Genomic DNA, 55,923 nt, shown 5'->3' with positions numbered 1-55,923 from the left:
TGGAGTAGTTCTCGGGAGAGTTTTTGACCCATGCCCCGAAGTCCAGCTTGTGGGACGGACCGAAGGCACCTTTGCGGGGCGTGCTGTACTTCTTGAGGTCGTCCAGGACGCTACTGGCTTGGTCCCTGCTCATCCCCATCCAGGCGAGTCGATCATCTGTGAGGAGCTTGGAGGCTGCCCCGTTGGCATGGTTGACCCAGTGGTTCACCAGTGCGATGGCGTGGATACGCTTCTGCTGGATCATCAGTGGAGTCATGCCGGTGTAGTCCAGGACTCCCTTGGCAACTTTGCGCAGTCCGTTATCCACGGCATCCAGCTTGCGGTTGAACGCGGTATCGCCGTTGTGGCGAACCCAGTCATCCTTGGCGCTGAAACTCAGGCGAGCCACATAATCCGCCCCGGCACCGCCGATGGTGTTTTCCAGATGGTCCAGGAGGTCATCCGGTGCGCGGCCAGTGGCGATGTCACGGCGTAGAGCGCGGAGCGCTGGCACGGCCTGGAGTGTGGCCTTCCAGCCCATGGACCCAGTGATCTGCGACAGTTCGGAGACTTGGTTCCATACCGCCCCGCCCATGAGCCGGATGACGTTGAAGTTCCGCCACATTTCCAGACTTTTGTTGAGCGTGGAGAACTCCTCCATCGGCAAGCCCTGGATGCGATCGAAGGCGAACTTCAAGTCCTTACGCATACCCGAGACGTTCGCGCCTGGGCGCATCCCCTCCCCGAACTTGTTCTCCGTGGCAGCCATAATGGCCTTTTCGATGTCCTGCCCCTTGTACACGTCCAGGTGCTTGGCGAGTGCCACGCTCCCGGCCATGCGGCGTAGGTACGGCTCCACAACTTCGAAGGCATTGGTGTGGATGAAGTCGTTCATGGAAACAGCGCTCTTCGTCCCATCAGCCCCTGTCCAGGTCTCCGTGTGAAGCTCATTCACAGAGTTCCGATTTTTGAGGCTTGCGGCAGTCCGCCCAGCATCCGTTCCCTTCGAGGGCAGCATATCGTCCATGACCCGCACAGCCTCTTCTTCCGAGTAGCCCCCGTTGAGCATTAGCGAGTGCTTCAAGGCTTCCCGGTCGGTGCCCATCATCATGGAACCCATTGCGTCTTGAGTGCGGTTCGCGTGCGCCTCTTCGACAGTCCGAACGTACCATTTTGCCCAGCGAGTGGCAGCCTCATCAGAGATGCCATCTCGGGCACCTTGATACGCCCGTGCCCACCAGCCGGTGACAGCTTCGTGGCCCCAGGTGTTGACCATGGAGTTCCACTTGTTCACGTCATGCTTACGTGGGAGGTAGTTCGGGTTCTTCTCCAGGGTGCCTACCACGGAGGTAGCGCCAGTATCCGGGTCGCGGATTTCCGTTTCAGTCAGGCCCAGCTTGATTCGGCCTTCATCCTTGAGGGGGTTGTTGATGTAGTCCGCCACATGGTCCAGGGTCTTGCGGATGGTCTCACCAGCACGCACTACTTCATCAGGGAAGTCCGCATCCCGGCCCCGGATAAAGTCCGACACCAGGCTACCGAACTGGTCATAAGCCTGGGCCTTTTGGTGCCACTTGAAGCCGTTCGCTTGGAACCATTTCTGGAACTGCGGAAGCGAGGCTTTCTTCATCTGTGTGGCCCAGCCCTCAGCCCACTTCGTGGTGTCATCCCAGGCGTTAGGCCCGACCACGGAATGGTCCTTGTAGCCGATGGATGTCCCAAACAGCTTGGAGGCCAGCGAGCGTACTGCCGAGGGTGCCTCAGCTTTGCCCAGCTTGTTCTCCAGGCCCAGGCCCCAGCCGAACACTTCGGGGATGTTCGCGGCCTTGGCGGCCTCGGTGTCCACATGGACTTGGGTGGACGGGGCTACAGTTCTGCGCACCACTCCACCGTTGCCAGTGAGCGGTCCCGCAACCTCCAGCAACTTTGAGAGCGCGTTGTGTTCGTTCTTCCCAATGCCCAGGAGCTTGCGCAGACTGGACACGAAGCGGTCCCACAGGCGCTTATCTGGCTGCCCTGGCACGGCTTTGGATTTCATCCACTGCTGTAGCCGTGGGTTCGTGAGTCCGTAAGCAATCAGTTCCTTGGGGTTCTGGAGGTTGATCCCCAGGCGGCCCTCAAGCGCGCTCTTCCAGGAGTCACCGAACTCAGCCTTAGCGGCCTTGGTCAGCGAGCCATGGAGGCTATCCAGGTCTTCGGCGGCCCTACCGATGCGCGGGTCCGAGATTCCCAGGTGCGGGTCATTCACTGCGTGGATCTTGTACACGGTGGCCGCGTGGACCAGCTCATGTACGAAGGTCTCTTCATTGAGCCCCGAGAGGTCAGACAGTCGCCCGGTGGGACTCATGTACGAATGGCCCCGGAGGAACATTTGGATGCCATCACCAGTGGAGTGGTGCGGAGTCAGCACTGCGCCCTTGGCTGTCTTAATGGCTGCGTCCATAGCGGGGTTGCCGAACTTCTGGCCCTTTTCAATGACCTTGAAGTTCATCTTGCGGAGGTCCACGGCTTTCAGGACACGGTTCAGTACCTTGACCATATCCGGGTTTTTTGAGTAGGCCCGCACGTAGTCAGCTAGTTGGCTAACGCGATTGATGCCACTAGGCAGAACCAGGTTGTCATCACGGCCTCCCGAGGTTTCATAGCGGGGCGTGTCCCACTCTTCACTCCACGGCTGCTTTCGGCCTGGCGTTGCAGGTGCTTCGGGCTCATCCCGTGGGGTTTCCGGTGGAGGCTCGTTGGGCCCAGCCGCTGGTTCCTCGGGTGCCCGTGGCTCCTCGGGGGGCAAGTCCACGGTCTTCGGTTCTTCACCGGGAGAGTGGATGCGTGCGGACCCACCATCCTCAGCCCGCCAGATGATGGCGTTACCGGGCGTGTTCTCAGTCTTGGCGTCCTGGCCGAACCTGCGGAGAAACTCAGGCTGGCTCAGCGCGCCTTCACCGGGGCGCAGGAATCCCGCATCTGTCAGCTCCTTGATCTGCGCCTTGCCTGATTCCTGGCGGCCCCACTGGGCCAGTCTGGAGTTCTCCTCAGCCAGTGGTCCCTCCACATGAGCCAGCCCGCCACCAATCGCCCCGAGGCCCAAGCCCATTGCTGCGGAGATATACAGGTCGTCATCCGTGCGGAGCGGGTTGTATCGGTTCATGAGGGCGTCATAGCCCACGTTGGTCCCAGCCCCGACCACGCCCATGCGGACTGCGTTGGCAATCCTTGAGCCAGCCGTGAGCAAGCCTTCGCCGCCCATGCCGGGGACAAAGCCAATGAGCGTAGGTAAGTCCACTAGCCCACCGACTAGGCGGCCTCCCATGCCTACGACTCCCATCTCAGACAGCTTCTGCTCATCCTGCATGGACTGCTGCATCCGGGACCGCCGGAAGTCGGCATCGGAGTCGCTTGTGGCTTGGAGGATGTAGTCCCAGTTCTTCTCGGGAATGCCCTCCAGGTATTTGCCGGCCTTGTCATTGTCCCAAGAGAAGTTCCAGTCCGTCGATTGCGTCCCCCTGTCCCGCCACCAGTTCACCACGGAGTTGTCCGAAGCGAAGCCCAAGGCCAGCGAAAGCGGGAGGTTCTCCACGTTGTTGATGAAGCCCCCGTTCTCTGCCTGCTGCTGGGCCTGCATCTGTACCAGGTCCGAAGCGGAGGCACTCTGGTCCGGGCCAATCGTATCGCCGGAGGTGAAGGCGGAGGACAGGGGGTCAGGCTTTCCCGAGGGGGTCTGCCCTGCGGCTGGGGTGGTGCCGTTGAACTTGCTCAGGTAGTCCCGTGTTTCCGGCCAAGGGGTTCCTGCGGCCAGGGCCTTGGCAGCCCGAGGACCACCGTTGTAGTCGGCCAGGGCCATATCCATGTTGCCGTTGTACTTCGCCAGGCTGTCTCGCATGTAGCGCCCAGCGGCATCGGCGGCTTGGGTGTAGTCGTGCGGGTCAGTGACACCGTATGCCTTCTGCGTGGCGGGCATCAGTTGGAACGGGCCTTCGGCTCCCTTGCCGCTTTCGGCATCGAGGTTGAACGATGATTCTTCACCGCTCATCTTGAACAGCGTCCCTTGCGGGAGGCCATATTGTTGCTCGGTCGAATCAGTGATTTTCCGGGCATCTTCCAGAGAAATTTGAGTCATTACTTGCCTTTGTTATTGGAGGTACTGCGGGTCAATAGGATTCAGCGCACGCTGCACTTCGGCGGCATGTTCTGCATTAGCTGCGGCTGTCTTAGCCTTGAGGTCTGCGGAGTAGGTGTTCCCAATCCACTTCTCCACCTGCTGGCGGGAGTAGTTCAGGACTTGGTGGTTCGTATCTGTGAGGGGCACGCCCCCGGTCCACATGGTGTAACCGCCCCGGTCGTTGGGCTCCATGCGGATGTTCCCCTTGCCGATGTCTTGGGCATCCGCGACCTTCCCCGGCACCTCATCAATAAAGCGCTCTACCCATTTCCCCCGGTCTTCTCCCTTGGGGACTTGGGGCAGGTCTTTATTCAGGTACAGGGTGTTGTTGATATTCGTGGAGACATTCGGGTCTTGTAGGTACTGCACCGTGGCCTTCACAGCGCTGGCCGCGTCAGGCACCTGGCCGGACTTGAGGAGGAGTTCCGACCTGCGGCGAATGTCCGCCTGGACTGCCGTGAGGTTCGTCTGGTCATTGCCCCATAGTCCCTCAGCCCAGTGGACTGTCCGGGACATAAATCCAGGGTTCACCACGTCATTCACAGCGCTCGCTACGTTGGCCTTCATGGCCCCCATATCGGCTTCGGTGACACCGGAGTTGCCGCCCTGATAGACCAGGGATGCCGCTGAGTTGGCATCGGGGAAGCCGCCCTTCTCCATCAGGAACTGGATGTCGGAGAGCTTCTGGTATGCCCCACCGGCAAGCTGCTGGGCGTATGCCGGGTTCACCGCGTTGATGCGGTTGAAGGTGTCGATAGCGCCCTGGCCCTGCTGGTTAAGCTGGCCTTGCTGCTTCCCGTCCGGTGTCCATCCAAGGGACGCCAGGTTGGTGAGACCCGACTGGAGAATGCTCTTCCATTGGGGGTTATCCACCTTGTTCGTGGAGTAGAACTGCACCTGCTTGTCGAACGGCATCTGCTCCTGCTGCACACGGTTTGCCATGTACTGCTGGGCGTACTGCTCGGTCTCGAAAGCCTTCATCTTGCCTTCGGGGCTCATCACCTGCTGAGGCTGGAGGTACGCCAGGTTGCCTTGGTCGATGGCTACCCGCGTTGATTGCTGGGCGTTCGCCATGGACTGCTGGGCGGTGGACAGAAGCTGGAAGCGGTTGATGTTGTTCTGCCGCTGGTTCAACTGGGACTGGCTATGGTTGATGACAGCGTTCCAGGTGCTGGCCGTGACCCACCGTTCGTTCTTCTGCGCCCAATCGTTGAAGCCCCTCTGGTCCAGCTCACCGGCATCCGCTTGGGTCAGGAACGGGCGAATCTCATCGTCCACACGCTTGCGCTGGTTCTGGTCATCCATGCTCTGCGCGTGGAGGCTCATTTCGGCTGCGGTGGTTCCGCCCAGCGTGGAAGCCACAGTGACACCGGATGACAGCTTCTGCGCCAGGAGCGCATCCACCAGGGACTTGTTCCCGGTCTGCGCAATCTGGACCAGCGTGTTGTTCAAGGTGGTCTTGCGGGCATCATCCCGGAGGAGCGAGGTGGACGACAGCAGGTTGAATCGACTGGCAATGGCCTGGGCGGCTTGGTCCGTGGTGCCATTGAACTGGCCCCCAGTGACATCCCCCACCACGTTCATGAGGTTGTCGCTGGACTGCTGGATGCCCTCCGTGATGGCCTTGGAGTTCATCGTCCGGGCGTTCGTGTCAAACACGTTCATGCGGAACGCTTGGTAGCCCTTATCGAAGCCCGCCACGGCAAACTGGTTCTGCCCCTCAAGCGCTTCATTGCGGCTCTTCGTGAGGTACTCGTCCACCTGCTGGGGATCGGTGAACTGGAGTTCGCCAGTCTGGATTTTCGACATGGTGTCCCGCTCCATGCCTTGCATCAGGTTCTCACCGTAGATGTGCTGGAGCGTGCCCTGGAAGGCTGGGGACTGGGAGGCCAGGATAGAGCCGTCTTTGATCTTCTGGCCCAGCTCACCTACGGTCATGGAGTCCGCTGTGTCTTGAGCCTTCTGCCGCTCCTGCTGATCCTCAGCGGAGCCGAACTGTTGGAGCGCCTGGGGGATCGCTGAGGAGCCAAGCGCCTGGGCCAGTTGGTTGGCCTTCAATCCAGCCGTATCGTCCAGGTGTGCCCGGACTGGCTGGAAGGCGATTGGGTTTACTTGCTCCATGCCCTGGACGCCAGGGTCATAGTTCACTTGTCCACGCATGTGGCCTCCTTATGAGCCATTAGGGGTTACGGTGGTTGAGCCAGAGTTGGCCCGTAGTTGGGTGCTGTAGGCCCCGAGTGCGCTGGAGCCGATGCGACTGGCAGCTTCCAGGTAGTTCGGGGAGTCCACGGAGCGGAGGGAGTTGAGCGCGCTTTGGATGCCGTAGTAGTTGTTCTGTAGCTGGGTGTTGTTGTTCGCTACGGTCGTGCTGTAGTTCTGCTCTACGGATTGGTTGTAGTTGTCACGCTGGGCCGAGAGGTCGGCCAGGAGTGCATCCACAGAGTTGCCCTCTACGCCTGCTTCACTCGCCTGGGCGCGCGCCGTGGACATAGCCGCTCGGGCCTTGAGGTTGTTCTGGTATTCCTGCTGGGACGCAGACTCACGGGCCTGCTCGTTCGCGTAGCCGGTCTGCGCTTGGTTGTCCTGATACGCCTTCAAGTCGTTCTCGGACTGCTGCTCTTCATACGCTGCGGTCGATTTCGCTTGTTGGTTCTGCTGGACCACGGACGCGGTGGTGCCAGCCGCTGCGATGGCCGTTGCGGCCCACGCTGCTGCTACGATGGTACACATGGGAATTGGACCTTCTGGAATTCCTGGAAGGCTTCGCCATCAGGGCCGAAGGGTTCCGGGTCACAGAACTCAAAGCCCAGCCAGCGTAGCCACAGGAGATGAACAGGGTTGCCCGTCCACGCCCGGTTCATGAGTACCGGACGCAGTTCGTGCATTTGGTTGATGTAGTCCCGGCAGTGCGCCAGGAATGTCTTGCGGGCCTTTGAAAGCTCGGAGGAAGCGAGCATCCACGGAGCGCCGACCATCTCAGTCAGCGGGGCCACGCCGAAGATGGCGACCACGCGCCCATGAACCAGGTAGGTCCAGGTGCGCAGCGAATCCATCTGCCCCAGGAGTAATGCGTCCAGGGGGTGCAAGCGGGAGGACTTCCAGATTTCATCCCGGTCCTCCTCCCGCATGTTGGCGGCCAGCTCATGGCAGTGTGCCGGTGTCGTCTCCAGTACCCACGCGACCTCAGACAGCCTGGCTGCGTTTGACAAAGAAGCCCTCCCAGTCAGCGCTCAGGAAGGCCGAAGGCATCGGTGAGCCGTTCTCGATGACGATGGTGGCATCCGTGTTCTGAGTCATGATGGGGAACGTGAACTTGCCGGTGCTCAGCTCTGCCTGTCCTAATGTGGCGCTCGGGGTGCCCAGTACCTTGCCCGAGTAGGTGTAGGTATAGGTGTCCCGATAACGTGGCGTCACCTTCACCTGGAAGTACCCGGTGTTGGCGAAGTTCACGGAAGCCTTACGAAGCTGGAGGCGGCCTTCGGTGTCGCTCTTGGTCCCCCCGCCTGCGCTTTGGGTCTTCACGGTGATGGTGCTTAGCTGGAAGCTGAACACGTACTGCCGACCGACGATTAGGTCCGAGGTGGTGTAATTCCCCTTCACCTTTGCCGTTGACCCATCCCACACGATTTCCGCGACCACGCCAGGCTTGAGGGTCTGCCCGGTGGCGGTCACAGCCATGTATGTCCCATCATCCATGGCCCATGAGTGCGGGATGGTGGTGTATCCATCGGAGTAGCTCAGGGTGTCCTTCGTGACGTACTGCTTGCGGTCCAGGTGAACCAGGTACGGCTCATTTGTCCCCAGGCTGTCCGTCGCTACGGTGAGCTTTTCGAAGTACAGGCCATCGGCACGGTTGATCGCCAGGAACACTTCGGAGTCCAGGAACTCAGCATTCAGGATGGTATCGGTGTCCGGGAAGGTCCATTTGCTCCAGGAGCTTTGCACCTTCGTGTCACCGTCCCAGTAGAACTTGTACACGTAGATCGAATGGCGGTCCCCGGTGGTGAGGACGCACAACATATCCTCAGAACTGGATGAGGCAATCTTGAACACACCCGAAGGGATGTACTGGGGGACGTGCGAGGCCACGTCCGTGGAGTCGTTGGAGACATCGTTCGTGTCCGTGAAGTATTCCCGGATGGCCGTCCAGTTCTCCCGGTCGGAGGCAAAGTAGACGTTCTTCCCCACGGACTGGGGAGTGGTCAGGGCGTTACACACGAACTCCGTGGATGGCTTGATGGAGATGGTTTTGGGCGTGAGGGTGTCCCCGTTGTCGATCAGGAATTGGACCTCATCGGAGAACAGCAGGAGTTGCTTATTGAACGACACCGCGTGCTTGAGGATCGCCACTTTGGTGTACGTGCTGGATACGTCGATAGGGTCGCTGTCCAGAAGCTCCGTCACGGTGGTGCGGTAGAAGTTCCAGTATTTCCCCGACTCCGAGAAAATCACGGCCTCATCGGCAAGGAACCCCAGGCGGTTCCGGTAGAAGACAACATCGTTGATTGTCCGGCCCACAAAAGACGGGTCTTCGTTAGTGTCCGCATCACCGGCCACTCTGTCCGTCCAGGTGGCAGCCTGGAAGGTGAAGGTGCCGTCCGCGTTACGGACCAGCGTGTGCGGCATGGTTGAGCCATCCAGGCCCAGCGCTACACCAGGACCGACACACTCACGCCACACGCCTGTGCTGTCAGTGCCAACATCGTAATAGACGTAGTAGTCGTCCGAAGAATCGCCGGGGTCGCCGGTAATTTCGAACAGGCAGCCACCGGCCTGGGTGCAGTTGGAAGGCAGCGTGGAGAACGACTGGACTACCTTTTTGTACGCCTTCATGGCGTTGTTGTTGAAGCCATCGTAACAGTCGATGGTGAAGTCCGCGGTGCTGGTGATGTACAGGCACGAGCCCGCACGCACGCATGTGAAGCCAGCGCTTTGGATGCCCGCCACCAGCTCAGTGGCGATGTAATCCGTGGAGGCCAGAGCGGTCTTTGTGGCATCGGACCCATCTGGGGTCGCGTATGTAGCCACAGTCACGCCGTTTAAGATGACCCCGTAGGTTCGCCCGTAGTTGCCTTGGATGACACTAATCAATGCCTCGGGCCCACGGGTTCCGCTCACTGCTGCGCGGTTCGCCACAGTGATGGCCTTGTTCACGATGAAGGTGTAGTCCGCCACAGTGATGGCCGTGAAGTCGCTCGCTGGGTCACTTGCTGCCAGGTAGCTGGTTCCGTCCGGGAAAGACACCGTGCGCTCAGAGCCGTCTACGGCAAATACACGGAGCCCTCCGTTGGTGATCGCTACTTGATAGCGTTCGGTGGAGTCACGGTTGATGGTGTGGACGAATGCCGACTCCAGTGGAGAGGCAGTCACTCGGGCCAGGTGGGTGGTCGGGGGGCGCTTCATCAGGCCCTCAGAAACGGTTGAGATGCCGTTCTCTTGGGCGTCCAGTTGGGAGGCCAGGCGGAGGGTGAAGGGCTGCTGGGAAACGCCGTTAACGAAGTTCGGAATAGAGGATGAGATTAGGGACATAGGCTATCGGTCAAGTACCCGCATTACGGAGTAGTTGCCGGTCAGCACGTTGTAGCCCCCGGTCTCCGAATCGTATTTTCGGATGGCGACCAGGGCCCGCGTTTCGTCCTTCTCGGTGAACCCGTTGAGGACATCAGAGCCCACGTTCCGCTGCTGGAAAACACGGGAGGCCCGGATGGTGATGTAGTGCCGCACCGATTGGGGAAGTTCTGCGAAGTCCAGGAGAACGACCATATCCACGGTGATCGAGGAGCCGAACTCATACGTGTGGTTCTGGCGGTCGTAGATGCGCGTCCCTCGGAGTGTGATGTCCAGGGTGGCGCTCTTCCCGCTTGGCGTGACCTCCAGGCAATTGCCGGGAACGGTGATGTACTTCGTGAGGAGAGCCGGAGTCAGCTTGTAGTTGCGCTCAGTGTTGAACTGCCATCCAGGCGATTGCACGTCGATGGTGACTTCGCGGAGGACTGAGCGTGCGATGGCGGCATCCGCTACGGGAAGGCCATCATCCAGGGAGTTGACTGGCGACTCGCCAATGGTATTGAGCATGATGTTTACGGCATCTAGCTCGGTCGTTTGGGCGAGTGTCTTCATTTTCTAGGCACGAAAAAAAAGCCCCACACAAGGAAGTCCTTGAGTGAGGCTAGGTTGGTGGTTAGGCGGTTTTCAGCTCGACAGCGGCTGCTGGGCGGAGGATGCCGTGGCCCATGGCGTACTTGGCGACCATGAGGGTGCCTTGACGGCGGATGTCGTAGTCCGACTCCATCGCCAGGTCCATCAGCTTGACGGTGCCGACTGCGGCCTTGTGCATGACCAGGGCTGCGGTGCTGGTGGCATCTACAGCGTACTTGTCGCTGGTGCCTGCGGTCAGCGCGGTGCCGCCATTCGCAACGGTGGCGATGTTGGAACCGAACGGAGCGTGAACAGCTTTCACCAGGTTGATGCCCGCCACCTGTGGCAGTTCGCCCTTGGCATAGCTGCCTTGGCCGCCCCACAGGGAGTTCATCAGTTTGGTGTTCTGAGCCAGCATGTAGTACGCCGCTGGGGTCAGGTAGGCGTAACGCTCATCAGCCGGGATGAATTTCTCATCTAGCTTCTGCGCGGCTGCGAACAGTGCAGCTACCAGGGCTTCGCCAGTGGTATCGGTCAGCAGCGCGGAGTCAGTAACCGAACCGCCACCAGCTTCGGTCGAAACCGGGGCCGATGCGCGGGCAGCCAGGACGCCCAGTTGCAGGATGTGCTTGTCGTAGGTGTACGACAGGGCGCGGCCCATCTCAGTCGAGTACGGACCACGGACATCGTAGTGGTTCATGGCTTCGTCGATGGAAGCGATGAATGCGTGCGAGATAAGCAGGTCGTCAATGGTGATGACTTGCTCGTTCGCAGGCACGCTCAGGCCAGCAATCTCAGCGCCCGGAGTGTGGTACTGGGCCGAGATTTTGCCCAGGATTGGGAACTGGGCGGACTTGCCGCTGGTAATGGTGCGGACCAGGTGCTTGTCAGCGGTGACGCACGACTCCTGGAAGGCAGTCAGGACTTCGCCCGAGAACACTTTCAGGAACAGCGCTTTGGCATCGCCGGTCAGGTTCGCTTGGCCCAGGCGGGAAACAGTTGCATCAGACATTGAGGGGTGAATCCTTGAGAAAAAGTCGATGGAGCGAGCCGGGGTGAATCCCGTGGCCCGCGTTGCCACCGCGCAGGGGCGCAGTGCGGCTGGACTTTTCTGTTGCTTCTCAAGGTGCTGAGGCGGCCCGTATTAACGGCTACGGGCCAGGCCGGGTGGATCAGTTGTCAGCGACAACGGCACCAGATACAGCGGCAGTGCTGGAAGCGCTGGTGGCGCTAGCCAGGGTCGAAACAGCGGCAGATGCCACTGCCTGGATTGCATCGGCCTTGGTCACGGTGCCGTCAGCGGCAACTTCGGAGACCAGGTTCGCCAGGACTTTTGCCAGGAACGACTCAGCGTCTACGGCTACGGTTTTCAAAAAGCTCATTGGGGTGTTTCCTTTTGTTGGGTTTGGGTTGGGAGTTGAACCAGGCCGGATGGCTGGGTCACGTTTGCGGCCAATGCGTAAGCACGCACGGCCCCATAAATTACGGAGCGTTTCCACAGGGGAACTCCAAGGTCGGTCATGGCCTGGAGCAAGATTCCATCGCACTCTTTTCGGGTGATGCGTATTGGCACACCGGCTAGTTGCACGGTGAGGGTCTCGCACAGGTAGTCATGGACGATTGCCGCCTGGCCGTAGGTGCCCCATGGGGGGATCATTGACCAGAACGGACGGGGTACAGAGGCCCCATCAGTGATGAAGCCAGCGGGGACATCCACATACCGGCCAGTCCCAATGGGACCGATCCAGTAGCGAAAGGACGAAGACGCCCAGTAGTCCACGCCATCCACTTCCTCCATCCACTTGATGGAGAAGTGTTCGTCGGTGAAGCCGCTCATTGTTATTTTTCTTATTGCGGCCAGGCGTCAGAAGACGTTGGAACGGAGGAGCTTGGCCTGGACTTTGGCACGGTATGCCGGGTCACTGCGGTAGCGCTTGTCGCTCATCGCCTCAGTCACCTGGGAGGTGGATTCGAAGACATCGGCTGCGGCTGCTTTGCCGCCACCAATGAGATTTGGTTCGGTGCCAATGGCGGCCCGGTACTGGGCGTTGAGGCCGTTAACGGCCAGCTTCGCTTGTTCCAGGTTGCCATTCACAGCGGTGTTGAAGGCTTCAATTTGGGCCGGTGCCAAGTTGGCCTTGGCCCATGTGACCAGGCTTGCGTACTCATCGACACCGCCAGCTTCCCCCTTGATTGCGGAGATGTGCTGGTCTGCCAGAGCCTGCTGGCCTGCTACGTATTGATCGACCACGCCACGCGGATACCCCGCTTTAGCCAGTCGTTCATAGCTTTCAGAACTCAGTGCGCCAGTTCGGTCGAACTCCTGGGAGAACTCAGCCAGGTCCAAGCCTTTCGACTCAAGGGCCTGGCTCGCCTCATCCGGGGTGGCCGTAGAGGGTTCGGGCTCTACGGGCGCTGCTGGAGTTTCGGCGGCAGGTGCCTTGAGGTCGGCGTAAGCTTTTGCCAACTGATCCCAGGAATCGAAGCCTTCGGGCAGGCCCTCGGGGCGCTCTACGGTTTCAGCAGGGGTCGTGATGTTGTCGCCTACCGGGCCAGCATTGGCCTTGTCGATTGCGGCAATCATTGCCTCATCATGCCCTTCGGGGGCAGACGGGTTCGGGGTTACGATTTCAATGCTTTCCATTAAAGGTCTTCGAGAACGCGGCCATTAGCGAACACTCGGTATCGCTTGGCCTGGGGGTTGATGTTGAATTGAACTTGCTCTGCGCCCTCACCGAAGTATTCGATAAGGGGCTCAGGGACTGCGCCCTCTTCGGGCTCTTTAGGTTTGCGCTTGGCTGCCATCGGGTTGGCCTTTCTCCATCATGCGACCAGCGGCCTGCACTGCCGGGGCTACGCCCGACTGCATTGCCTGCTGCATCTGTTGCTGTTGTTGTTCCTGCTGGACCTCTTGGTCGGTCTTCACCAGGCCGTCTGTGTCGATCCCGAGGGCGGTGGCCCTGCGGGTCATGTAGTTGCCCCAGTTGATCCGGGAGGCGGCATCAGGAATCTGCATGATGGTGGAGATGAACTGGTCCAGTTTGGTCAGGTCATTGCCACGTCCAAGGGCCTCCATACCCGTCACAATGGTGGGGCTAACGGTGCCCTTGGGCAGCTCGGGGAGCTTCTTGCGGCGCTGCATCGAGAACATGATGCGGTTGACTAGCGGAAGCTGGAATTCTTGGCTGAGGATGGAGTAGACACCGCCCAAGGCGGCTTCCAATTCCCCGGCCATGTACCGGATTTCTTCGGCTGTAACTCGCTCACCATTCCGCTGAATCGCGGAGTTCAGCATGAATGCGAACTCAAGGCGCTCAGTGATGGTGTTGATGGTCTCCAGTGCCACACGGAAGTCACCGGACTTTTGAAGCTGGAGGGCCTGGACATCAGATGCCACGCCATCCACAAATTCGCCATTCGGCGCTTCGGCCAGTTCACTGGAGCTAGTGACCCCGTTGGGGTTCACCAGGAACAGGACTTTGGCGGAGGCTGCGGAGCCTTCCACGATGGCCTGGGAGAGACCTTCCAGCGACTTGATGTCGCCCAGGTACTCTTCCACATAGGAGCGGCCATAGTTCTCACCGTCGATCTTGACGAATCGAATCGGGAGCCAGGCGCACTTGTCTTTCGGGTACGTGCCTCGGGAGCCGGGGACAATCTGGCCCTTAACCTCCTGATACACATTCCAGGTCTCACCTTTGAGGGTGATGTGGGTGTAGATCGAGACGTTCTTGTTATGGTCTCGCGGGGTGTCGCCGGAGTCATCGCCAGGTTCGACTAATGACCGGGCCTCTTCTGGCAGTACCGCCAGGGAGACCTCCTCCTTGACCACGATGTCCAGGACGTTACCCATGGGGTCACGCCGGACCACGTAGCGGTCAAGGGGGTAGAACTTCATGCCGCCCTGCTGAGGCAGGTACACAAGGCCGTTGCCGCCAACAATCAAATGCTTGAGCAACTCAAAACCAGTCACGCGGATGGCGGTGGTTTCAATCTCGGTTTGCACCGCTCGCTCAATCTTCGCCAGGCCCGCTTGGACATCGGCGTGCATCTGAGGATTGCTTGTCAGCTTCTCTTCGGTGAACTCGTCGATCTCCAGGCGGAAGAACGGAGAGTTCGGTGGGAGCAAGGCCATGAGTAACTTTGCCCCGAGGTTGTTAACGCCTCGGGCGGCCACCGCTTGCCATGGGGTGTAGAACTTCGTGCCACTTGCGTGACCGGCAGGCGGGATCAGGGTTGGGATACTGTACTTGGAACAGTCCCGTGCCCTCTGTAGGAAGGTCTCGCGGTCTGGTGCGAGCTTGGCATAAAGACTAGCGGCAAGGCCCCGTTCGGGTTCTTGCTCGGTCTTCGCCATGGGGTCTCGTTATAGAGGGATGTTCAGCCCCGAAGAGCTACTCCCGGTGGATGCTTGGGTCAGGTCGATGCGAAGGGACTTGCGCCCGTTCGCTGCGGACTGAGCCTGTTGGGTATCGGTGCTTTCTGCGGTGTTACTTGTCGCAGGCGCGGATTGCACCGTGGGCGCGGCTGGGGCAGGCGTTGGGGCCGCTACAGTCGTCTTAGGTGTGCTTGAGTGCGAACACATTATTGTGATTCCAGAACAGTGGTGTTTTGGATGTCGAAGCGGCTACGCAGGAGTCGGATGACTTCTTGCTGTCCTTGACGGATGTTCACTTCATGGATGGTGATGTGAGGGTCTACAGGCAGGACGTTGGGGAATCGCTTCTCCAGCTCCACCAGCAGCTCACGGGGAACGTTGGGGAATCTTTCCGTTTTCACGGCTCGTTAATCCTACTGTGGTCCCCCGACTATTCGGCGGGACATTGCGGCGATTCTGGCGTTAAACCAGCGGCGTACCGCGTAGCTGCGCACCACGGAAATTGCGGTGTAGACCAGGCCCATGAAGAAGTTGTCCCTTAGCGAGACGTGCATTCCGAACATCGGCAGGACTACCAGGTTCGCCAGGTAGTTGATGCCGAAGCCGATCATGGTATTGATCCCGGCTTCGATCAGGGAGCTTCGGCGGGACTGGCTCATGCCGGGTAGCAATCCCCGTCTTCGCACTCAAGGCTTACGTGCCAGTCGTCATCCTCCAGCTCATCGGCTGCGTTTTCGGCCTCAGCCTTGGAGTTGGCGGTTACGACCACGTTGGCCTCATAGCGGCCCCAGCGGGTTACAAGGTACTCACGCATTGGCGGGCTCCTGGATGATGGTGTGCATGTTGTTCACGCAGGCAGTGCAGATGATTGCGCTGTTGCGGTAAGAGGGTCGGAAGAACGCCAGTGCGCCCTTCGGGATGATGGCATCGCAGGTACGGCAGGAGGCGTTGTCGCGTTCTGCAGGACGGTATCGGGCTCTCAGCATTCGGAATCCTTAACGGTGTGGTGGTACGGGGTTTTGTCCGCGTGCTTGGCTGCCAGGCGGCCTACGTGGACGGTGAGGTTGTCGAAGAAATGGCCGATAGGTGCCCGTGGTGGGCGGTCATCGGTGAGTTTCCCCATGGCCTGGCTATCGACCAGGATGTTCAGGCAGGCCATCGCCATTGCCAGGTGGGGTAGCCCGTTATCCGGGTCGATGTCTTCGCCGTGGAACCACTTGCTCAGGTGCCGCTGGGCTGCATCCACGTAGATCGAGGCGCGGACACCAGCGATGCGCCAGTTCCATTTGCCGTACTTGAGGGCACCGTCCAGGTGGGCCAGGGACTGGAGCGCTACGGCGGTCGATGGGACCAGGGACAGCGGCAGCTTGGTTGCGCCAATGCCATCCTTGGGGTTCGTGTCCTTGAGGACAGGGACTTCTACAGCGGGGATCATCTCGGTACTCATGGGGGTCCATCGGTTGTAGGCAGGGCCACAGCCCTTGCAGACGTTGGGTTCGGTCGATTCCAGGGAAGCGCAGGACGCGCAGTTCATTACGGGGTCCACAGCTTCACCTGTTGATTTTTGAAGTCGTAGTCGGAGGCACGGAGGATTCGGGCCACGCGGGCCTGGACCAGTGCTTCCTCTTCACAGAGGCCGGCCTTATCGAAAGCGGCCACTACGGTTTCCCAGGTGGGGGACTTGTCCAGGAGCCGCTTGGCAGCCACTGGGCCAATGCCGGGGCAGCCGGTATAGCCGTCCGTGGTATCGCCCATGAGGGTCTGGTAGAGGTGCCAGTAGTCGGCCTCCTCTTCTGTCACCTCAAAGAAGGTGTCGGTGTTGAAGTTGTAGTGGTGGCCGGGGACTGTCTTGAAGTCCTTGTCGATGGAGGCGACCACGATTTCCTCACCGAACTTACGGGTCCGGGTCAGGAGAATCCCACACACGTCATCTCCCTCCAGGGTGGGCTTGGTGACAGACGGGAAGGTTTCTTGAGCCCAGGCCGTGAGGTGAGCCCGGAGGAGCGGCTGGACGGTTTTGTTGCGGTTGTGCTTGTAGGTCGGGAGAACGGTCTTCCGCCAGTTCACCTTGTCCGAGAAAACAAGAAGGGCCTCATCGGCCCCCGTTTTGTCGATCAAGTTTTGAACCATCCCGGTGAAGGTGGCTTCGCCATCCTCTTCAAATGCGTGGAGGGTCCAGAGGGCTCGTTCGCCCTCCTCATCGCCTCCCCAGCGGATGGCTTTCTGGTTTACTACTGCTGCTTGGACGGATAGGACATCGGCGTCGATGATAACTCTGCGCACTCGCGAATCTCTGTCAGGTCTTCTTGGAAGATGAAGCCGTATTGGCCGAAGAGCTTCACTAAGTCAGCGCCCAGTTCCGCATCGAGCGGACGTGCTGGGTACTCCAATGCGTGCTTGGTGCCGTTCACGTCGATGGTGATGGTCCAGGGGGTCAACATGGGAGTGCCTCTCTAACTTAGTGAAGTGATGGGGTCACAGGTAATCGTTTTCCCGTAGCAGGTCAAGGCCGGTGCCAGTGACACGCCACTTGCGACCATACTGGCCGTGACCTTCCAGGGTGCTGAGCAAGCCCAGCGATGCCAGCGAGGCTACTGCCTGGGCTTCGAAGCGGGCGAAGTCCGATTGGATCTTGAAGGGGCTCTTGAAGGCTTCGTACAGGACTTCCAGGAGAACAGGGTCTTTCGTCATTTTCTTTACTCGTTAGTGTGTTTCGGCCCAGTTCAGGCCCATTTTTGATTCACCGGCCAGGGGGCACCGGAAGTTGAAGGCTTCGCCTGCTTTCGCCACGCAAGCCTCAGCCGCTTCCCGCACGATGGCCGCGATGGCTTCGTTACGGCAGGCAATCTGTACTTCGTCGTGGACCCAGGCGCAGAAGGCATAGTCGCCATCCCAGCCGTGTTTCAGCCCGCGTGCCTGGAGTTCGTCATCCAGGAACACAAGCCATTGCTTACAGGCCAGCGCACCGGCCCCTTGCAGGAGGTAGTTGAGTGCCGCGTGGGCGGACTTGACGTGAACGTGGCGACCATCCAGGCCGACCAGGTGGCCGCGCTTGGCTGCCTCTTTCACTGCCTTGACCAGCTTTTTCAGGGCTGGGGTTTTGCGCAGGAAGGTTGCTTTCAGCTTCTTGCCAGCGGCCTTGAGCGCCTCTTCGTCCGGGTTGTCTTGCCCGTTGAAGAACACGTCCAGGAGGTGCTGGTAGTCGAGGCCCAGCGCCTTTGCCTTGGCGACCATGCCGTAAACAATGGTCCCGACCTTTTCATCACCGGCTCCGTAGAGGAAGGCGTAAATGAAGGTCTTCGCACCATCGCGGTACAGCTTGTGTAGCGTGTTGTGGTCGTCTCGCTTCTCGCTGGTGATGCCCATGGCCTGGACGTTGGCCCAGTGGATGTCCCCGTTTAGGAGGATGTCCACGTACTTGCCGCCATCGTAGCGAGCCATGAAGTGAGCCAGGCAGCGCAGCTCCAGGCCCGAGGCATCGGCACCGACCAGGAGCCAGCCGTGGGGCACGGTGAACAGTTCGCGGCAGTCGATCCCGTAGGGCGAGCCGGACGCAGGCACCTGGGCCACGTTCGGGTAAGCGTGAGTCGCTCGCCCGGTGGCCGCACCGTTGGGGTTCACGGAGCCGTGGATGCGGCCCTGTTTCTCCACCAGCATCCACGCCTGCTTCCCTTCGGCCAGTTGCGAGATGCGCTTGGCGACCAGGAGGTATTCGGTCAGGAGCTTGCACGGCGGGTAGTTCAGCTTGGACATCACTTCGTCGTCCACCTGGGGCTTGCCGCCCTTGGTGAACTTCTCAGGAACCCAGCCGTAGAGGGCCGTGAGCCGGTCAGCGATGTGGTCCCGAGAGGACGGGTTGAACTCCACAATCTTGACTTTGGTGTACCGGGTGCCCTCGGTGTACTTCTCAAACCATCCCACTTGCGTAAACGCGGGCTGGCCCTTGAGTTTCACGCGGCGCTCAGTGTTGCCACGGGGGTCTTCGATGAAGACTCGCCGGGTTTTCTTGGTGAGGACTTCGCCTGCGGGTGCGTGCCAGAACTTGAAGAACTCTTTCAGCTCGCGTTCCAGGTCGCCCCTACGCTGCGCCAGTTTGGCGTACAGGATGGCTGCCTTCTCACGGTTGAAGTGGAAGCCGTTGCGCTCCTGGGCGGCCATGAGCCAGGCCACTCGGTGTTCCAGGGCCAGTGCCCGTGGGGAGTAGTTCTTGCCGAGGATTCGCTTCCACAGAGCGGAAGTCACCACAACGTCCTGGACGCAGTAGTCGAGCATCTCTTGCGAGAACTCCAGCCACTCCATGCCGTCCACGTAGGCATCGCCCATACGCGCCTTAAACTCGGTTGCGTACTCGCCTTTCATCAGGCGCAGGCGGTAGCCCCAGGCTTCCAGGGAGTGGGAGCCGAAGAGCTTGCCGGGGAGGACTGCTTTTTTGAGGAGGCCGGTGTCGGTGTCCTTGATGTTCGACCAGATGAGTCGGGTGCAAACAAGGGTGTCGATGACCAGGGCGGGGTTCACGATGAAGCCGGGGTACAGCTTCTGGATAACGGGGATGTCGTACTTGATGACGTTGTGGCCGCCGATGAAGCGGCCTTTGGAATGTTGCTCCTGGAGCCATTTGACTCCCATGGCGATCAGGCCAGGCGGGAATTTCTTAACGTCCCCAGTTGCCGTGTCTTCAATGACAAGGCAATGGATGACGGAGACTGCCTCCAGGAACCCATTCGTTTCGAGGTCGAACAGAAGGGGTTCTTGCATTGGTCCCCCAGTCAGCAGGGGGTAGGCGTTTGCCACAGCTCTTGGAAGAGCGTGCAGGTATCGGCCAGGGCATCACACAGGCCACAGTAAAGGCCCTTGATGGCTTCGCCCAGGATCATGATTGGCACCAGGGGCAGCGCGATCATGACTCGGGTGAGCGGGTAGCGGTTGAGCCAGAACGGGCGCAGGTTGGATTCAGTGGACACGGATTTGCTCCAGAGTGGTTTCGTCGTGGATGTACTCGGGGTACTTCTCTTGCAGGCGGGACACGCGCTTGAATGAGCGGCGCTCCTCCAGGTCGCTTTCACAGCGGAGGATTCGGAAAGCCTTGTCCCGGACGCCCTCTTCGAAGGCCGGGGAAACGTGCAGGGAGTAGCCGTCATACGTGGCGCGGGACAGGTTCAGGTCGAACGAATCGGCCAGTTCTTGCGGGGTCATGAAGTCGGCCAGGATCAACTGGACAGGCAGGCCCTGTACGTCCTGGAGGAAGTCCCAGGCACCGTGCATATCCTTGCGGCCATACAGGGCGAGGAACGCGGGTTGCTTCACCTTCACGGTGAGTTCGGAGTCCAGCTCGGTGTGGTCAATGCTGCGCATGAACACGTCGATGTCCTTGATCGGGCGGCCCAGGAGGGCATCCCGGACGGCCCCGCCACCGATGACCGGGTGGGAACCAGGGAACTCCCAGCGCACCAGCTCCAGCGCATCATCGAAGAGCGGCTGGAGGTGGCCCGGAAGCTTCCATTCAGGAGAGGACAAACACGATGACGAAGATGATGAAGAGGTAATAGCTGGCATCACTCATCCCTCCCCCTCACAGAAACGCAATGAGGCCGTGGACGGCCCCGATTGGAGGGAAGGCGATACCGACAATGCCCAGGAGCATTGCGTCACCACACTGGTGGAAGGTCCAGACAGCGTTGTAGACCCAGCCGAAGCACAGGCAGAGAACGACGAAGAGGTAAGTCAGAATCAGGGGCATAGGGTTTCTCTCAGGCACAAAAAAGGGCCCGCTTGGGGCCCGTGTGGTGGTGCGTTGGGATCAGTGCTTGGTTTCAGCGCGGTAGCCTGCTACCAGATACTCCAGAGCGGCGCTGCCGTTTTCTTCGGTGCAGACGTACAGGCGCACACCAGAAACGGTTTCGCGGTGGGTGTACGTGGCACGGCGCATGTGGCGCGATACCGGCTCAGAAGGCAGCACATTGAAGCGCGGGGTCTCCATCACCGGGAATTCGATATGGGGGACGCCCTGGACGAACATGCGGCGTCCATCAACTGGGCCGCCGATCATCAGTGCGGGAAACGTAGAGTTGCGCATGGGGTTCCTTACAGCCGGAATTCGTCCAGCAAAGCGTTCAGGTAATTGCTCAGTTCGTAGCGGTTGGTGAACACGTTGCAGTCACCCTCATTTGCCAAGCCCAGGATGTTGTCTCGGGATCGGACGATGACGCCGTTGTCTACGCGCTCAATGCGCAGGGACAGTTCTTTCAGCCGTGGTGGCCGTGGTGTTGAAGTCGCCATGGCTTACCTGCGGGAGCGGAAGCTGGAAAAGCTGGTGGTGCGGTAGCTGTAGCTGGCTCGCGGGGCCACGTAGGCCGGACGCGGGGCAACATATGCAGGTCGTGGGGCAACATACGCCGGACGCGGGGCCACGGTGGTGGCTCGGGTATTGGTCGTGGTGTTGTTCACGATAGTGGTGTTATGGACCACTGGTGCAGAAGCTGAGGCGCTGCCCAGCATGTGCCCCATCATCATGCCGGTGAGCATGGCGTTGGAGTTGTCCTGGACCACGACAGGGGCCGCGACCACGGGGGCAGCTTGGACAACTGGAGCGACCACGGGGGCCGCAACCACTGGAGCGGGAGCTTCGACCACGGGGGCCTGTACAACGGCTGGGCTGTAGCAGGTGTGGCGCTCACAGGCAGCCAGGGAGAGTACGGCCAGGGCCGCGAAGATCAGCTTGCGCATGGGTCAGTCCAGGAGCTTGGAGATACGGGAATGGATCATCGAAGCGCGATCAGCCAGGGCGTATTGCATATCGGCATGGTCGTGCAGGTCGCAGGCGGTTTGGCGGGCCTGGCGTGCGGCTTCGCTATGGCAGGCTTCGGCCTGGCTCAGCTTTTCCAGGGTGCGTTCCAGGTCAGATACAGCGGACGCGGTGGTCTGCGGGAACACTTTTGCCATCAGGCGTTTCAACATGGTGGTATCTCCAGTCAGAATTCAGATTCATCTTTGAAAGGTGAGGACGGCTCTGGCGCTTCGGTGAGCGAGAGCAATCCAGTGTCGCGGTCGTAAGCCAGGTACAGCACTTCCCCGGTCGCTTGGCCGGTGTAGCGGTCCTTGAGGATGCGGAAGGTGGTGGTTTGGCGAACCACGGGGTCTTCGGCCTGTTGGTCACGCTCAAGGCCGAACATGAAATAGCTCCAGAAGCCGATGGCACGGGAGCCTTTGAAGTGGCGAATCGTTACCCGTCCGCCTTCCTCATGGGGTTTGCCCTCGGGGGTGGTCAGGTGGGAGATGAACGTGATGATGATTCCCAGCTCGTTCGCCAGGCCCGCCATCTCTTTCATGATCTGCTCAAGCGAGCCCTTCTCATCTGCCGTGTCAGCCATCGCAGTGAGGTGGTCGATGTAGATAAGCTTGATGCCCTCGGAGACAGCCATGTAGCGCACCTTGCGCTTCACAATGTCCCACTCGGTTTCACCAAATGCGTCATACATGACCAGGTTTTCGCCCAGTGCATCTACGGCTGCATCCAGTTCCTCATCGGTCCAGCCAGCGGTTTCCTTGGGAACGTGGAAGCGTTTCCCGGCGATCTTCCCGGCCACACGCTTGGCGGTCTCGGTCGGTTTCTGCTCCAGGAAAATGGTGCCTACACGCTCGCCCAGGACTTGGATGTCGTAGGCGATTTGCTGCGTGAGGAAGTCGGTCTTGCCTACACCAGTACCCGCGCCCAGCCCGTAGACTTCGCCATAGCGGCGTCCATAGGTGAGTTGGGTGAGTGGATCAAGGAACCATGGCAAGCCCATGACCAGGGCCTTGCGAATCTCTTCGCGGAGGTCTCGGACGTTCACTACGCCATCAGGCCGGTACAGCTTTGCGTTCCAGATGGCTGTGACGATTTCCTGCTCACGGCCCGCTACCAGAAGTTCGTTGGCGTCCTTCATGGATAGCGTGGCGATCTTGCACTTGCCTGGGCTGAATAGCTCTGCGCATTCCTGCGCTGCTTCGCGGCCCGGTTCGTCCATATCGAACATGAGGATGACTTCTTCGAAGCTCTCCAGATATTCGATGTTTCGCTGAATGGCCTTGCGTGCTGCTGGGGCCCCGTTCGGGAGCGACACCACAGGCCACTTGTTGTTTTGCACCTGGGAGACGGACATCGCATCCAGCTCGCCTTCGGTGACAACAATCTTCTTGCCCCCACTCGCCCAAAGGTTCTGGCCGAAGAGGGTTAACTTTGCACCATCGCCCAGGATGGCGAAGCCTTTGTCCTGATCGCGCAGTTTCTGAGCGACCATCACACCACTGTTGTCGAAGTACGGGGCAACTTGGACTAGCCGCCCACGCACCTCACTTACGAAGTATCCGAACTTTCGGCAAGTCTCCAGGGTAAGTTTGCGCTTCATCAGCGGCTTGAATTCGCCGGAGATTAAACCTTCCATTCGTTTCGTTCGCCCTCCAGTAGTTGGGGTCTCGCCATCGCCGTGAACGTAATGCTCACAGGCAAAGCAATATTGGTGGTTGTCGGTGTAGATAGAGTTGGCATCACTTGAACCACAGTTTTCACAGGGCAGGTGTCGCACGAACTCACTCTCTGTTTCATGCTTTCGATTTTTCATGGGCAATAAAGAGGGCCAGCCCGGAGGCCAGCCCTTTATCAGAGTTGAGTGATAGACGTGGCGGCTGCCATATCCAACTGAGGGCCCACGGCTTTTATAAGTTGGCCGCTACCCACGGTTTAACGTCGAAGCTCGGGCAAGCCTTGGCTACTTTCGGGAAGTCCCGGTGGCCTTGGATTGTCGCGTTGGGGTATTTCTCTTTCAGTTCGCCCAGCAGGTGCTTGAGACTTGCGAATTGCTCGGGCGTGAAGTTGTTCTCGGGGACGTCGATGTCCGCCTCGGTGACTCCACCGGCCATGCAGATGCCTACGGAGTTGATGTTGTGGCCCTCTACGTGAGCGCCGATTTGATCCAGCTCGCGGCCCTCCTCGACCACGCCATTACGGCGGATGACGAAGTGGTAGCCGATGCAACGCCAGCCCTTGGCGCGGTGCCAGCGATTGATGTCAGCGGCTCCGATGTCTTGGGATGGGCGTGTGGCGCTACAGTGAACTACCAGGTAGTCCGTCTCAGCGCGGGGCTTAGTTCCAGCGTTATAGGTCATTGTTATTGTTCTTTGCTGAGGCCCTTGATGATCGACAAAGAGGCTTCGTTCACCGGCTCATTAAGCCAGGCGTGAGGAACCAACTTGTCGGCATACTTAAAGCCATTCTTGCTGCACCAGTCCGCGTAGGTGGTGGTACTGCGTTTATTTATTTTTGTTTTTGAGTTGGAGAAGACAAAGCGCACGTCAAGTTCGGGGTGCTGAGCTTTAACCAGGAGCTGCTTTTGGCGGTCCTCGGTCAAAAAACGGCCCTTAGTTTCGACGATGATGCCGTTCGCCAGTGCGAAGTCCGGGGTGTACTTGTGAACTTTCGCAGGCCGGGTATATGGAACTACCAGACTTTCGAAAGTGAAGCCCATGCCGACAGCCGTTAACTGGTCTGCGGCACGTTCTTCAAGCCCGGAGCGGAACCCATACTTGAGTCCCACTTGTTCGGCATCCAGGGGCGGCTTAGAAGTCTTCTTCGTAAGTGTTGCTTTCGCCACCTTCTTCCTCTTCTTCGAATTCGTCCTTTTCTTCTTGTTCTTGTTCGGCCACGGATTCGGCATCGAAACCGCCTTCCTCTTCACCGAAGCCGTATTCGCCAGCGGACTTGTTGCCGCCACTGCGCAGTTCGATGACTTGGACTGCGTTCAGGCGCAGCTTGATACCGGCCAGGGCGGTGCCTGGGATGAAGTACGGGGCTACTTCGAAGCTCACTTTGCCTTCGGTGCCGCCCCAGATGTCTGGGACTTTCAGCATCGGCTTGCCCTTGGCGTCAAACAGGGCTGGCTTGCGGGTCCACACGGAGCCGTCTTTCTTCGACTTGCCCGATGCAGCCATTTTGATGTTGAAGAACAGGCGGCCAGTCGGCTCCTCGGTCTCCTTGTCGTACTCCTCGGTGTACAGAGGCTGGACGGTCACGTCTTTCAGCTTCTTGCGGGCTTCGATCTTGAGCTTCTTGAACTCTTCGCGGCCATTTTCGATGGCGGCTTCGTGAAGCGGTTCCAGCTTCGCCAGGAAAGGCGCGGCCTCTTCTTGAGTCAGGATCAGGGTGACTTTGTACTCACCGTCCGGCTTCGGGTACTCATCGGTGCCGAAGTCAGGCTTGGTCAGTGCCGGGTAGCGGAAAATGCCACGCGGCGAGGTCATGGTTACGTTCTTGGGGCGTTTCTGATAGGACATTTTGGTACTCGTTTTGTGTGTGCGTGTTAGCGGCTGTGGCGCGCTTCCAGGGACGGAAGGTCAAAGCCTTGTTCAATCAACTCAGCGGCGAGGGCCATTGAGATGGAGCGACCCATGCCCCAAAGCGCGATTGCGCGGCCCAGGGCGGAGTCGTAGTTCTCGGGTTCGTTGCGTTGGTTATCTGCGGTGCCGAAGCGATTCATTGCGGTTCTCTCGATACGGCCACGGAGTTGTAGCCTGGGGTTATCCGTTGGGGTTGCCTACGGGGCCCAGGCGCACGTTTCCCGTTCCTCTGCACCGGCACGGTGGAGGCTCTATGGCAAAGGTCGGGGGAGTTGCGGGTGGTCCGTAGAGGTGTTGCGAAGGTGTTGCTGGTTCATCCGAGGCGTTGCGGCACTGGCACGGTGGAGGCTCTATGGCTGCTGCTGCGGATGAATGGGGAAAATTGGGGTGGTCTCGGGATCGGCTCAAATTTGAGCGGATGTCGCACTGGCACGGTGGAGGCTCGGGCGGAGACTGGGGTGTTGCGGCTTGGTTATCCGAATGTGGTCCCTCGGGCCCGGCTCAAATCTGAGCTGGGGTCGCACTGGCACGGTGGAGGCTCTGGCGGAGGGTTGCGGCTCGGTTATCCGAATGTGGCCCCACGGGAATTACCAGGGGGCCATTCGGAATGGTTCATTAATGGAAACGTTCCTTTTGTGGTTTGTTTCCATCAATGAGAACGATCAGGCAAAACAAAAACGCGACTCTGCTACGGCTGCCAGGCTCAGGCTGCCGCGCTTCGGTAGTTCTGCGAGCTTGGCCCGCGCTTTGTCGCTCAGTTGCGCGGCCAGTTCATCCCGGAAGCGCTCCAGAACGGCGGTCTCTTCGTACATTTCAATGAATGCCTTACGGACGGTCATGAAGAACAGCTCGGTTTCCCCGGCGGTGGTGCCGAAGCTGTCATGGATCATCGCAAAGCTCTTCAAGCCGGACTCCACGCCACGCACAACGGTGAGCATGAGGTGGGCGGCATCGCAGCTATGGACGAAGTTGGGGCTGATCCCCTGCGACTGCTTGCGCTTGTCCAGGGAGTCTTGCTCCTCGTTCATCAGGAGGCGCACACGGGCCCCGTTGATGGCCGTTTTGACGCGGCGAGCTACCACGGAGTTGTACGCCTGCATCACTGGGAAGCCCACGGCAGTGGTCCAGCACACCGGCAGTTCCTCTTTGGCGGCCAGGGTGGCAGCGTCCTGGAGCCACTTCATGGCTTCACCAGCTTTGACCAGTACCTGATTCACGGCTTCCCAAATGGCCTTTGCCATCCAGCCAGCGGCCCGGAAGCCATCCCCGGTGAACGGGAAGTGGCGAGCGTCCACGTTGCCTTCGGCATCGGTGGCCTTCTTGCGCGCTGGGTCCAGGATGTCCTCCATCACTTGGTCCTTGAAGCCGTACTCCTTGGAGCCGTAGGCCAGGGTCATGACGGAGCGCTTCGTGACTTTGCGGTTGATGCCGAAGCGGGTCCACTGCTGGGCCAGGTTCTTCGTGCCCTCCTGGACGTATGCCTTGCCATCAGCATCATGCTTGAGAACGTCTTCGGTGCCGTGCTTGGCATCATGGATAGCCCGTTCGATGACCTTTTTCGCTACCAGTCCGTACACGTCTGCCGGGAGGTCGCTGGGGACCAGGTTCACGGCTGCGCCACCGACCTCATCCCGGAGCATCGCGGAGAAGTGCTGGATGCCCGAGCATGAGCCGTCCATCGCAATCGGGAGCTTCGACACAAAGCGGTCCCCGTGTTCGCAATAGCCCTTCCACTCCAGGCAGAACGCCAGGAACTGCCATGGCTTGTCGATAGCCTGCGCACCTACGTGATCGGCCCAGCCGCGTGCCTGGAAAGGGTCAGCAGCAATCGCCAGGATTTCCGCTTGGTGATCGTGAACCCACTTCACGCGGTCCTCCAGGCTGGCCTTGTCGTACCCGGCCACGTTCGCCCCGTGGATTGCCAGCCACTTGGCCCCATGCTCGCCCAGCGGCTTGCCATAGGCGAAACGGAGCAAGCCCTTCGTGTGATCCGCGCCTTGAGGGTTCAGGTGTGGCACCGCGTAGATGCGGCCACGGAAGTCCAGTTGGTACGGGAAGTAAATCTTGCGGAACGGGGAGTAGCGGTTCGCAATGTCGAGGGACATAGAGACGTTGATACGGGCCCCTTGAATCTCCAGGTTATCCGAATGGACCTTGAACGCGGCTTTACGCCAGGCAGCGCGGGCCACTTCGTTGGTGTCGATGTCGAACGGCTTGGCTGGCTGCGGGATGCCCTCACGGGGCGGAAGGCCGCACCAGGTGGAGCCTTGTTCCCACAGCGTGGTCATGATTTTCAGGATGGGCGTGTTGATCTGCCACGCGGTGGCCTGAATGGCGTTGAGCGCGGTGTAGACCATCGGCATATCGACGTTGCCCAGCTCCTCCAGGTAGGCCCGGTTGCGGGTTTTCACCATGCGCAGCGGCTTGAGGCTGGACGACAGGTAGCCCCCATCGGTCGGTGAGGTCCAGTTGCGTGGCGGGACTACCATCGGCTCATACACCGGGCGCAGCATGGCCGTGACGTTGTTCTTACGGGCGATCCACTCCAGCGTGGACTCCAGCGGCTTCACGTACTTGAGCGCCTTTTCGGTGCCTTCGCCATTGGTGGCAATCTGGATCAGCCCCACGGAGTTCATCAGCAGCTCCAGGAGCTTCGTCCCTACGTGGATGCGGTCGTTGTTGCTCCAGTTGCTCCAGGTGTCCAGCGCGGAGGCCACACGGGTGGCGTAAATGTGCTTGTGGCGCTGGCTGGACCGCTTGTTGGCCCGCTCTACCAGTTGGTCGTACTTCTTGCGCTCCTTGTCACGGATGCCGGACAGACGCATTTCATCTTCCACGGACTGGGCGATGGAGACGGACACATGCTGGAGCGTGCGGGGCTGCGAGATGCCCGCCAGGGTGTGCTTGAGGGTCAGGTAGGCCAGGACATCGGCATCATAGCCACGTAGGAGTTTGTAGGCACTGCCCCAGCGGGACGACACACCGGCCTCAGACTCATCCATCCACGCCTTGATGGCCTCAGCCAGCGCCTTCATGCGGCCCGAAACGATGATGGAGCCGTACTCGGTCCCATCCTCAGCGCCCATTCGGCGGGCGGCCTCTACGTTACGCTCAAAACGGCTCACGCCACGCTGGGTCATCTCTTCTTCCAGACGGACTTGGGTGGCGATCAGGTCTTCACCATCCAGGCGGCCAGCTAAAGGAGTCATAGAGGTAGTCATAAAGGGAATCTCTTAGTAATCATCATTAAGTAATCATTTCTAAGGATGTCTTTAAGGATGTCTCTAAGGGTCATCTCAGAGGGCATCGCTAAGGAATCCAATTGTGGGTCCGCGACTCTGGATGTGGTCTCCCACAGCGCCCTGGCGCGGCCCTGGATGGCTCCTCAAGCGGGAATGTCTCGTCAATGAGTCAGTATCGTTTGAGAGAATCATCAGGCGTAGCTACCCCCTCCAGGCAAAAAACTGGCAGCCATAATGTGGTCCCACGGCTTCACGCGGACAGCACTCTCCCGCACTGGATTTTCCCCGGTCAAAAGGGGCCAGTGTGAGCCGGTCAAGGCCGACGAACGGTCAGTTAGGGATTCAGTGGGTGGGGGTCTCGGAGGTGGTCAAAAGGGGCCTTTGTGTCCCAAAAGTGTCCCTAATGCTCTCCCTTGCGAGAAGGTGATTGTAGATGAAAAGGTATCATTCGTGCAAGTGATAGACGAAAAAAAATCCCCGAACCCTTGAGCCGTGAGGCTTTCAGGAATTCGGGGAGATTTTTTCTAATTCGTGGTGCGGACGAAGAGACTCGAACTCTTACAGCTTGCGCCGCTGGAACCTAAATCCAGTGTGTCTACCAATTTCACCACGTCCGCATAACGCTTAAAACAAAGGCGCCAGATCAACAATCAAGGCGCCTCTGAAGAATATGGGGTGGACGATGGGAATCGAACCCACGACAACCGGAATCACAATCCGGCGCTCTACCAACTGAGCTACGCCCACCATATCGCTTTACTGCCTTACTTGCTTGCCCAAGCTGCCTAATGGCGCACCCGGCAGGACTCGAACCTGCGACCATCCGCTTAGAAGGCGGATGCTCTATCCAGCTGAGCTACGGGCGCATAAGCGTAAAGCCTAACCGAATGAGCAATATAAAAACCACTCATTCTGCCCGACTTCGCCAACCAGTGCTAGGCTGTGCCCGACAAGTGCGGCGAATCTTATAGGCGACCCGTATAAGCGTCAACACCTTTCTATAAAAAATTTAAATTATTTAAGGGGTTAGGGGATTTGCCCGACCACCCGCCTTTGCCCTCGGGCCGTGTCGTGCGAGAATGCGCCCTCTTTATTGTTCCTTTCTCGATGGTTAATCACGCGTCTATGACTGCACACCTAATCGATGGCAAGGCGATCGCCGCCAACCTGCGCAAGCAGATCGCTCAACGTGTCGTGGAGCGTCGCCAGCAAGGCCTGCGCACGCCGGGCCTGGCGGTGATCCTGGTCGGTACCGACCCCGCCTCCCAAGTCTATGTCTCGCACAAGCGCAAGGACTGCGAAGAGGTCGGCTTCATTTCGCAGGCCTTCGACCTGCCCAGCGAAACCACGCAGCAAGCCCTGACCGAGCTGATCGACCGCCTCAACGACGACCCGGCAGTGGACGGCATTCTGCTGCAATTGCCGCTGCCGGCGCACCTGGATGCATCGCTGTTGCTCGAGCGTATCCGCCCGGACAAAGACGTCGATGGCTTCCACCCGTACAACATCGGCCGCCTGGCCCAGCGTATTCCGTTGCTGCGCCCGTGCACCCCCAAAGGCATCATGACCCTGCTCGAAAGCACAGGTCAGGACCTGTACGGCATGGACGCCGTAATCGTCGGCGCTTCCAACATCGTGGGCCGCCCGATGGCCATGGAGTTGCTGCTGGCCGGCTGCACCGTGACCGTCTGCCACCGCTTCACCAAGGACCTGGCCGGTCATGTCGGCCGCGCCGACCTGGTGGTCGTGGCTGCAGGCAAGCCTGGGCTGGTCAAGGGTGAGTGGGTGAAGGAAGGCGCCATCGTCATCGACGTGGGCATCAACCGCCAGGAAGACGGCAAGCTGGTCGGCGATGTGGTCTACGAGACCGCCCTGCCCCGCGCCGGCTGGATCACGCCGGTGCCGGGCGGCGTCGGCCCGATGACCCGGGCCTGCCTGCTGGAAAACACGCTGTATGCGGCAGAAGAGCTGCATAAGTAAGTTGGCCTGCATGAAAACGGCACCTCTGGCAGGTGCCGTTTTTTTTGCCTTGGATTTCTCACGTTGCCGGCGATGTATCGGCTTCGGCCTCTAGCCGGTCACTTGCGCGCCGCCTCCCACGATTTCAGCAGCTCGTCATAGCTGACCGTCTCGCCCTTGGGCTTCTCGTTGGCCAGTTTCGGTTTTGGCGCCCCTGGCTGGTCGAACCAGTACTGTGCGTCTTTTTCCGGGTTCAGCTTAGGCGCGCAGGTGGCCTGGGCATTGGACCGCTGCAACCGCTCCATCATGCGATCCTGATCCCGGGCCAAGCCATCCAGCGCCTCTTGCGGCGTTTTCTCGCCACTGGCCACTTCGGCGATATGGCTCCACCACAGTTGAGCCAGGCGAGGATAGTCCGGCACATTGGTACCGGTCGGGGTCCACTGCACCCGCGCCGGGCTGCGATAGAACTCCACCAGCCCGCCAAGCTTGGGCGCAAGGTCGGTCATGGCCTGGGAGTTGATATCCGATTCGCGGATAGGCGTCAGGCCAACGATGGTCTTTTTCAACGACACCGTCTTGGAGGTGACGAACTGGGCGTACAGCCAAGCGGCCAGGCGCTGCTTCTCGGGGGTGGACTTGAAGAAGGTCCAGGAGCCGGTGTCCTGATAGCCCAGCTTCATTCCCTCCTCCCAGTAAGGCCCCTTGGGCGAGGGCGCCATGCGCCATTTCGGGGTGCCGTCGGCATTGACCACCGGCAGCCCCGGCTTGGTCATGTCGGCGGTAAAGGCGGTGTACCAGAAAATCTGCTGAGCGATGTTGCCTTGCGCCGGCACCGGGCCGGCCTCGGAGAAGGTCATGCCTTGCGCCTCCTTGGGCGCATAGGCGCGCATCCAGTCGACATACTTCTGCGTGGCATAGACGGCCGCCGGCCCGTTGGTGTCGCCGCCGCGGGTCACACTGGAGCCCACCGGGTGGCAATCCTCCACGCGGATGCCCCACTCGTCCACGGGCAAGCCATTGGGCAGGCCTTTGTCGCCGCCGCCGGCCATGGAGAACCAGGCATCGGTGAAGCGCCACCCGAGTGAAGGGTCCTTCTTGCCGTAATCCATGTGACCATAAACGCGCTTGCCGTCGATTTCCTTGACGTCCTCGGTGAAGAACTTGGCGATGTCTTCATAGGCCGACCAGTTCACCGGCACGCCCAGTTCATAACCATACTTTTCCTTGAACCTGGCCTTGAGCTCGGGCCGCTCGAACCAGTCAGCGCGGAACCAGTACAGGTTGGCGAACTGCTGGTCGGGCAACTGATAAACCTTGCCATCCGGCGCGGTGGTGAACGAAATGCCGATGAAGTCCTTGAGGTCCAGGGTCGGCGAGGTGTAGGCCTTGCCTTCGTTGGCCATCATGTCAGTGATCGACTCCACCTTGCCGTAGCGAAAATGCGTCCCAATCAGGTCAGAGTCGTTGACCCAGCCGTCGTAGATGTTCTTGTCCGACTGCATCTGCGTCTGCAGCTTCTCCACCACGTCGCCTTCCTGCAGCAGGTCGTGGGTCAGCTGGATCCCGGTGATCTCGCTGAAGGCCTTGGCCAGCACCTTGGACTCGTACTCATGGGTGGTGATGGTTTCCGACACGACATTGATCTTCATCCCCCGAAACGGCTCGGCGGCCTTGATGAACCACTTGAGCTCTGCCAACTGCTGCTCCGGCGTCAGGGTCGACGGTTTGAACTCGCTGGCGATCCACTTCGATGCCGCATCCTCATACTGATCGGCCCACGCCGCACTCGGTACACCGGCCAATACCAGCAACGCGGCCAGGGTCAAATGTCGCCGGTTATGTTTGTCATGGAACATTGTGATCTCCCGATTGAGTTATTCCCCGGAGCCGTCGCTCAGCCCCAGCGCAGCACCACCACGAGCCAGCCCAGCGACAGCAGCGAGGCCACCCATAAAGGCCAGTCGCTGACCCCGACTACCAACAAGTGCAGGTAGGCGCTGACCAACAGGCCGATGAACAACCGGTCGCCACGGCTGGTGACGATCGGCAGGAAGCCACGCCGTTCCACACAAGGGCGGCGCAGCTCGAACAGGGTCATGCACACCAGCAGAACGCCCACAGCGGCGAAGAACAGCGCGGTGGGCAAGGTCCAGGCCATCCACTCCATGCGTTGCCCTCCTCACACCCGGCCCAGGGCAAAGCCCTTGGCCACATGGTTGCGAACGAACCAGATCACCAGCATGCCCGGCAGGATGGTCAGCACCCCTGCCGCCGCCAGCACGCCCCAGTCGATGCCCGAAGCAGACACCGTGCGGGTCATCACGGCAGCGATCGGCTTGGCGTTCACCGACGTCAGGGTGCGCGCCAGCAACAGTTCGACCCAGGAAAACATGAAGCAGAAAAACGCCGTCACGCCGATGCCGGAACCGATAAGCGGGATGAAGATCTTCAAGAAGAAACGCGGGAAGCTGTAGCCATCGATGTAGGCGGTTTCATCGATCTCCTTCGGCACGCCCGACATGAACCCCTCGAGAATCCACACCGCCAGCGGCACGTTGAACAGGCAGTGGGCCAGGGCCACGGCAATGTGGGTGTCGAACAGACCGATGGACGAATAAAGCTGAAAGAACGGCAGCAGAAACACCGCAGGCGGCGCCATGCGGTTGGTCAGCAACCAGAAGAACAGGTGGCGGTCACCGAGAAAACGGTAGCGTGAGAACGCATAAGCCGCCGGCAACGCCACCAGCAGCGAAATCAGTGTGTTGAGGCACACGTAGTACAGCGAATTGATGTAGCCGCTGTACCAGCTGGCATCGGTGAAGATCACCCGGTAGTTGTCGAGGGTGAACGCCTGCGGCCATAGGGTGAGGCCACCGAGAATCTCGGTGTTGCTCTTGAACGACATGTTCAGCAGCCAGTAGATCGGCACCAGCAGGAAGAAGAAGTACAGCAGCAGGGCCAGCGTCTTGCGTGTGCTCATGGCCTAGTCCTTGTCGGCGTGGGTCATGGCGGTATAGAACAGCCATGACACCAGCAGGATGATCAGGAAATACACCAGCGAAAACGCGGCCGCCGGGCCCAGGTCGAATTGCCCGACCGCCATGCGTGTCAGGGTCTGACTCAGGAAGGTCGTGGCGTTACCCGGCCCGCCACCGGTCAGCACGAACGGCTCGGTGTAGATCATGAAACTGTCCATGAAGCGCAGCATCACCGCGATCAGCAGCACGTTCTTGAGCTTGGGCAACTGTATGTGCCGGAACACGGCCCAGCCCGAAGCCCGGTCGATGCGCGCGGCCTGGTAATACACGTCGGGTATGGCCCGCAGCCCCGAGTAGCACAGCAATGCCACCAGCGATGTCCAGTGCCAGACATCCATCACCAGCACGGTGAGCCAGGCGTCGAACGGGTCGCCGGCATAGTTGTAGCTGACGCCAAGCTTGGCCAGCGTGGCCCCGAGCAGGCCGATATCGGCGCGGCCAAAGATCTGCCAGATGGTGCCGACCACGTTCCAGGGGATCAGCAGCGGGATGGCCATGACGATCAGGCACACCGAGGCCAGGCGCCCCTTGGTCGGCATGGTCAGGGCAATGGCGATGCCCAGCGGGATTTCGATCAGCAGCACACAGGCGGAATAGATGAACTGGCGCAGCAAGGCATCGTGCAATACCGGGTCGCGCAACACCTGGCGGTACCAGTCGGCGCCGACGAAGTAGCGGCTTGACTGGTCGAAAATGTCCTGCACCGAATAGTTGACGACCGTCATCATCGGCATCACGGCGCTGAAAGCCACCAGCAGGAACACCGGCAGCACCAGCCACCAGGCCTTATTGTTGGGCACCTTGTTCATGGCACAGCCTCCAGCAGCACATCGTCGACGTACAGCAGCAGCCACTGCATCGGCAGGCCGACCCAGGCGTGCGCCGCCGGCACCGGGCGATCTTCTGCCAGGCGCGCCTTGAGCGACACGCCGCCGAGCACGAGAGTGACGATGCGATAGGTGCCCAGGTCCTCGACATCCAGCACGCTGGCAGGCAGGGCCCCATCGAATGGGGCGTCCCACAGTTGCACGAACTCCGGGCGTATACCCACTTGCAGGCGCCCGGCGTTCGTCGCAGCAAGGCGTTCGCGCAGCCCGTCGGGCAGGGCCAGGTGCACATCGCCGAACGCGACCCCGCCCGCGTCGGCGCGCACGTCGATCAGGTTCATCCCCGGGCTGCCGATGAAGTAGCCGACAAAGGTATGCCGTGGCCGCTCGAACAGCTCACGCGGGGTACCGAACTGGACAATGCGCCCGCCATGCATCACCGCGATCTTGTCGGCGAAGGTCGAAGCCTCCAGTTGATCGTGGGTCACGTAGATCATGGTGATGTTGAACTGCTCATGGATCTGCTTGAGCTTGCGCCGCAACTTCCATTTCAGGTGCGGGTCGATCACCGTCAACGGCTCGTCGAAAAGAATCGCCGAGACGTCATCGCGCACCAGGCCACGGCCCATGGAGACTTTCTGCTTCTCGTCGGCGCTGAGGTTGCGCGCCTTTTTCTTCAGCACCGCGCCCAGGTCGAGTACTTCGGCGATCTCTTCGACCCGCGTGCGCACCCTGCCCTCGTCCAGGCCCTGGTTGCGCAGCGGGAACGCCAGGTTGTCGAACACCGTCATGGTGTCGTACACCACCGGGAACTGAAACACCTGGGCAATGTTGCGCTGCTGCGGTGAAAGGTCATTGACCGACTTGCCGTCGAACAGCACCTGGCCATGGGAAGGCGTGAGCAGCCCCGAGATGATGTTCAGCAACGTCGACTTGCCACACCCGGAAGGCCCGAGCAACGCATAGGCACCGCCCTGCTCCCACACGTGCTCCAGTTGATGCAGCGCGTAATCGCCCTCGCCGGCGGGTTGTCGGCTGTAGCTGTGCGCCAGTTGGTGCAGGCGGATTTCGGCCATCAGGCGCTCCTTGCCTGGCGCAGGCCCGGTGCCTGTACCAGTGCTCCGGCGCTGTCGAAGACGAACAGCTTGTGGGTGGGTATGAAGATCCGGATCGGCGTATCCACCTGATACTCGTGCACCCCCGGCAGATGCAGGACCATCCGCCAATGCTCGTTGCGCACGTGCAGGAATGTCTCGGAACCGCTGATCTCGGCCAGTCCCACCCGCACCGCCAGCTCCAGGTCATCGTCATGGGCCGGCACCAGGGTGATGTGGCTGGGGCGCACCCCAAAGCGGTAGTCGCCGTCGCCCAGGCTGCGCAGGTCGACATTGCGGGCGAAGTGCACGGCCTGGGCCAGGCTCACCTCATTGCCGCTGATACGCCCCGGCACCAGGTTGATCGGCGGTTCGCTGAACAGCTCGGCGGCCAGCACGCTGCCGGGCCGCTGGTAGACCTCGGCCGTGGGCCCGCTCTGCACGATCCGCCCATCGTGCACCAAGGTAGTGGTGCCCCCCAGCGCCAGCGCTTCGTTGGGCTCGGTGGTGGCATACACGGCAATGCAGTTGCGCGCGGCGAACAGCTCGCGCAGCTCTTGTCGCAGCCCTTCGCGCAGCTTGTAGTCGAGGTTGACCAGCGGTTCATCGAACAGAATCAGCCCGGCATCCTTGACCAGCGCCCTGGCCATCGCCGTGCGTTGCTGCTGGCCACCAGAAAGCTCCAGCGGCAAGCGTTGCAGGTAGGTCTCGATGCGTAGCATCTCGGCTGTTTCCTGCACCCGCCTACGGATCTGGGGCTCGGCCATGCGCGCCTGACGCAGGGGCGAGGCGATGTTTTCGTAGACACTCAGGGTCGGGTAATTGATGAACTGTTGATACACCATCGACACGTTGCGCCGGCGCACCGGCACACCCGTGACATCCTCACCGGCCATCAGCACGCGGCCACGGTCAGGGCGGTCCAGCCCGGCCATCAGGCGCATCAGGCTGGTCTTGCCGGCCAAGGTCCGGCCGAGCAGCACGTTGAACGAGCCAGGCTCGAAATGCACCGACGCGTCGATGATCCAGGGCTGGTTATCGACGCTGCGGCTGACCTGTTCCAGCACCAGGGACATGGCAGGACCTTGTTATTGTGGTTGTCCGGCACAGATAGCCAGTTCCGTGCCAGTTCCCTCGCGCCGCTCTGGTCTGGGCCCCAGGCGGTGGCAGCAGGCCAGCCGCAATTCACAACTGAACACTTTCGCTGAACACCTGAACAGTGGCGGGTTTGACAATGAACAACGGTGGACGACACTCAACAGCGGTCGGCTGATAACAACAATCACACAGGACAGGCCCATGGCCACCGCCCCTTCGCCCCATGCCCAACTGATCCAGGCCTCCTGGGCGCGCTGCCGTGATCACGGCCTGCAGCCACAGAGCGCACCCGACTTCGATTGCCTGACCCGGGCCGAACTCAGCGCCCTGCTGGAGCGGCGCCAGGCCCTGTTGCACCACACCCGCGATGCCGTGCTGCCGCAGTACACGCACCTGCTGGGCAATGCCAGCTACCTGGTGATGCTCGCCGACGCCAGCGGCTGCCTGCTCCAGACCTGGGGCTCGCGCCGCTTCGTCTGCCCCCAGCACCAGCACGGCTTCAGTGCCGGCGCCCACTGGCACGAACGGGGCGTGGGCACCAATGCACTGGGCACCGCGCTGGTCTGCGCCGAGCCCGTCCATGTCGGCCAGGACGAACACTACCTGCGCCAGAACCGCTACATGTCCAGCGCCGCCACCCCGCTGTACGATGCCCAGCGGCAACTGGTCGGGGTGCTCGACGTGGCCAGCGACGGCTACCTGCCCGCCTCCCAGACCCTCGGCCTGGTGCGCATGATGGGCCAGAGCCTGGAGAACCGCCTGATCCTTGCGCAGCATGCCGAACAGCACGCCCAGTTGTTGTTCAACAGCGCTTGCGACAACCTCGACAGCCCCTGGGCCGGGCTGCTGGTGTTCGATGAACGTGGCCAGGTGCTCGCCGCCAATCATCGAGCCGATAGCCTGCTGGGCGGCAACCCGCTGCAGCAGAACGTCGAGCAACTGTTCCAGATCCCCTTGTGCCAGTTGCTTGCCCACCCCCAGCAGCAGCCATTCGCCTTGCAGGCAGCCGGGCGCAACCGCTTGCACTGCCAGTGGCAGGCACCGCGGCAAAGCACCCCACGCTCAACGCTTGGCAATGGCGACCCCCGCATGGAAAAGGCCCTGGCCCAGGCCAGGCTGATGCTGGAAAAAGACATCCCGTTGCTGGTTCAGGGTGAAACCGGCGTCGGCAAGGAAGTCTTCGTCCAGACCCTGCACCGCGCCAGCAGCCGTGCCCGCCAGCCGTTGATCGCGGTCAACTGTGCGGCGATCCCGGCAGACCTGGTGGAATCGGAGCTGTTCGGTTACGACAAAGGCGCCTTCACCGGCGCTCATCACAAGGGCAACCCCGGGCTGATCCGCAAGGCCAACCAGGGCATCCTGTTCCTCGACGAAATCGGCGACATGCCGCTGCCGACCCAGGCCCGCCTGCTGCGCGTGCTGCAGTCGCGCAGCATTCAACCCCTGGGCAGCGGCGAACCGGTAGCGGTGGATATCCGCGTCGTCTCTGCAAGCAATCGGGACCTGGCCGAAGAGGTGCGTGCAGGGCGCTTTCGGCAAGACCTCTACTACCGCATCGCGGCGATGGCAGTCGTGTTGCCGGCGCTGCGCGAGCGCACTGACCGGCGAGCGTTGATCGAACACATCCACGCACGTTATCGCGACCCTCAGCAACCCCAGTGCCTGGGGCTGCCCATCCTCGATCTGCTCGACCGGCACCCGTGGCCAGGCAATGTGCGCGAGCTGGTGAGTGTGATGCAGGTTGCGCTGGCGTTGGCAGGTGATGGGCCGGTCAGTGTCGAGCATCTGCCTGGCGGCTTTCTGGCTGAAGCGCATGAGCGCCCGGTGTCGAGCGGCGGCAGTGAGCATGAAGCAGACCTGCACAGCCTGCTGAAACGTGCCAATGGCAACCTCTCGGCCGTGGCGCGGGGCCTGGGGATCAGCCGGACGACACTGTACAAGCGCCTGCGCGAGCAATGACCGGAGGCCGGCAGCCGATTCGGCTGCCGGCGCCCCGAAGTCAGCCGCACCCGCTGCGCGCAACGCCTCATTCAGCCGGCATTTCCCCCCTGCGCGCCCGACAATATCCCTACAGCCCAACCCGCACGTTGCAGGGAGATGCCATGACCCGCTTCATCGATGTGCAAGACCTCGCCCGCCTGGTCAACCGCAAAGGCCTGGCCACCTGCCTGGTGGAGATGGCCGAGTACATCCGTCAGGACTACCTGCGCTGGCACGATTTCGAGAAGTGCCCGCGCCTGGCCAACCCTTCCACGGACGGCGTGATCGAACTGATGCCCGTTTCCGACGCTGGCCGGTATGCCTTCAAGTATGTCAACGGTCACCCAAAGAACACCCGCCTCGGCCTGCCCACGGTGATGGCCTTCGGCGCCCTGAGCGACGTCGGCTCCGGCGCGCCGCTGCTGCTCAGCGAGATGACCCTGACCACAGCGATGCGTACTGCCGCCACCTCGGCCCTGGCCGCCCGCTACCTGGCGCGTGAAGACAGCCGCAGCATGGCGCTGATCGGCAACGGCTCGCAAAGCGAATTCCAGGCCATCGCCTTCAAGATGCTGCTGGGCATCGACGAGATCCGCCTGTATGACATCGACCCTGCAGCCACCGCGAAGCTGGTGGCCAACCTGGCAGGCCGCCCCGGGCTCAAGGTGATCGTCGCCCATAGCGTCGCTGAAGCCGTGCGCGGTGCCGATATCGTCACCACGGTCACGGCGGACAAGACGTATGCGACCATCCTCACACCGGACATGATCGAACCGGGCATGCACCTGAATGCCGTGGGCGGCGACTGCCCGGGCAAGACCGAGCTGCACCGGCACATCGTCGAACGGGCCCGGGTGATCGTTGAGTACGAGCCGCAAACCCGGGTCGAAGGCGAAATCCAGCAGATGCCGGCCGATTCGCCGGTCTTCGCATTCTGGCAAGTGGTCGCAGGCCTTGTGCCGGGCCGTGAAAACGCCGGCCAGGTGACCCTGTTCGATTCGGTAGGTTTCGCACTGGAAGATTATTCGGCGCTGCGCTATGTGCTCGATACCGCGCTCGCGTTGGGGATTGGCCAGGAGATCGGGCTGGTGCCGATGCTGGAAAACCCCAAGGACTTGTATGCACTGCTGCAGCCTCGCGTAGTGGCGGCCCGCTCAGTGCACCGGGCCGACAGCGCCTGCGCCTGACGGAGCTTGGGCTGCAGGGCAGCCCACTCGCCAGCGCGTGAGGACGATCCCCCGATAAACGCCTAACCTGTTCATGCCCCCGCTTTCAACAAAGAAGCACCGCGCATGGACACCAAGGACGCCACCTCTGCCCCGCTGGACCGCATCGACCAAGCCATCATCGACATACTGCGCGTCGACGGTCGCATCACCTTCGAAAAACTCTCCACCCTGGTCCACCTTACGCCGCGCCCGTGCCTGGAACGGGTACGCAAGCTGGAACGGCGTGGCGTGATCCGCGGTTACGGCGCAATCATCGACCTGCAGAAAGTCGCACCAGGGCTATCGCTGCTGGTGCTCGTCGCCCTGTCCAACCTGAGCGGGCGGTCCTCGCAAAAGGCGTTCGAGGCAACGATGCTGGCCTGCCCTGACGTTCATGAATGCCAACTGATCAGCGGCCATTTCGACTACAGCCTACGCGTGCGCTGTCGGGACATGGAGCACTACCGGGTGCTGAGCGAAAGCTGGATGAACGACGGCGCCCTGCACATCGATAAGCTCGTGGCACACCCTGAACTGGCGTCGGTCAAAAGCAGCGCCCCGCAGCCCTGAACGGGCAGAAGTTGGCAGGCAGCTTGCTAACACCCCCTCAGGTATTGGCAATTGCCGGCCACGGCGCATCCTCTCAATCGGCAGCACGCACCGAACTAGAGCCTGGCAAGCCGAAATGCCCCACAACTGGTCAGACCGGTAAGGCCAAAAACCCTTGCATATTCGGATTTTTCGCGCTTTTATGACCTCGCGCTGAACAAACCGGTAAGACCACAAAAATAAATAAGTCCTGCGCTCTTTCGCCCCGTGCGGCACCGAAGCAAGGACACCGATCAGAGATCACTCCCATGCTCAAATGGTGCTCGCGTTCGATCTTCCTGCAAGTCGTGCTCGGCCTTGCCCTTGGCATCGCCTGCGGCCTCAGCTTCCCCGACCTTTCCCTGCAGCTCAAGCCTCTAGGCGATGGCTTCATCAAGCTGATCAAGATGCTTATCGGCCTGATCGTCTTCTGCGTGGTGGTCAGCGGCATTTCCGGTGCCGGCGACCTGAAGAAAGTCGGGCGCATCGGCCTCAAATCGGTGATCTACTTTGAAGTGCTGACCACCATCGCCCTGGTGATCGGCCTGGTGTTCGCCTTCAGCAGCGGTATCGGCAGCGGCGCCAATATCCACCTGGATCAGCTCTCTGCTGCCGACGCCAACGGCCTGGCCGAACGCGGCCAGCATATCCATGGCGCCACCGCGTTCTTCATGGACCTGATCCCCACGTCGGTGGTAGGCGCCTTCGCCGACAACAACATCCTTCAAGTCTTGCTGTTCTCGGTACTGTTCGGCAGTGCTTTGAACCTGGTGGGTGACTCGGCCGCCGGCATTTCGCGGTTGATCAACGAACTCAGCCACGTGATTTTCCGCATCATGGGCATGATCGTGCGCCTGGCGCCGATCGGTGTCTTTGGCGCCATCGCCTTCACGACCAGCAAATATGGCCTGGAGTCGCTGCAGCACCTGGGTGGCCTGGTGGCGTTGTTCTACCTGACCTGCGCGGGCTTCGTACTGATTATCCTGGGCACCGTGATGCGCCTTTCCGGCCTGAAACTGCTGCCGTTCATCAAATACCTGCGTGAAGAGCTGACCATCGTGCTTGGCACCGCCTCCTCCGATGCAGTCCTGCCGCAGATCATGCGCAAGCTCGAGCACCTGGGCATTGGCAGCTCCACCGTTGGCCTGGTGATCCCGACCGGCTATTCGTTCAACCTCGACGGCTTCTCCATCTACCTGACCCTGGCCATCGTGTTCATCGCCAACGCCACGGGCACCCCCTTGGAGATGACCGACCTGCTGACCATCCTGCTGGTGTCGCTGGTGACGTCCAAAGGCGCTCACGGCATCCCAGGCTCGGCGCTGGTGATCCTTGCCGCCACCCTCACCGCCGTGCCGGCGATCCCGGTGGTCGGCCTGGTGCTGGTGCTGGCAGTGGACTGGTTCATGGGCATTGGCCGGGCGCTGACCAACCTGATCGGCAACTGCGTGGCCACCGTGGCCATCGCCCGCTGGGAAAAAGACATCGATCTGGAACGTGCGCAGAATGTGCTTGATGGCAAACCCGGCTTTGCCCATGCCCCACGCAAGCAGCCCAACGCCCATCAACAGGAATTCTGAGCCCACGTGGCCGGCGTTGACGCCGGCCCTCAGGAGAAAACCGTGATCAGCTCATCGACCGTCGTCAACTCAGTGGTGGAAAAACTGCGCCAAGCACTGGCCCGCGGCCAGTGGCGCTCCGGCGACATGCTGCCCGGCCAGCGCGAACTGGCCGAACAATTGGGCATCAGCCGCCCCAGCCTGCGCGAAGCGGTGACCGTGCTGGAGACCCTCGGCCTGGTGCGCTCTATGCCGGGCAAGGGCGTGCTGGTGCTCGATGCCGAACCTGCCGTGCTGGAACCAGGCGTCGACAGCAGCGCCGCGGCCAGCCTGGCCGATGTCCTGGAGCTGCGCTACACCCTCGAACCCTTCATCGTCGGCCTGGTGGCGCAATCGGCCAACAGTCAGGACATCGGCCAGCTCCGCCTGATCCTGATGGACATGCGCGAAGCGCTGGATGCCGATGACAGCGATGCCGGGGCCAAGGCCTACATCGCCTTCCACGAGGCACTGTTCGCGCTGACCACCAACCCGATTTTCCAGAGCGTGGTACAGCAGACCGGCAATGCCCTCAAGCAAAGCGCCGACATGCTGCGCAACTCACCCGAACACCTTGCTGCGCGGCTCAAGGAAAACGAAGCCGTGGTCCGCGCCATTCGCGAGCGCAACAGCGCCCAGGCCAGCGCCCAGATGCGCCAGCACATCCTCGCCGAAGGGCAGCGCATGGGCATCGAACTGAACATCCCGGATGAGCATCCGCGCCAATGACCCCAGGAGAGCGACCATGACCGCCTGCGCCCAAGCCGCCCCCCACCTGCCTGCCCTGCTCGCCGCCGGCGAAACCCGGCTGTCGGCCGAGCAGATCTACCCCCGCCTGTTCGACGCGATTCTCGAGCAGCGCCTGCCGCCCGGCAGCCTGCTGCCCGAGCAGGCACTGGGTAACGCCTTCGGCGTCAGCCGCACGGTAATTCGCCGGGTGCTGGGGCGCCTCTCGGACCAGCAGGTGGTGGTGCAGCGCCCAAGCCACACCGCGCACCTGGCCGCCCCCGACCCGTACCAGGCGCGCCAGGTACTGAGCGCCCGCCGCCTGGCCGAAACCACCCTGATCAGCCTGGCGGCGCAACGCGCGCGGCCGGCGCAGATCCGCCAATTGCGTTCGCTGGTGGAGCGTGAGCGCCAGCACCACGAACGTGGCGAACGTTGTGCAGCGATCCGCCTGGGCGGCGAGTTCCACCTCAAGCTTGCCCAGGTGGCCGCCAACGCACCGCTGGCACGCTTTCTCAACGGCCTGGTGCCGATGACGTCACTGATCATCGCCCACTACGAATCACCCTGCTGCGAGCACTGTGCCTGGCAAGAGCACGCAGCGATCATCGATGCCGTGGAGGCCGGTAACGCTGCAGCGGCGCTTGCGCTGATGGGCGAGCACCTGGACCGCCTGGAAGAAAAACTAGACCTTGCCTGACAGGACGCAGGCGCAGCCGATCGCCGGCCCTATACTCGGTTAACCACCTAGCCTCGAAACCCGGGAGGCGGTCGTGTGAACCCACGTATCCTCGTGCTGCTGTGCCTTGTGCTGGCCCTCGGCGGCTGCGCCGGCAAGCGTCCGCCTGCCCCGCCGCCGCCCGCCGTGCTCACACCCGCCGCCTGGCAGCGCATTGACCAGGAACTGATCGATGCTTCGGTAGGCGCTGCTGGCTCGGCCAACGACTATGCACGGCGCTCGATGAGAGTGTGGAAAGAACAGGTACAGCAACGTACCGAGAGCGACTTCATTCCCTGGTTCACCGGTTACTGGACCCAGCAATGGCTGACCCTCAAGGTCGCCTGGTACAAGCTCAACAGTGGCGAGGGCCGCGAGCCTGCGGAAAAACGCCTGGCCCTGTACCTGCAGGAGCAGTACCAGAAGCGGGTGATCGAGCCGGTGGCCGAGCAGATCAACCCCGAAGTCATCCGCGACCGCGCCTGCGAATTGTACGTGCAGCTGTTCGGCCAGCAGCTGCCAGCCATCATCCAGCGCTCCAACGCCCCGCCCGACCAGCTCAGCCAGCGCCTGAACCGAATCCCGGCCATTGCCCTGGGGCCGCCGCCGGCGCGCAATGCCAGCCTTTATCAATTGCTCAAGGCCAAGCCGCTCGATCAGCAACCCGCCTGGCTCGCCCTGCGCGACCACCTGCACCAGCAAGCGGCCAAAGGCCCTGGGCAGACCGATATCGGCCTGTCGTCGGTGGCCACCCGCGCCAGCGAGAAGCTTGGCGCCACCCTGGCCCCACGCGGCATTGCCAGCGCAGTGGCCAGTGCGGTGGGCAAAGTGGCCGGGGCGATGATCTCGGTGGCGACCGCCGGCTACGGCATGATCACTCACGACCGCGATCACCCGGAGATGGTCGAGCAATTGCGGGTGATCCTCAACGTGGCGCTCAATCAGGAATGGCAAGAGCTGATGGAAAACCGCCAGAGCGGCGCCATGGCGGGGGTGTACTACCTGTCAGGGCAGGTCGAAGACAGCTTGCTGGCCAGTGCGCCGCGGCCCGTGCAGCAGGCAGTGCAACCGCAACCCCCTGCGCGCCAGAAACCCTTGTTGATTCGCCTGCCGCCATAGCGGCACCGACAGCCTCAGGCGGTGGCCATGGCCGATGCCGGCAAACCGAAGATCCGGTCAAACCCCCAGTTGTAGGCAAAGGTGTAGCAGGGCACCAGGATGATGAACGCAAGGTCCACCAGGAAAGCCTGGACCAGACTCATGCCCAGCCACCAGGCGATCAGCGGGATCAGGTACACCACCAGGGTCAGCTGGAAACCGACAGCATGCACCACCCGCCGCGCCACGCTGCGGCCGCGCTTGGCCTGGCGGCTCTCCCAATACTCGAACAGGCTGTTGTAAATCAGGTTCCAGAGCATGGCGATGGTGGTGATCATCGCCGCCAGCGGCCCAGTATGCGAAGCCTGGGTATCGGACAAGTAAGCCAGCCCCAACGTCGACATGCACAAGCCAATCAGCTCGTAGAACGTCACGTAGACCAGTTTGCGTTTCAATCCCTGCACCGGGGTTTACCTCATTGGGTATCAAGCGAAGGACGCAAGAGTGCTTCAAATATATTGACAGACAAAGTCGGTAGCTTTCAGATTCACTGATAGGAGGCCGACATGAATTTTTCCAGTGACAATATCCAGCTGTTCCTCGCCGTGCTCGATCGGGGTTCGTTTTCCGCAGCGGCGCGCACCCTTGGTCGGGTGCCTTCTGCCGTCAGCATGGCCATCGGTAACCTTGAAGCCGAACTGGGCTACCCGCTGTTCGAGCGCGGCCCGCGCGAGGTTCGTCCTACCGCTCAGGCTGTGGCGCTAGAGCCACACGCCAGGCTGATCGCCGAGCAACTGGGGCTATTGCAGGTGCACGCACTGGAGTTGTCGCAAGGGCTGGAGAGCAGCCTGACCCTCGCCGTGGTCCCGGACATAGATCAACGGCCGCTGTTTGCCGCCATCGCGAGGCTTGGCGAGCGCTACCCGCTGCTGGACATCCAGCTGCTCAGTGCCCCACAGGAAGACGCACTGCAGTTGCTCGACAGCGGCCGTGCCGACCTATGCCTGGCCTTCGCTGGCCTGCACGTCGATGCCAGCCGGGGGTTTCAGCACATTGGTACGGAGTCACTGGTTGCCACCCTGTCACCCGCGCACCCGGCACTGCGCGACGGGCGCATCCGCTACCTGGAAGACCTGATCAACGTGCGCCAGATCCTGGTGCGCAGCCGCGACCTGCCGCTGGCCGACCCGCGTGCGCTGATCGGCGCCACGCACTGGTCCACCGACAGTTTCGACTTCGCCGTACAAATGGTCGAAGCAGGCCTGGGCTGGGGCGATTTGCCATTGGCCAGGGTGGCGCCGCTGATCGCTGCCGGGCGCCTGGTACGTCTGCGATTTGCAAATACCCGCAACGAACTCCAGTTGCCGATTCATGCCTTCTGGCGCAGGCAGCAACCGCTGCGCCAGGCGGCGCGTCTGCTGATCGAACAGCTAGCCAAATGCTAGCGCACCGTCCGTCGAAATCGCCTCAGCCGGGTGACGTAAGTGCTTCAATTTTTGTGGGATTTGCCGATAGCAGAGTGGACAGGCCCATCGCGCCAAAAGCGTGCAGTGCCCTTCCCTCCATGGCTCAAGGTCTCGAAACATGAACCTGAAATTTCGCCACAAGATCCTCCTCAGCGCATGCGGCGTCGTGGTGCTGGCTTTTGCCCTGTTCACGCTTTACAACGACTACCTGCAACGCAAAACCATCACCCAGAACATCGAGTCGTCGATGCAGCAGTCCGGTGCGCTGACTGCCAGCAGCGTGCAGAACTGGATGAGCGGGCGCATCCTGGTGCTGGAGAACCTGGCCCAGGACATTGCTGAACAAGGGGCAGGCGATACCCTGGCCGGGCTGATCGAGCAGCCGTCCTACACGAAAAATTTCCTGTTCACCTACCTGGGCCAGGCCAATGGTGTGTTCACCCAGCGCCCCGACGCCCAAATGCCGGCCGGCTACGACCCACGCCAGCGCCCATGGTACGGCGCCGCGGCCAGCGCCGGGCAAACCGTGCTCACCGCCCCTTACCAGGGCGCGGTCGGTGGCCTGATGGTGACCATCGCCACGCCGGTGAAGCGTAACGGCGAAATGCTCGGGGTGGTCGGCGGCGACCTGACCCTCGATACCTTGGTGCAGATCATCAACTCGGTCGACTTCGGCGGCATCGGCCACGCCTTCCTCGCCGATAGCAGCGGCCAGGTGATCGTCAGCCCCGACAAAGACCAGGTGATGAAGAACCTCAACGACATCTACCCAGGCTCGGGCCTGCGCGTGGCGGCCGGCCTGCAGGATGTCACCCTCGATGGCCAGCAGCGGTTGATCTCCTTTGCCCCGGTGGCGGGCTTGCCGTCTGCCCAGTGGTACATCGGCCTGTCGATCGACAAGGACAAGGCCTACGCGGCCTTAAGCCATTTCCGCACCTCGGCGATCATCGCCATGGTCATTGCCGTGGCGGCCATCGCCGGGCTGCTGGGCTTGCTGATCCCGGTGCTGATGCGCCCACTGACCACCATGGGCCGCGCCATGCGCGACATCGCCGAAGGTGAAGGCGACCTGACCCGCCGCCTTGAGGTACCGCGCAAGGACGAGTTCGGCGAACTGGCCACCTCGTTCAACCGCTTCGTAGAACGCATTCACGCCTCGATCAGCGAAGTGTCGTCGGCTACGCGGCTGGTGCACGACCTGTCGGAAAAGGTGGTCAACGCCTCCAATGCATCGATCATCGGTTCCGAAGAACAGAGCATGCGCACCAACAGTGTCGCGGCGGCCATCAACCAGCTGGGTGCCGCCACTCAGGAAATCGCACGCAATGCTGCGCATGCCTCGCAACACGCCAGCGGTGCCAGCGAACAGGCCAATGGCGGGCGCGAAGTGGTGGAAGAAGCGATCAACGCCATGACCGCCCTGTCGCAGCGCATCAGCGAGTCGTGCGAGCAGATCGAAACGCTCAATGCCAGCACCGACGAAATCGGCAAGATCCTCGACGTGATCAAGGGCATTTCCCAGCAGACCAACCTGCTGGCGCTCAACGCCGCGATCGAAGCGGCCCGTGCAGGTGAAGCCGGGCGTGGGTTTGCCGTGGTCGCCGATGAGGTGCGCAACCTGGCGCACCGTACCCAGGAATCGGCAGAAGAGATCCACCGCATGATCACCAGCCTGCAGGTCGGCTCCCGTGAGGCGGTGCACACCATGAACACCAGCCAGGTGTCCAGCGAACAGACCGTGCAGGTCGCCAACCAGGCCGGTGTACGCCTGACCAGCGTGACCCAGCGCATCGGCGAAATCGATGGCATGAACCAGTCGGTGGCCACTGCGACCGAAGAGCAGACCGCGGTGGTCGAGAGCCTGAACCTGGACATCACCCAGATCAATGCGCTGAACCAGCAAGGGGTGGAGAACCTCAACCAGACGTTGCAGCATTGCGATGCGCTGGCGCAGCAGGCCGGGCGTTTGAAGCAACTGGTGGGCAGCTTCCGCATCTGAGGTGACACGCCGGCAGGCTCGTCTCATGCAGGGGGCGAGCGGGCCGGCGTAGAAGGCCCGCGGTTATAACCTAATAACGAACAAGTCTATTTGGCTATATAAACTACCTATATGCTGGCACCCATCCGATCACGGGCAAAGCTGGGCAGTCGAGTAGCGTATGGATGTAGGTTCTTTCGGTTTCACCATAGCCGGGCTGGTTGTGGGGTTCATCGTCGGCATGACCGGCGTCGGTGGCGGTTCGCTGATGACGCCCATCCTGCTGTGGTTTGGCATCAGCCCGGCCACTGCCGTGGGCACTGACCTGCTCTACGCCGCCATCACCAAGGCCAGTGGCGTCTGGGTGCACAGCCGCAACAAGAACATCGACTGGAAAATCACCGGCCTGCTCAGCATGGGCAGCGTCCCGGCCGCAGCGCTGACCCTGTGGTTCCTGAGCACCCTGCACACCGACACTTCGGCGCTCAATGCCATCATCAAGCAGGGCCTGGCGGTGGTGTTGATCCTCACTGCACTGGCGATCCTGTTCAAATCGCGCCTGCAAGCGTTCGCCAACCGCCATGCCGGTGACCATTACCAACTCAGCGACCGCAGCCTCAACATCCTTACCGTACTCACCGGTGTGGTGCTGGGTGTCATGGTCACCCTGACTTCGATCGGTGCGGGTGCCTTGGGCACCGTGGCGCTGTTCCTGCTCTACCCGTTCCTGGTCACCCGGCGCCTGGTGGGCACCGAGATCGCCCACGCGGTGCCGTTGACCCTGGTCGCAGGCCTGGGCCACGCGGGCATGGGCAACATGGACTGGTCGCTGCTGGGCTACCTGCTGCTGGGCTCGTTGCCTGGCATCTACCTGGGCAGCCACCTCACCGGGAAGATCTCCGACCGCGTGCTGCGGCCCTGCCTGGCGGGCATGCTGTTGCTGATCGGGTACAAGCTGGCGTTCTGAGGCAAGGTTTTGCGGTGAGCTGGGTTGGCCGTTGTGCAGGCCATTGCAAGCCGGACTCACCCCAGCCGCAAGCGCCAGCGCCCGGTAAAGCTCAGCTGCACACGTGATAAAGGCAGCACATCCATCTGCCGATGGGCCGCCAAGGGGCAACCCAGCACCTGCACCAGTACCGCGCGAATGACCATGGGATGCGTCACCGCCACCCACTCGCCCGGCTCATCGAAGGCCGCCAGCCACCCCGCCATGCGCTGGCACAGTTCGGCGAACGACTCACCACCATGTGGCGCGCTGTGCGGGTCGTCCAGCCACAACGCCAGCGCCTGCGGGTACTCAGCCTGCAACCGCTTCAATGCCAGCCCCTGCCAGCGTCCCAGGTCGCAATCGGCCAATGCCGGCTCGACCTGCGTCAGTGCCGAAAACCCGTCCGCCGTTTCCCTCGCACGCCGCTCCGGCGCGGTGAGGATGCGCGTTTCAGGCGCCACGGCGAACGGTTGGGCGAGCATCGGCAGAATGCCGTCGTCGGGGCCGTGCAGGTGCCCGGTCTTCTGGGCCGTTGTCAGGGCATGACAGATCAGGGTCAGGTGTACGGCTTTCACCAGCTGGCTTCTTCTTGGAGGACGGCCGAATGGTTTAGCACGCCGAGGTTATTTTTTCCGCAACAATGTCGCGGCTGGGGAGGAACACTGCGTTACGATGGTCAGTCCAAATTAGGCGAAATGCCACTAGAGTCGAGCCGAATGCCAGCCAGTCCCTCCTCACCCAGCCCGTTGCTACTAGCCCTGCGCGAGGGCACCCGCGATTGCCACAAGTCGCTCGAAGCACGCCTGCCATTCTTTGCAACGAGCTTCGATGCCGCGGCCTACAGTCGGCTCCTGCAAGCCTACTATGGGTTCCACGCGCCCCTCGAAGCTCGCCTGGGCGACTACCAGGAACCGATGAGGGCCAAGACACCCGCGCTCACGCTGGACCTGCAAGCCCTGCATCTGAGCGCCGCTGACATCGACGCCCTGCCCCTGTGTCAGGCGTTGCCGGGTATCAAAGATGAGGCCGGTGCGCTGGGTGTGATGTACGTTCTGGAGGGCTCCACCCTGGGTGGCCAGGTACTGAAAAGGGCGATGGCCGAGCGCCTGGGGCTCGGCCCGGCCAACGGCACAGCCTTTTTCGATGTGTATGGTGCGCGGACCGGCGACTACTGGCGCCGCTTCCTCGACCGCCTTGGCCAGGCGTCGAGCGCACCTGCAGCGCAGGCCGCCACCGTGCAGGCGGCCATCGAAACATTCCAGAGCTTCGAGCGCTGGCTTGAGCAACGCAACGTGCTTGGCCAGATACCTGGCTGAAGCATGGGCCCGGTTTCACCGGTGATCGCTGGTCCCGTCGAGCGCTCGGGCTATTACAGCTCTGCCATGGGGGCTGCTGCGCAGCCCAATCGCCGGCAAGCCGGCCCACCACGACCGCGCAGTTCTTCAGGCCTGCGCTTTACCTGTGCAAGCAACGGTCCTGCCCAATTGCTAAAAGCCGGCGCAAATCCATGTGGAAGCCGGCTTGCCGGCGATAGGGCCTGCTCAGGTAAACAGGTGCAGCAGCCCCCACACTGGCACCAGCCCTGCAAGCCCAACCGCCAGCCGCGGCCAATACGGCAACTGCACGACCAGCAGCATTGCACCGAGCGACATCATCGCCAACCAGGCTACCGGCGCCATGGCCCAACCCCAGACCTGGGCGCACAGCAGCAGGCTGATCATCAGTGCCAGCCAGCCAGCGCCACGCAGCACCCTGCGCAGTGGCCGCGGGCAAGGCCGCTGCCATACCTGTTTATAGTGCCGTTCCAGGCCTTGGCAAAGGCCAAGCATACCGGCATAGGCGAACAGCGCGCCGCCCGCGATCAACATCATCATGCGCCTGCCTCCACGCTGCGCCTTGCCCTGGCCCTGGGTGCATGCAGCATTTGCTCGCCTTGCTGCACGCGCCACGCCACCACACCGAGCAACCCCCCCAGCACCATTGCGCAAGCCACCACGCCCAAGCGCAAGGCATCCCCCAGCCCACCGAACAGCCCAAGGCCCATGCACAGCAGTGCCGTCAGCCCCAGTTGTTCCACCCACGCCCGGCGCGCAGGCCTGATACCCGCATGCAGCAGCGCAAGCAGCCATGTACCAAAGAATGCCCGCACCTCCCAGGCCTCGCGCTGTACCAGCTCGACCGGCAGCAGGCGGCTGGCCCACAGCAAGCCGACACAGGCCAGCAGCAAACCGGTGACGAAACCGACATTGCACACCTCGGCAACCCGGTACCAACGCCGCGCCGACAACTGCGCGCTGGTGCTGGCGTACTTACGCCCACGCTTCACGCAAAACAGCACCAGGCCGCTGGCGATCATCACGCAGCTGATGACACCACACACGAAGTACAACCAACGCATCGGGTATCCGCCAAACTGGGCAAAATGCAGCCCGACCATGACCCGCTGGGTCAGGGGAGCCGCGCGCCACTCAGTCACATCGCTGAGCAGCTGCCCGCTGACACCATCGAATACCATGGCCTGCCCCTTCGACAGCGCGATGCGATTACCCAGCTCAGGACGAATCTCGATACGCGCCCCAGCGGTGTTGGGGTTGCGGATATTGAAACCGGCTATGGGCCCCAACCGTGCCTGCGCCTCGGCCAGCAGCGGCACCACATCGACCAACTCCGCGGGCTGCCTGGCCAAGGCCCTCGGCTGCTCCAGGCGGGCGTTGCCCTGGGCCTTGAAGTAGGCCCGGTTGTCCCCGGCGAACAGCGCATCGACACCTGCAGGAATGTAGATGAGCATGAAGATCACCAGCCCGGTGTAGGTGATCATCAGGTGGAACGGCAGCAACAGCACGGCACTGGCGTTGTGAAAGTCCAGCCAGGAGCGCTGGCCCTTGTCCGGCCGGAACGTGAAGAACTCCTTGAAGATCTTCTTGTGGATGACAATGCCGGTGACCAGCGCCGCCAACATCACCAGCGCCAATGCACCGACCACGAAAATGCCCCAGTTGCGCGGCAGGTCGAGGGTGAAATGGAAGCGGAAAAAGAAGTTGCCGCCAACACTGTCGCGTACCTCGATGGCCTCGCCGGTCTGCGGGTCGAGCTGTACGCCACCGCCATGGCGCCGCTCCCCGGTAGACACACGCAGCCCGGGCGAGCGATCGGTGGGCAGGCTGATGCCCCAGTTGCCGGCCTGCGGTTCATGGGCCTGCAGGTAGGCAATGGCGCGCTGCGCGGCATCGGCCTGGGTCACTGCATTGGCCGGGATTTCCGGCTGCATCCAGTGGTTGAGCTCTTTGTCGAACACCGCCAGGGTGCCGGTGACGAAGATGGCGAACAATAGCCAGCCGAACACCAGCCCACCCCAGGTGTGCAGCCAGGCCATCGATTGGGTGAACGTGTTCTTCATGCCAGCCACTCCAGTACCTGGGGCCAGAAGCCGATCAACGCCAAGGGCGCAGCCAAGGCCAACGGTAGCCAGGCACCCACCGCGTCACGGCTGGCGAAGGCCCAAAGGATGACTGCGGTGTAGAAAACGAAGGCCGGCAGGGTCGCGACGATGACCGCATCGGCGGGGGACAGCGGCAACAGCCGGGCCAGGCAGGCGCTGGCGGCATAGGTGAGTGCGTAGCCGCCGACCAGCGCGGCGCTGCTGCGCGAGAGGATCAGCAGCCAGGCGGGTTTAGTGTTCATGGGCACATTTCCTGGTAGTCGCATCGAGCCAAGCCCGCCCCCCATTCACTCCACTTGTGTTGTGCCTGTGGGGTATCTGGAGAAGCGGGCTTGCGCCGAGAATGGGCCGCAGTGCGGCCTCAGCATCAGAACGAGATATTCAGGGAAGCGAACACCGCACGCCCCGGCTGGTTATAGGTGTTGGCGCCCGAGCTGCTGGCATTGCCACCGCGATAGATCTGCTTGTCGAACACGTTGTTCACGCCCACCCGCACGTCATAGTTGGCGTTGAACTTGTACCCGGCGCTGACATCCACCAGCCCGTAGGCCTCGACATCCTGCTGCGCCTCGGCGTCGTAGTCTTCCTCGGTGCGGTAGTTGTAGGTCGGCGACTTCTGCTTGCCGTAGTAGGTGCCGGCCAGCTGGAACGAAAGCTTGTCGGTGGCGCGCCAGTCCAGGGTGCTGTTGACCGTGTACTCGGGGATCACCGACAGCGGCTCGCCCGTCTCACGGTTGTCGTTGTCGAGCATCCAGGTCAGGTTGGTGTTCCAGTCGAGCACCGGCGTCAGTTCGACGAACAGGTTGCCCTCGATACCTTCCACCCGCGCCTCGCCAGCATTCTCCCACTGGGTCACACGGCGGCCGCTGTTGATGGTGTAGAGCACATCGGTATCACCGATGATCTTGTTCTTGTAATCGTTGCGGAAATACGTCGCGCTGGTACGCCAGGTGCCGCGGTCATACAACAGGCCGATTTCTTTGTTGACGCTGATTTCCGGCTTGAGGTCGGCATTGCCCTGCAGGTAGCAGCCCCCGGAGTTGCTCTGCTGAATGCTGCAGCCGTTGCCGCGGCTGTAGAGCAGGTAATTGGGGTTGGACTGATACAGGTTCGGCACCTTGTAGGCCCGTGCGATACCGCCCTTGACCGACAGCGCATCGGTCAGCTTGTGCGACAGGTTGAGGCTGGGGCTGAAGTTGTCGCCAAAGGTTTCATGGTGGTCGAAGCGCAGGCCCGGGGTGACGGTGGTGTCGCCCAGCACGATGTTGTCCTCGACGAACAGCGCGTAGCTCTTGGCGGTCATCTTCGAATCGCTGCGGTCGAAGCCACTGATGACGTCACTGCCACCGCCGCTGGGGTCGAAGCTCTGCGGGCGGAACGAGCCCTGGTCGTTGAGCGATTCATACAGGTATTCGCCGCCCAAGGTCAGCACATGTTCGGTATTGCCCAAGGCCAACGGCAGGTTCACCTCGCTGCTCAGGCGAGTGTTGCGCAGCCGCGACATGGCTGCACCGCTGTCGTTGATCGCACCTTCCGGGCCACCGGCCAGCCCTTCGTTCAGGCGCCAGTTGCGCACGTACTCGTAAGCCAGGCTGGTCTTGCTGGTGCCCCAGCTGAAATCGCCCAGGTGGGTCAAGTCATAGGTGTTGCGCTGCATGACGTTGGTCTCGTGGCCATACAGGCTGGAAATCAGGTCGACATTGCTGCCGCCGTTGCTGTTCATGGTGTCGCCGGCATAGAGGTTGCCCTGGCGGCTGTAACCGGCGCTGGCTTCCAGGCGGTGCTCGTCGTTGAGCCTCCAGCTCAGCAGGCCGTTGATGTCCTTGTTGCGCACGCCCTCACGGCCGGCGGCCAACGTGCTGTTGGCGTGGTCGGCGTTGATGTCCAGGTCATCGGCGTCGGTCTTGGCCAGGCCACCGTACAAACGGAAACCGAGGTTGTCGGTGAGCCCGCCGCTGAGGTTGAAGTTGGCACGACGGCTGGCACCCTCGGCGCTGTCCTCGGGCATTTGCGTGAACAGGTTGAGGCTGCCCTTGAACGCCTCGGTGGGCCGCTTGGTGATGATGTTGACCACCCCGCCCATCGCACCCGAGCCGTAGCGCGCCGCCGCCGGGCCGCGCAGGATTTCGATGCGCTCGACCGCCTCGGCCGGCACCCAGTTGGTTTCGCCGCGGGTGTCGCGGTCGCCGTTCCAGCCGTAGCGCACCGCGTTGCGTGCGCTGGACGGCTTGCCATCGATGAGGATCAGGGTGTTTTCCGGGCCCATGCCGCGCAGGTCGATCTGCCTGTTGTTGCCACGCGCACCACTGGCGCTGTTGCCAGTCAAGTTGACCCCCGGCTCACGACGGATGATGTCGGACAAGTCATTGGCCGGCGGGCGACGCTTGATGTCTTCTTCAGTGATGATCGACGAACCCAGCGCCTGACGCGCTTCGCGTTCTGCAGTGACCAGGGTGTCCTGGATCACCAGTGCGTCGTCCGCCACTGGCATCTCCAGCACCTCACCAGGTCTGCGCTCCACTGTTTCGGCGGCGCTCGCCATCATGGCCGGTGACGCCAACGCGACGAACGCCAGGGCCAGGCTGTTGGGTGAAGTTCTGCACTGCATTGACACATCTCCTGCGATGGGTAAGCGAAGGGCACATCCCTGCCAGGAAGCCGGAGGGCCCACGCCCACCGGCCTCACAAACACTGTTCGGGGGCCAACAGGGTTGGTAAATATAGTTATTCTCAAATGGGTTTAAATCTTATTTACGAAACTTACACGTTTGCTCCGGAACTTTTCCGACGCGTATCCGGCCCGTGTACAGTCACTTCTGCCCCAGCCATGAGACGAGAAAGCGTTTCCATGCTCCCAGCCGCTTTGATCTTCCTGCTCACCCTCACCCTGGTCATCTGGCAGCCCAAAGGCCTGGGAGTTGGCTGGAGCACCACGCTCGGTGCCGTGCTGGCCCTGGTGTTCGGCGTGGTATCGCTGCATGACATCCCCACGGTCTGGGCCATCATCTGGAACGCCACCGCCACCTTCATCGCCCTCATCGTCATCAGCCTGCTGCTGGACGAAGCGGGCTTTTTCGAATGGGCAGCGCTGCATGTGGCGCGCTGGGCCCGCGGGGACGGGCGCCGCCTGTTCGCCTTCATGGTGTTGCTGGGCGCAGCGGTATCGGCGCTGTTCGCCAACGATGGCGCGGCGCTGATCCTTACCCCGATCGTCATGTCGATGCTGCTGGCGCTGCGCTTCTCCCCGGCGGCGACCCTGGCCTTCGTCATGGGTGCAGGCTTCATCGCCGACACCGCCAGCCTGCCGCTGGTGGTGTCCAACCTGGTGAACATCGTCTCGGCGGACTACTTCGACCTGGGGTTCAACGCCTATGCCTCGGTCATGGTGCCGGTGAACCTGGTGGCCGTGGCAGCCACGCTGCTGGTGCTGTGGCTGTATTTTCGCCGCGACATTGCGCTGCGCTACGCCACCGAAGACCTCAAGGTGCCGGCCATGGCCGTGCGCGACCGGGCAACGTTCCGTGTCGGCTGGGCGGTGCTGCTGGCATTGCTGGCCAGCCTGTTCGTGCTCGAGCCCATGGGGATCCCGGTCAGTGCCGTGGCCGCAGCCTGCGCAGCGGTACTGTTCGCCGTCGCCGCCCGCGGCCATGTGATCTCCACCCGCCGCGTGCTGCGCGAGGCCCCGTGGCAGATCGTGGTGTTTTCGTTGGGGATGTACCTGGTGGTCTACGGCTTGCGCAATGCCGGCCTCACCGACTCGCTCGGCAACGTGTTGAGCTGGCTGGCGGGGCAAGGGCTGTGGGCAGCCTCGCTGGGGACCGGCCTGATTGCGGCGCTGCTGTCGTCGGCCATGAAC

General features: G+C 61.5%; 57 protein-coding genes, 3 tRNA genes and 1 pseudogene (2 of these 61 running past the window's edge). 14 read left to right on the top strand and 47 right to left on the bottom strand.

Annotated elements, in window-relative coordinates:
* The 35 genes from JNA92_RS02865 to JNA92_RS02695 form a co-directional block, all read right to left on the bottom strand.
* Positions 1-4,093: the 5' portion of a transglycosylase SLT domain-containing protein gene (locus JNA92_RS02865; RefSeq protein ID WP_009682607.1), read on the bottom strand. 632 nt of this gene lie to the left of the window's left edge; only the first 4,093 of its 4,725 coding nucleotides appear in the window; its start codon is at positions 4,091-4,093; its stop codon lies beyond the left edge, outside the window.
* A gap of 12 nt (positions 4,094-4,105) precedes the next feature.
* On the bottom strand, positions 4,106-6,295 hold the full coding sequence (locus tag JNA92_RS02860) for a hypothetical protein (protein WP_009682608.1): 2,190 nt from the start codon (positions 6,293-6,295) through the stop codon (positions 4,106-4,108).
* Between the two features lie 9 nt (positions 6,296-6,304).
* Positions 6,305-6,865, bottom strand: coding sequence for a virion core protein, T7 gp14 family (locus tag JNA92_RS02855; protein ID WP_009682609.1), 561 nt, complete (start codon positions 6,863-6,865; stop codon positions 6,305-6,307).
* The gene (locus tag JNA92_RS02850; protein ID WP_127644136.1) at positions 6,850-7,344 is read right to left on the bottom strand and encodes a hypothetical protein; all 495 of its coding nucleotides are present in this window, start codon (positions 7,342-7,344) and stop codon (positions 6,850-6,852) included. The genes JNA92_RS02855 and JNA92_RS02850 overlap by 16 nt, the downstream gene beginning before the upstream one ends.
* Positions 7,319-9,664 carry a tail protein gene (locus JNA92_RS02845; protein ID WP_009682611.1) on the bottom strand — a complete coding sequence of 782 codons (2,346 nt, stop codon included), beginning with the start codon at positions 9,662-9,664 and terminating at the stop codon, positions 7,319-7,321. Before JNA92_RS02845 ends, JNA92_RS02850 begins: the two co-directional genes overlap by 26 nt.
* A gap of 3 nt (positions 9,665-9,667) precedes the next feature.
* Positions 9,668-10,255, bottom strand: a complete 588-nt coding sequence (locus JNA92_RS02840; protein ID WP_009682612.1) for a tail protein — start codon at positions 10,253-10,255, stop codon at positions 9,668-9,670.
* 61 nt (positions 10,256-10,316) lie between these two features.
* Complete coding sequence (locus JNA92_RS02835) at positions 10,317-11,285, bottom strand: phage capsid protein (RefSeq protein WP_009682613.1); 969 nt, start codon at positions 11,283-11,285, stop codon at positions 10,317-10,319.
* A gap of 160 nt (positions 11,286-11,445) precedes the next feature.
* Positions 11,446-11,655: a hypothetical protein gene (locus JNA92_RS02830; RefSeq protein WP_009682614.1), complete on the bottom strand. Its 210-nt coding sequence runs from the start codon at positions 11,653-11,655 to the stop codon at positions 11,446-11,448.
* On the bottom strand, positions 11,652-12,110 hold the full coding sequence (locus tag JNA92_RS02825) for a DUF1353 domain-containing protein (RefSeq protein WP_009682615.1): 459 nt from the start codon (positions 12,108-12,110) through the stop codon (positions 11,652-11,654). Before JNA92_RS02825 ends, JNA92_RS02830 begins: the two co-directional genes overlap by 4 nt.
* 27 nt (positions 12,111-12,137) lie before the next feature.
* Positions 12,138-12,857, bottom strand: a complete 720-nt coding sequence (locus JNA92_RS02820; RefSeq protein WP_241803224.1) for a capsid assembly protein — start codon at positions 12,855-12,857, stop codon at positions 12,138-12,140.
* Between the two features lie 198 nt (positions 12,858-13,055).
* Complete coding sequence (locus JNA92_RS02815) at positions 13,056-14,630, bottom strand: portal protein (protein WP_010953251.1); 1,575 nt, start codon at positions 14,628-14,630, stop codon at positions 13,056-13,058.
* Positions 14,631-14,857: 227 nt separating this feature from the next.
* Positions 14,858-15,052, bottom strand: coding sequence for a hypothetical protein (locus JNA92_RS02810; RefSeq protein ID WP_009682619.1), 195 nt, complete (start codon positions 15,050-15,052; stop codon positions 14,858-14,860).
* 12 nt (positions 15,053-15,064) lie between these two features.
* On the bottom strand, positions 15,065-15,310 hold the full coding sequence (locus JNA92_RS02805) for a DUF7220 family protein (RefSeq protein WP_009682620.1): 246 nt from the start codon (positions 15,308-15,310) through the stop codon (positions 15,065-15,067).
* Positions 15,307-15,465 carry a hypothetical protein gene (locus JNA92_RS02800; RefSeq protein ID WP_009682621.1) on the bottom strand — a complete coding sequence of 53 codons (159 nt, stop codon included), beginning with the start codon at positions 15,463-15,465 and terminating at the stop codon, positions 15,307-15,309. The genes JNA92_RS02805 and JNA92_RS02800 overlap by 4 nt, the downstream gene beginning before the upstream one ends.
* Positions 15,458-15,637: a hypothetical protein gene (locus JNA92_RS02795; RefSeq protein ID WP_009682622.1), complete on the bottom strand. Its 180-nt coding sequence runs from the start codon at positions 15,635-15,637 to the stop codon at positions 15,458-15,460. The genes JNA92_RS02800 and JNA92_RS02795 overlap by 8 nt, the downstream gene beginning before the upstream one ends.
* Positions 15,631-16,098: a dATP/dGTP diphosphohydrolase domain-containing protein gene (locus tag JNA92_RS02790; protein WP_127644134.1), complete on the bottom strand. Its 468-nt coding sequence runs from the start codon at positions 16,096-16,098 to the stop codon at positions 15,631-15,633. The genes JNA92_RS02795 and JNA92_RS02790 overlap by 7 nt, the downstream gene beginning before the upstream one ends.
* Before the next feature lie 86 nt (positions 16,099-16,184).
* Positions 16,185-16,934 carry a hypothetical protein gene (locus tag JNA92_RS02785; protein ID WP_177329609.1) on the bottom strand — a complete coding sequence of 250 codons (750 nt, stop codon included), beginning with the start codon at positions 16,932-16,934 and terminating at the stop codon, positions 16,185-16,187.
* Positions 16,883-17,092, bottom strand: coding sequence for a hypothetical protein (locus JNA92_RS02780; protein ID WP_009682625.1), 210 nt, complete (start codon positions 17,090-17,092; stop codon positions 16,883-16,885). The genes JNA92_RS02785 and JNA92_RS02780 overlap by 52 nt, the downstream gene beginning before the upstream one ends.
* 34 nt (positions 17,093-17,126) lie before the next feature.
* Complete coding sequence (locus tag JNA92_RS02775; RefSeq protein ID WP_009682626.1) at positions 17,127-17,342, bottom strand: hypothetical protein; 216 nt, start codon at positions 17,340-17,342, stop codon at positions 17,127-17,129.
* A gap of 12 nt (positions 17,343-17,354) precedes the next feature.
* Positions 17,355-19,406: a DNA polymerase gene (locus JNA92_RS02770; protein ID WP_009682627.1), complete on the bottom strand. Its 2,052-nt coding sequence runs from the start codon at positions 19,404-19,406 to the stop codon at positions 17,355-17,357.
* Positions 19,407-19,417: 11 nt separating this feature from the next.
* Positions 19,418-19,612: a hypothetical protein gene (locus JNA92_RS02765; protein WP_009682628.1), complete on the bottom strand. Its 195-nt coding sequence runs from the start codon at positions 19,610-19,612 to the stop codon at positions 19,418-19,420.
* Positions 19,602-20,165, bottom strand: a complete 564-nt coding sequence (locus JNA92_RS02760) for a hypothetical protein (RefSeq protein WP_009682629.1) — start codon at positions 20,163-20,165, stop codon at positions 19,602-19,604. The genes JNA92_RS02765 and JNA92_RS02760 overlap by 11 nt, the downstream gene beginning before the upstream one ends.
* A 283-nt stretch (positions 20,166-20,448) precedes the next feature.
* A complete protein-coding gene (locus JNA92_RS02755; RefSeq protein WP_009682631.1) occupies positions 20,449-20,724 on the bottom strand; it encodes a hypothetical protein in 276 nt (91 codons plus the stop codon).
* An 8-nt stretch (positions 20,725-20,732) separates the two neighbouring features.
* Positions 20,733-20,927, bottom strand: a complete 195-nt coding sequence (locus tag JNA92_RS02750) for a hypothetical protein (protein WP_009682632.1) — start codon at positions 20,925-20,927, stop codon at positions 20,733-20,735.
* A 3-nt stretch (positions 20,928-20,930) separates the two neighbouring features.
* Positions 20,931-21,374 carry a hypothetical protein gene (locus tag JNA92_RS02745; RefSeq protein ID WP_009682633.1) on the bottom strand — a complete coding sequence of 148 codons (444 nt, stop codon included), beginning with the start codon at positions 21,372-21,374 and terminating at the stop codon, positions 20,931-20,933.
* Between the two features lie 3 nt (positions 21,375-21,377).
* The gene (locus JNA92_RS02740; RefSeq protein ID WP_009682634.1) at positions 21,378-21,605 is read right to left on the bottom strand and encodes a hypothetical protein; all 228 of its coding nucleotides are present in this window, start codon (positions 21,603-21,605) and stop codon (positions 21,378-21,380) included.
* 14 nt (positions 21,606-21,619) lie between these two features.
* Entirely contained in the window at positions 21,620-23,212 is a 1,593-nt protein-coding gene (locus JNA92_RS02735) for a toprim domain-containing protein (protein ID WP_227743090.1), read from the bottom strand.
* Between the two features lie 130 nt (positions 23,213-23,342).
* The gene (locus JNA92_RS02730; RefSeq protein WP_047149793.1) at positions 23,343-23,792 is read right to left on the bottom strand and encodes an N-acetylmuramoyl-L-alanine amidase; all 450 of its coding nucleotides are present in this window, start codon (positions 23,790-23,792) and stop codon (positions 23,343-23,345) included.
* Between the two features lie 2 nt (positions 23,793-23,794).
* Positions 23,795-24,277, bottom strand: coding sequence for an endodeoxyribonuclease (locus tag JNA92_RS02725; RefSeq protein ID WP_227743089.1), 483 nt, complete (start codon positions 24,275-24,277; stop codon positions 23,795-23,797).
* On the bottom strand, positions 24,243-24,956 hold the full coding sequence (locus JNA92_RS02720) for a single-stranded DNA-binding protein (protein ID WP_009682638.1): 714 nt from the start codon (positions 24,954-24,956) through the stop codon (positions 24,243-24,245). Before JNA92_RS02720 ends, JNA92_RS02725 begins: the two co-directional genes overlap by 35 nt.
* Before the next feature lie 26 nt (positions 24,957-24,982).
* Positions 24,983-25,159: a hypothetical protein gene (locus JNA92_RS02715; RefSeq protein WP_009682639.1), complete on the bottom strand. Its 177-nt coding sequence runs from the start codon at positions 25,157-25,159 to the stop codon at positions 24,983-24,985.
* A 522-nt stretch (positions 25,160-25,681) separates the two neighbouring features.
* On the bottom strand, positions 25,682-28,228 hold the full coding sequence (locus tag JNA92_RS02710; RefSeq protein ID WP_009682640.1) for a DNA-directed RNA polymerase: 2,547 nt from the start codon (positions 28,226-28,228) through the stop codon (positions 25,682-25,684).
* Between the two features lie 565 nt (positions 28,229-28,793).
* Positions 28,794-28,878 (bottom strand) — tRNA-Leu (locus JNA92_RS02705).
* A gap of 54 nt (positions 28,879-28,932) precedes the next feature.
* Positions 28,933-29,008: transfer RNA gene (locus JNA92_RS02700), tRNA-His, on the bottom strand.
* A 42-nt stretch (positions 29,009-29,050) separates the two neighbouring features.
* Positions 29,051-29,127, bottom strand: a tRNA-Arg gene (locus tag JNA92_RS02695).
* Positions 29,128-29,386: 259 nt separating this feature from the next.
* On the opposite strand from JNA92_RS02695, the gene folD reads away from it, so the two are divergent.
* Entirely contained in the window at positions 29,387-30,241 is an 855-nt protein-coding gene (folD, locus tag JNA92_RS02690) for a bifunctional methylenetetrahydrofolate dehydrogenase/methenyltetrahydrofolate cyclohydrolase FolD (RefSeq protein WP_241803223.1), read from the top strand.
* A 98-nt stretch (positions 30,242-30,339) separates the two neighbouring features.
* On the opposite strand, the gene JNA92_RS02685 is transcribed toward folD, so the two are convergent.
* Genes JNA92_RS02685 through JNA92_RS02660 form a run of 6 tightly spaced genes read right to left on the bottom strand, consistent with a single transcriptional unit; the run spans position 30,340 to position 36,258 of the window.
* Positions 30,340-32,079, bottom strand: a complete 1,740-nt coding sequence (locus JNA92_RS02685) for an ABC transporter substrate-binding protein (RefSeq protein WP_241803222.1) — start codon at positions 32,077-32,079, stop codon at positions 30,340-30,342.
* A 38-nt stretch (positions 32,080-32,117) separates the two neighbouring features.
* Positions 32,118-32,390, bottom strand: a complete 273-nt coding sequence (locus JNA92_RS02680) for a DUF2160 domain-containing protein (RefSeq protein ID WP_241803221.1) — start codon at positions 32,388-32,390, stop codon at positions 32,118-32,120.
* Positions 32,391-32,402: 12 nt separating this feature from the next.
* Positions 32,403-33,203 (bottom strand): carbohydrate ABC transporter permease, encoded by an 801-nt coding sequence (locus JNA92_RS02675; protein WP_241803220.1) that lies wholly within the window; start codon positions 33,201-33,203, stop codon positions 32,403-32,405.
* Between the two features lie 3 nt (positions 33,204-33,206).
* Complete coding sequence (locus tag JNA92_RS02670; protein WP_241803219.1) at positions 33,207-34,070, bottom strand: carbohydrate ABC transporter permease; 864 nt, start codon at positions 34,068-34,070, stop codon at positions 33,207-33,209.
* A complete protein-coding gene (locus JNA92_RS02665) occupies positions 34,067-35,164 on the bottom strand; it encodes an ABC transporter ATP-binding protein (protein ID WP_241803218.1) in 1,098 nt (365 codons plus the stop codon). The genes JNA92_RS02670 and JNA92_RS02665 overlap by 4 nt, the downstream gene beginning before the upstream one ends.
* On the bottom strand, positions 35,164-36,258 hold the full coding sequence (locus JNA92_RS02660) for an ABC transporter ATP-binding protein (protein ID WP_241803217.1): 1,095 nt from the start codon (positions 36,256-36,258) through the stop codon (positions 35,164-35,166). The genes JNA92_RS02665 and JNA92_RS02660 overlap by 1 nt, the downstream gene beginning before the upstream one ends.
* A gap of 223 nt (positions 36,259-36,481) precedes the next feature.
* Between JNA92_RS02660 and JNA92_RS02655 the strand changes: the two genes are divergently transcribed.
* From JNA92_RS02655 to JNA92_RS02625, 7 genes are all read left to right on the top strand, one after another.
* Positions 36,482-38,239, top strand: coding sequence for a sigma-54-dependent Fis family transcriptional regulator (locus tag JNA92_RS02655; RefSeq protein ID WP_241803216.1), 1,758 nt, complete (start codon positions 36,482-36,484; stop codon positions 38,237-38,239).
* 143 nt (positions 38,240-38,382) lie between these two features.
* On the top strand, positions 38,383-39,447 hold the full coding sequence (locus tag JNA92_RS02650) for an ornithine cyclodeaminase (RefSeq protein ID WP_241803215.1): 1,065 nt from the start codon (positions 38,383-38,385) through the stop codon (positions 39,445-39,447).
* Between the two features lie 105 nt (positions 39,448-39,552).
* The gene (locus JNA92_RS02645; RefSeq protein WP_241803214.1) at positions 39,553-40,038 is read left to right on the top strand and encodes an Lrp/AsnC family transcriptional regulator; all 486 of its coding nucleotides are present in this window, start codon (positions 39,553-39,555) and stop codon (positions 40,036-40,038) included.
* Positions 40,039-40,325: 287 nt separating this feature from the next.
* On the top strand, positions 40,326-41,636 hold the full coding sequence (locus JNA92_RS02640; RefSeq protein WP_241803213.1) for a C4-dicarboxylate transporter DctA: 1,311 nt from the start codon (positions 40,326-40,328) through the stop codon (positions 41,634-41,636).
* Between the two features lie 42 nt (positions 41,637-41,678).
* Complete coding sequence (locus JNA92_RS02635; RefSeq protein ID WP_241803212.1) at positions 41,679-42,383, top strand: FadR/GntR family transcriptional regulator; 705 nt, start codon at positions 41,679-41,681, stop codon at positions 42,381-42,383.
* A 16-nt stretch (positions 42,384-42,399) separates the two neighbouring features.
* A complete protein-coding gene (locus tag JNA92_RS02630) occupies positions 42,400-43,080 on the top strand; it encodes a GntR family transcriptional regulator (protein WP_241803211.1) in 681 nt (226 codons plus the stop codon).
* Positions 43,081-43,155: 75 nt separating this feature from the next.
* Positions 43,156-44,217 carry a hypothetical protein gene (locus JNA92_RS02625; protein ID WP_241803210.1) on the top strand — a complete coding sequence of 354 codons (1,062 nt, stop codon included), beginning with the start codon at positions 43,156-43,158 and terminating at the stop codon, positions 44,215-44,217.
* 14 nt (positions 44,218-44,231) lie between these two features.
* On the opposite strand, the gene JNA92_RS02620 is transcribed toward JNA92_RS02625, so the two are convergent.
* Complete coding sequence (locus JNA92_RS02620) at positions 44,232-44,660, bottom strand: PACE efflux transporter (RefSeq protein WP_241803209.1); 429 nt, start codon at positions 44,658-44,660, stop codon at positions 44,232-44,234.
* A gap of 102 nt (positions 44,661-44,762) precedes the next feature.
* Here JNA92_RS02620 and JNA92_RS02615 point away from each other — a divergent pair, with 102 nt between their 5' ends.
* From JNA92_RS02615 to JNA92_RS02605, 4 genes and pseudogenes are all read left to right on the top strand, one after another.
* Positions 44,763-45,641: a LysR family transcriptional regulator gene (locus tag JNA92_RS02615; RefSeq protein ID WP_241803208.1), complete on the top strand. Its 879-nt coding sequence runs from the start codon at positions 44,763-44,765 to the stop codon at positions 45,639-45,641.
* A gap of 139 nt (positions 45,642-45,780) precedes the next feature.
* Positions 45,781-46,806, top strand: a pseudogene (mcpA, locus tag JNA92_RS25995) (methyl-accepting chemotaxis protein McpA); the annotation flags it as partial.
* Between the two features lie 114 nt (positions 46,807-46,920).
* Positions 46,921-47,661, top strand: coding sequence for a methyl-accepting chemotaxis protein (locus JNA92_RS25990; protein ID WP_372490481.1), 741 nt, complete (start codon positions 46,921-46,923; stop codon positions 47,659-47,661).
* 160 nt (positions 47,662-47,821) lie between these two features.
* Positions 47,822-48,607: a sulfite exporter TauE/SafE family protein gene (locus JNA92_RS02605; RefSeq protein ID WP_241803206.1), complete on the top strand. Its 786-nt coding sequence runs from the start codon at positions 47,822-47,824 to the stop codon at positions 48,605-48,607.
* A 56-nt stretch (positions 48,608-48,663) separates the two neighbouring features.
* On the opposite strand, the gene JNA92_RS02600 is transcribed toward JNA92_RS02605, so the two are convergent.
* Positions 48,664-49,203 carry a histidine phosphatase family protein gene (locus JNA92_RS02600; RefSeq protein ID WP_241803205.1) on the bottom strand — a complete coding sequence of 180 codons (540 nt, stop codon included), beginning with the start codon at positions 49,201-49,203 and terminating at the stop codon, positions 48,664-48,666.
* 141 nt (positions 49,204-49,344) lie between these two features.
* On the opposite strand from JNA92_RS02600, the gene JNA92_RS02595 reads away from it, so the two are divergent.
* Positions 49,345-49,944, top strand: coding sequence for a biliverdin-producing heme oxygenase (locus tag JNA92_RS02595; protein ID WP_241803204.1), 600 nt, complete (start codon positions 49,345-49,347; stop codon positions 49,942-49,944).
* Between the two features lie 225 nt (positions 49,945-50,169).
* On the opposite strand, the gene JNA92_RS02590 is transcribed toward JNA92_RS02595, so the two are convergent.
* The 4 genes from JNA92_RS02590 to JNA92_RS02575 form a co-directional block, all read right to left on the bottom strand.
* The gene (locus tag JNA92_RS02590) at positions 50,170-50,502 is read right to left on the bottom strand and encodes a DUF3325 domain-containing protein (RefSeq protein WP_241803203.1); all 333 of its coding nucleotides are present in this window, start codon (positions 50,500-50,502) and stop codon (positions 50,170-50,172) included.
* Complete coding sequence (locus tag JNA92_RS02585) at positions 50,499-52,025, bottom strand: PepSY-associated TM helix domain-containing protein (RefSeq protein ID WP_241803202.1); 1,527 nt, start codon at positions 52,023-52,025, stop codon at positions 50,499-50,501. Before JNA92_RS02585 ends, JNA92_RS02590 begins: the two co-directional genes overlap by 4 nt.
* Entirely contained in the window at positions 52,022-52,309 is a 288-nt protein-coding gene (locus tag JNA92_RS02580; protein WP_241803201.1) for an iron transporter, read from the bottom strand. The genes JNA92_RS02585 and JNA92_RS02580 overlap by 4 nt, the downstream gene beginning before the upstream one ends.
* A gap of 125 nt (positions 52,310-52,434) precedes the next feature.
* A complete protein-coding gene (locus tag JNA92_RS02575) occupies positions 52,435-54,675 on the bottom strand; it encodes a TonB-dependent siderophore receptor (RefSeq protein ID WP_241803200.1) in 2,241 nt (746 codons plus the stop codon).
* 240 nt (positions 54,676-54,915) lie between these two features.
* On the opposite strand from JNA92_RS02575, the gene JNA92_RS02570 reads away from it, so the two are divergent.
* A protein-coding gene (locus JNA92_RS02570; RefSeq protein ID WP_241803199.1) for an arsenic transporter crosses the window boundary here: on the top strand, positions 54,916-55,923 show its 5' portion. 276 nt of this gene lie beyond the right edge of the window; 1,008 of the gene's 1,284 nt are visible here — the first part of the coding sequence; it begins with the start codon at positions 54,916-54,918; the stop codon falls past the right edge of the window.

Origin of the sequence: Pseudomonas putida, from assembly GCF_022627325.1 — a bacterium.
GTDB lineage: Bacteria > Pseudomonadota > Gammaproteobacteria > Pseudomonadales > Pseudomonadaceae > Aquipseudomonas > Aquipseudomonas putida_X.
This window is presented reverse-complemented; position numbering and strand designations above follow the sequence as displayed.

Coding starts and splice junctions, on each gene's coding strand:
- JNA92_RS02650 (WP_241803215.1), top strand. CDS start 38,383: ATGACCCGCTTCATCGATGTGCAAGACCTCGCCCGCCTGGTCAACCGC.
- JNA92_RS02860 (WP_009682608.1), bottom strand. CDS start 6,295: ATGCGTGGACAAGTGAACTATGACCCTGGCGTCCAGGGCATGGAGCAA.
- JNA92_RS02840 (WP_009682612.1), bottom strand. CDS start 10,255: ATGAAGACACTCGCCCAAACGACCGAGCTAGATGCCGTAAACATCATG.
- JNA92_RS02665 (WP_241803218.1), bottom strand. CDS start 35,164: ATGGCCGAAATCCGCCTGCACCAACTGGCGCACAGCTACAGCCGACAA.
- folD (WP_241803223.1), top strand. CDS start 29,387: ATGACTGCACACCTAATCGATGGCAAGGCGATCGCCGCCAACCTGCGC.
- JNA92_RS02675 (WP_241803220.1), bottom strand. CDS start 33,203: ATGAGCACACGCAAGACGCTGGCCCTGCTGCTGTACTTCTTCTTCCTG.
- JNA92_RS02655 (WP_241803216.1), top strand. CDS start 36,482: ATGGCCACCGCCCCTTCGCCCCATGCCCAACTGATCCAGGCCTCCTGG.
- JNA92_RS02780 (WP_009682625.1), bottom strand. CDS start 17,092: ATGTTGACCCCCTGGACCATCACCATCGACGTGAACGGCACCAAGCAC.
- JNA92_RS02685 (WP_241803222.1), bottom strand. CDS start 32,079: ATGTTCCATGACAAACATAACCGGCGACATTTGACCCTGGCCGCGTTG.
- JNA92_RS02775 (WP_009682626.1), bottom strand. CDS start 17,342: ATGACGAAAGACCCTGTTCTCCTGGAAGTCCTGTACGAAGCCTTCAAG.
- JNA92_RS02770 (WP_009682627.1), bottom strand. CDS start 19,406: ATGCAAGAACCCCTTCTGTTCGACCTCGAAACGAATGGGTTCCTGGAG.
- JNA92_RS02670 (WP_241803219.1), bottom strand. CDS start 34,070: ATGAACAAGGTGCCCAACAATAAGGCCTGGTGGCTGGTGCTGCCGGTG.
- JNA92_RS02790 (WP_127644134.1), bottom strand. CDS start 16,098: ATGAGTACCGAGATGATCCCCGCTGTAGAAGTCCCTGTCCTCAAGGAC.
- JNA92_RS02805 (WP_009682620.1), bottom strand. CDS start 15,310: ATGAGCCAGTCCCGCCGAAGCTCCCTGATCGAAGCCGGGATCAATACC.
- JNA92_RS02730 (WP_047149793.1), bottom strand. CDS start 23,792: ATGACCTATAACGCTGGAACTAAGCCCCGCGCTGAGACGGACTACCTG.
- JNA92_RS02720 (WP_009682638.1), bottom strand. CDS start 24,956: ATGTCCTATCAGAAACGCCCCAAGAACGTAACCATGACCTCGCCGCGT.
- JNA92_RS02645 (WP_241803214.1), top strand. CDS start 39,553: ATGGACACCAAGGACGCCACCTCTGCCCCGCTGGACCGCATCGACCAA.
- JNA92_RS02640 (WP_241803213.1), top strand. CDS start 40,326: ATGCTCAAATGGTGCTCGCGTTCGATCTTCCTGCAAGTCGTGCTCGGC.
- JNA92_RS02830 (WP_009682614.1), bottom strand. CDS start 11,655: ATGAGCTTTTTGAAAACCGTAGCCGTAGACGCTGAGTCGTTCCTGGCA.
- JNA92_RS02580 (WP_241803201.1), bottom strand. CDS start 52,309: ATGAACACTAAACCCGCCTGGCTGCTGATCCTCTCGCGCAGCAGCGCC.
- JNA92_RS02745 (WP_009682633.1), bottom strand. CDS start 21,374: ATGCGCAAGCTGATCTTCGCGGCCCTGGCCGTACTCTCCCTGGCTGCC.
- JNA92_RS02825 (WP_009682615.1), bottom strand. CDS start 12,110: ATGAGCGGCTTCACCGACGAACACTTCTCCATCAAGTGGATGGAGGAA.
- JNA92_RS02595 (WP_241803204.1), top strand. CDS start 49,345: ATGCCAGCCAGTCCCTCCTCACCCAGCCCGTTGCTACTAGCCCTGCGC.
- JNA92_RS02750 (WP_009682632.1), bottom strand. CDS start 20,927: ATGGCGACTTCAACACCACGGCCACCACGGCTGAAAGAACTGTCCCTG.
- JNA92_RS02800 (WP_009682621.1), bottom strand. CDS start 15,465: ATGCGTGAGTACCTTGTAACCCGCTGGGGCCGCTATGAGGCCAACGTG.
- JNA92_RS02820 (WP_241803224.1), bottom strand. CDS start 12,857: ATGATTGCCGCAATCGACAAGGCCAATGCTGGCCCGGTAGGCGACAAC.
- JNA92_RS02630 (WP_241803211.1), top strand. CDS start 42,400: ATGACCGCCTGCGCCCAAGCCGCCCCCCACCTGCCTGCCCTGCTCGCC.
- JNA92_RS02835 (WP_009682613.1), bottom strand. CDS start 11,285: ATGTCTGATGCAACTGTTTCCCGCCTGGGCCAAGCGAACCTGACCGGC.
- JNA92_RS02815 (WP_010953251.1), bottom strand. CDS start 14,630: ATGGCGAAGACCGAGCAAGAACCCGAACGGGGCCTTGCCGCTAGTCTT.
- JNA92_RS25990 (WP_372490481.1), top strand. CDS start 46,921: ATGCGCACCAACAGTGTCGCGGCGGCCATCAACCAGCTGGGTGCCGCC.
- JNA92_RS02755 (WP_009682631.1), bottom strand. CDS start 20,724: ATGCGCAACTCTACGTTTCCCGCACTGATGATCGGCGGCCCAGTTGAT.
- JNA92_RS02845 (WP_009682611.1), bottom strand. CDS start 9,664: ATGTCCCTAATCTCATCCTCTATTCCGAACTTCGTTAACGGCGTTTCC.
- JNA92_RS02605 (WP_241803206.1), top strand. CDS start 47,822: ATGGATGTAGGTTCTTTCGGTTTCACCATAGCCGGGCTGGTTGTGGGG.
- JNA92_RS02855 (WP_009682609.1), bottom strand. CDS start 6,865: ATGTGTACCATCGTAGCAGCAGCGTGGGCCGCAACGGCCATCGCAGCG.
- JNA92_RS02585 (WP_241803202.1), bottom strand. CDS start 52,025: ATGAAGAACACGTTCACCCAATCGATGGCCTGGCTGCACACCTGGGGT.
- JNA92_RS02710 (WP_009682640.1), bottom strand. CDS start 28,228: ATGACTCCTTTAGCTGGCCGCCTGGATGGTGAAGACCTGATCGCCACC.
- JNA92_RS02660 (WP_241803217.1), bottom strand. CDS start 36,258: ATGTCCCTGGTGCTGGAACAGGTCAGCCGCAGCGTCGATAACCAGCCC.
- JNA92_RS02590 (WP_241803203.1), bottom strand. CDS start 50,502: ATGATGATGTTGATCGCGGGCGGCGCGCTGTTCGCCTATGCCGGTATG.
- JNA92_RS02680 (WP_241803221.1), bottom strand. CDS start 32,390: ATGGAGTGGATGGCCTGGACCTTGCCCACCGCGCTGTTCTTCGCCGCT.
- JNA92_RS02740 (WP_009682634.1), bottom strand. CDS start 21,605: ATGTTGAAACGCCTGATGGCAAAAGTGTTCCCGCAGACCACCGCGTCC.
- JNA92_RS02615 (WP_241803208.1), top strand. CDS start 44,763: ATGAATTTTTCCAGTGACAATATCCAGCTGTTCCTCGCCGTGCTCGAT.
- JNA92_RS02575 (WP_241803200.1), bottom strand. CDS start 54,675: ATGCAGTGCAGAACTTCACCCAACAGCCTGGCCCTGGCGTTCGTCGCG.
- JNA92_RS02795 (WP_009682622.1), bottom strand. CDS start 15,637: ATGCTGAGAGCCCGATACCGTCCTGCAGAACGCGACAACGCCTCCTGC.
- JNA92_RS02715 (WP_009682639.1), bottom strand. CDS start 25,159: ATGAATCGCTTCGGCACCGCAGATAACCAACGCAACGAACCCGAGAAC.